The following is a 57,671-nucleotide window of genomic DNA, read 5'->3' on the forward strand; positions in this document are numbered from 1 at the left end:
ACACAGTGCACTGGGCTATCGCCCGCCAGCACCTGAAACCATCATCCCAATGGATTACAGGCCGATGATGCACTAACAATCAGGTTGGACCAGTCAGATGAGGCTGCTCAGGTGACCATAATGGCCGTGTCACCTGACGCACCACAAAAATGGTTAGCTTCTGCACAGCCTATCCGCATTTGGAATGCCCGCAACTCCTGCAGGTCATGCACCCCTCAATCATCACCATGTCAAACTGCCCGCAAGAAGGGCAAGCCTTGCCGCGCGGGGCGTCCATATTGACAACCTGCGCCTGAGGGTCGGATTTCAGCCCCATCCCCTCGCCTTCCAGAAAGCCGATATTGACCATGTGCTGTTCGATGACACCGCCAATGGCGGCCAAAATCGAAGGGATATACTTGCCTTTCACCCAGGCCCCGCCACGGGGATCGAAGACGGCCTTTAGCTCTTCCACAACGAATGACACATCCCCGCCTCGGCGGAACACGGCTGAGATCATTCGAGTCAGGGCAAGGGTCCAGGCGTAATGCTCCATATTCTTCGAGTTGATGAACACCTCAAACGGCCGGCGACGGCCGGCGATTACGATGTCGTTGATCGTCAGATAGATCGCGTGTTCGCTGTCCGGCCATTTCAGCTTGTAGGTCGACCCCTCCAAAGATTGCGGGCGGTCCAGCGGCTCGGACATGTAAATCACATCGCCACCATCCACCTCATGCGGTGCGCTGGCGCTTTCACCCGGTGCAGTGTCTTCGCTCTCGGAAACGGTCAGAACCGACCCTGTCACGTCGTTGGGTCGATAGGTGGTGCAGCCTTTGCAACCCTGATCCCAGGCCTGCATGTAGACGTCCTTGAAGGCGTCAAAGCTGATATCTTCCGGGCAGTTGATCGTCTTGGAGATTGAACTGTCGATCCATTTCTGCGCCGCCGCCTGCATTTTCACATGATCAGACGGCGACAGAGTCTGTGCGTTGACGAAGTAATCCGGCAGTTCGGTATCACCAAACTTGTCGCGCCACATTTGGACGGCATAATCCACCACTTCTTCCTCGGTACGCGAGCCATCTTTCTGCAGCACCTTCCGGGTGTAGGCATAGGCAAAGACCGGTTCGATCCCTGACGACACGTTGCCAGCATAGAGAGAAATCGTCCCCGTCGGCGCGATCGAGGTCAGCAGCGCGTTTCGGATTCCGTGTTCGCGGATCGCATCCCGCACATCCTCGTCCATCTGCTGCATCGTGCCACTGGCCAGATACTTCTCGGCATCGAACAGCGGGAACGCCCCTTTTTCCTTCGCCAAGTCGACCGACGCCAGATACGCGGCGCGGGCGATGCTGTGCAACCAGCGTTCGGTCTGACGCGCCGCCTCGTCCGAGCCATAGCGCAGGCCCAGCATCAACAGCGCATCGGCCAGCCCGGTGACGCCCAATCCGATACGGCGTTTATCCTGCGCTTCGGCCTCTTGTTCGACCAGAGGAAATTTGGATGCGTCTACCACGTTGTCCATCATGCGGACAGCGGTGGCGACCAACTCTTGCAGAGCTGCTTCATCCAGATGCGCCGCCTCCTCAAACGGCTCCGCCACCAATCGGGCCAAATTGATCGAACCCAACAGGCACGCACCATAGGGTGGCAGTGGCTGTTCACCACAGGGGTTGGTTGCCGCGATGGTTTCAACATAGCTGAGGTTATTGGCCTGATTGATCCGGTCGATGAAGATCACGCCGGGCTCGGCATAGTCATATGTGGCCTGCATGATCTTGTTCCACAGATCACGCGCTTGCACGGTATGATAGACCTTGCCATCGAACACCAGCTCCCATGGTCCATCGGCCTTGACGGCTTCCATAAAGGGATCAGTCACCAGCACGGACATGTTGAACATGCGCAAGCGCGCGGGGTCAGATTTGGCGGTGATGAACTGTTCGATATCCGGGTGATCGCAGCGCATGGTGGCCATCATCGCCCCGCGGCGCGAGCCTGCAGACATGATGGTCCGACACATAGCATCCCAGACATCCATGAATGACAGAGGGCCAGAGGCATCCGCAGCCACCCCGTGTACATCCGCACCACGCGGGCGAATGGTCGAGAAATCATAGCCGATCCCACCACCCTGCTGCATTGTCAGGGCCGCCTCTCTCAGCATGTCGAAGATACCGCCCATGCTGTCCGGGATCGTGCCCATGACAAAGCAGTTGAACAGGGTCACCTGACGCGCGGTGCCTGCCCCGGCAGTAATGCGACCGGCGGGCAGATATTTGAAATCCTCCAGCGCCTCGTAGAACTTACCTTCCCACTGCGCCGGGTCTTTTTCCACCCGCGCCAGATCGCGGGCGATGCGCCGCCAGCTGTCTTCGACCGTCTGATCGATGGGCGTGCCATCCGCTTGTCTAAAGCGGTATTTCATATCCCAGATTTGCTCGGCGATGGGGGCGGCAAAGCGGCTCATTGGTGATTCCTACTTAGCTAAGAGGCATACAAGATAGACCATTTTCATCACAAAGCGCTACCATAACTTGATGATTTGGGTGGTTAACCCTACCATCTTAACGAATTCCATCTGGATGACTCGGTGGGCAAATTGTGGATAAGTATGTAAATCTCATAAAACTTTCGGTTGGCTCTGAGAGCGTGGACACGTTGCAGGCTTGGCAGGACAGTCGCAAACCGCTGTACGAGGACGGCTGCCCGCGCCATGTCACTCGTATGTGGCCCAAGCGCGAAGCCGAGATTCTGAACGGCGGCTCCATCTACTGGGTCATCAAGGGTGTCGTCCAATGCCGCCAACGTATCCTGCGGCTGGACGAGGTGCGCGGCGAGGATGGTATCCGTCGCTGCGCCATCGTGCTGGACCCCGAGGTACATCGCACCCAAAACGCCCTGAAACGCCCGTTTCAAGGGTGGCGTTATCTCAAACCCGAAGACACACCCGCTGACCTGCCCAAAAACCGCGTGCAGGAGGACGCCCTGCCCGACGATCTGAACCGTGCGCTCGCTGAAATCGGCGTTCTGTAGCTACTGCAACCGCTCGAGCAATTCGCTCAGAACCGCTTTGTCGGCCGCATCAAGCTTGGCCACCCGGCTGCGCCACAACGTCGCCTGCGATTGCAAGATCAGCCCATCCGACAGAACCTTGAGGTGGTTGGCACGCAGTGTTTCTCCGGTGGAGGTGATATCGGCGATTGCTTCAGCTGTTTCGTTCATCACCGTGCCTTCGGTCGCGCCCTGGCTATCGACCAGAGTGTAATCCGCAACACCCGCATCGGTCAGAAACTCGCGCACCAGCCGGTGAAATTTAGTGGCAATCCGCAGCCGGTGGCCATGCACTTTGCGGAATGCGGCTGCCGCCGCGTCCAGATCGTCCAGCGTATCCACATCGACCCAGCACGCCGGGGTCGCAATGATCAGATCAGCTCGGCCAAAGCCAAGCGCTGAGACCTCGGCAACCTGCTGTTCCCAGCGCGGCAGCTTTTCTTGCACCAGATCGTTGCCGGTCACACCCAGATGAATGCGCCCCGAGGCGAGTTCACGCGGAATTTCCCCGGCCGAGAGCAGGATCAGCGAAACCCCTTCGATGCCGCTTACTGTCCCGGCATACTCCCGATCCGATCCGCTGCGCGACAGGGTAATGCCGCGCTTTTCGAACCACGAGAATGTCTTGTCCATCAACCGGCCCTTCGAGGGCACGCCCAGCTTCACACTCATTGCGTGGCCTCCTCGATTTCCAGCATCAGGTCGGGTCGGATCACGCCACCAATGGCTGGAATTTCAGACCCGTCACCCAATAGCCGTGTCAGCGCGTCATAGCGCCCGCCCGTGGCAATCGGCGGCAGATCAGGTCGGCCCTCGGCATAGAAGCCAAAAACAAACCCATCGTAGTATTCCATCGAGGTCCGGCCATAGGATGCCTCGAAATCCAACCGGTCGACATCCACGCCGCGCGCCTGCAACGCTGCTATACGCTCCTCAAGTCGGTCCAGCGCCGGGGTGATCTGCGGCAGATCGACCGCCACATCCCGCAGCTGTTCCAGCGCAAAGGGCATCGTCTCGCGTACATTCAACAGGGTCTCCAGCCCGACCAACTCATTGTCAGCAATGGGCGGCGCAATGCGATCCTCGCGCAGGGCTTCGATCCGTTCGACAATCTCTGGCGCTCGGCGCTTGCCGATCATCGGAAAATCGAACGACAGCGGGTCAGTGGAATCCAGCAGAGCATCGCGCGCTTCAGACCCAGACTTGCGACCTGCGTACCGATCCAACAGAGTACGGAACCGGCGCGGCCGCCACAGATGGCGCATCAACGCCGCCTTTCGGCGGTCTGTTGTACGTAACCCTTCGACGGCGGCAATTAGAATTCCAATATCCCCTGTTGCTGCGCGCAGAGGCAGCCCGCGCAATTGCAAAGCGATGAGCGAAAACACCTCGGCATCCGCCCCCGCCGGATCGTCGCGGTCAAACACCTCATAGCCGACCTGAATATACTCATTAGATCGGTCCGGATCATGCTCCTGACGGCGAAAGACATCTCCGGAATAGGTATACCGCGCAGGTTCAGCGCCATCACGCATGTGCATTTGCACCACCGGCAAGGTAAAATCCGGGCGCAGCATCTGTTCGCCCCGCAGCGCATCCGAAGTGACGTAAGCGCGTCCGCGAATATCCTCACCATAAAGGTCCAGCAACGTATCTGCCGATTGCAACAGCGGCGTATCTACCACCTGAGCACCCGCAGCCTCGAACCGGACACGCATCATCGCTGCGCGGGCCTGTATCTGGGAACGGTTGGGCATGGTTCAGTCCTGACTGTCCAGAATTTCACGCACCTTGGCGACCAGATCAGTACGCGGCACTTCGAACTGGCTGGGCCGTTCTTTCCATTCCTCAAGCGTGGCGCTTTCGGCGATTTTGGCGCCCAGGATCAGGTCCTTGATCTGGACGATCCCGCTGGCCTTTTCGTCGCCGCCTTCGATCACTGCAATCGGAGAGTTCCGCTTGTCCGCATATTTTAACTGGTTGCCGAAATTCTTGGGATTGCCCAGATAAACTTCAGCCCGGATACCCGCGTTGCGCAGTTCGGCGACCATTGACTGATAGTCGGCCATGCGGTCGCGATCCATGACTGTGACGACCACCGGACCTTTGGCCTGCGCGCTCAGGCGGCCTTTTTCACGCAGGGCGGCCAGCAGTCGATCAACACCGATGGAGATACCAGTCGCAGGCACTTCCTGCCCGGTGAACCGCTTGACCAGATCGTCATAGCGCCCGCCGCCCGCGACCGATCCGAACTGCCGCTTGCGGCCTTTCTCGTCGAAAATCTCAAAGGTCAGTTCTGCCTCGTAAACCGGACCGGTGTAGTAGCCGAGACCACGCACAACCGACGGATCAATCTCGATCCGCTCCGAACCGTAGCCACCTGCATCCAGCAACGATCCGATCTGTTCCAGTTCGGCAATACCGTCTGCACCGATCTTGCTGTCGCCAACAGCGGCGCGCAAGTTGGCCAGCGTACCGGACGTATCCGCAGCTTTGGACGTAAGGAAGGCAATGACCGGCTCAGCCTGATCTTCGCTGAGACCTACACCATCAATAAACGCACCAGAGGCATCTAGTCGCCCTTTGGTCAGCAGCTCGCGGACGCCGGCCTCCCCCACCTTGTCGAACTTGTCGATAGTGCGCAGGACATTGTCGCGGGCGGTAACATCTTCGCCCAATCCCATCGCCTCCAGCACACCGTTCAGCACCTTGCGATTGTTCACGCGCACCAGATAGTCGCCACGTGGGATGCCGACCTCTTCCAACGTATCCGACAGCATCGCACAGATCTCGGCGTCGGCAGCCATCGAGGCGGTGCCGACTGTATCTGCATCGCACTGATAGAACTGACGATACCGCCCCGGCCCGGGCTTTTCATTCCGCCAAACCGGACCCATCGCATAGCGGCGATAGGGCGTGGGCAGGTCGTTGCGGTGCTGCGCGTAGACGCGGGCCAAAGGCGCGGTCAGGTCATAGCGCAGGGCCATCCAATCGCCGTTGCCGCCCTCATCAAATTCCTGCCACGCAAAGACACCCTCATTCGGGCGATCCACATCCGGAAGAAACTTGCCCAGCGCCTCAACCGTCTCAACCGCGCTGCTCTCCAAGGCGTCGAACCCGTAACGATGATACACGCCCGCAATCGTCCGCAGCATCTCGGTGCGCTGCGTGACTTCCTCGCCGAAATAGTCACGGAACCCTTTTGGCGTTACGGCCTTGGGGCGGGGCTGTTTCTTGGGCTTGGCCATTTGGGGCGTCCTTGGGGCATAGTGTTCCGCGCGCGGTCTATCTCATGGTCCGCATCGGGGCAAGGCGGGGTTTCTCTGGCATTGGGTCTTACGGAGGGCTATGACCAACCCAGAAGGAGACCCCAATGCAGCATCTGGAAGAACAGATCGCCCATCTGTCGCGCACGGTTGAGGAGTTGAATACGGTTGTCACCCGGCAGCAAAGCGAGATCGACCGCCTGACCAGACGGGTTGAGATGCTGTTACAGCGCGAGGCGGAACGAGCACAGGAAGGCTCGGGCGGGGTCGTGTTCGGCGATGAACGGCCCCCGCATTATTGACCCTTGATTGAGCGTCAAACAGTGCGCTTGCCCACATCCCAATGAACCCGCCGCGCTTCACTGACAGGAGAGATCCCATGGCACAGAAACTCGCGTTGGTAACGGGTGCCGCACGCGGCATCGGTCTGGCAACCACCAAACTGTTTCTGGCGGACGGGTGGAAGGTCGCGATGATCGATCGGGACGCAGAAACACTGACCCAGGCAGCCAATGAGCTTGATGATGCCCTACCCATTGTTGCCGATGTTTCGGAACCGGAACAGGTGGACGGCATGACAAAGGCCGTCTTACACGAATTCGGTCGAATAGACGCCGTGGTGAACAATGCCGGGGTTGCGGATTTCGGACCGATCGAACAACACGGCTTTGAGATGTGGCGCCGGGTTATGGAAACAAATCTGGACGGGGTCTTTTTGGTGTCTCAGGCCGCGATACCCGCACTGAAAGAAAGTCGAGGCGCAATCGTCAACATCGCGTCAATCTCGGGCCTGCGGGCCAGCACCCTGCGCGTTGCTTACGGAACCTCAAAGGCCGGCGTGATCCATCTGACCAAGCAGCAAGCCGCTGAATTGGGCGAATATGGCATTCGCGCCAACTGCGTCTGTCCCGGTCCGGTCCGCACCAAGCTTGCCATGGCCGTTCACACGCCCGAAATCATCGCTGCCTATCATGACGCCATACCACTGAACCGCTACGGCTCGGAAGACGAGATCGCGCAGGTGATCTTTTTCCTATGCTCAGACAGAGCCAGCTATGTGACAGGTCAAGTGATTGCATCAGATGGTGGTTTCGATAGTACAGGCGTGGGCCTGCCTGCCTTGCGGACTCCCGACTGAGTAACCAACCCTAGGATCACAACCCCAACGTCGTCTTCACCGCATTATCGACCACGCCGCCTAACAAGGCATCCTTATCCTCGGCACAGCCCTTTCTCAAAGCTGCGATGAACGTCTCTCGCAGCTGGGCTTTATCCTCATCCGAACCGGCGTGATCGTTGATATCGATCTGACGGTTATAGATCGACAGAGCTGTCATCTTTTCGACGATCCCATAGATAAACGTCTCATCGCCATCAGCCTCTTCCACCACAGTGGCGCAGGTGTGATACATCAGAGGCAGCGCATCCTGCACCATCTGTTCAGCGGCTTCATCAGCAAGGGTCATGCCCGGCAGAGCTAAGATTAAGCTGGCCAATACGGGTTTAAACGGGTTCACTCGCATGGCTCTCATTTCCAGTTATGCCCAATGAAGGCCCCGGCCACGCCACCAATCGCGGCGCCCTTGCCGTCGCCCAAAAGCGCGCCAACGCCCGCGCCGATCAAAGCGCCTTCGATGGTGTTCTTTTTCTTCTTCTTGTCATCCGCCACTGCCGCCGAAACCAGCGCCAGCGACGCCACAACTGCCAGTGCAAGTGATCGAATCATCAGGCCTGAAACCGCCATAAGGATACCCTCCTGCATAACTCCAAAATCAATCTGCAATTCAGCCTAGCGGGGTGGGTCTTCCCTGGCAACAAAAGCCAGGGTCAGAATTCCTCGACTGACATCACGCCTTCCAGGGATTTGATCGCGCCTTTGATCTGTGGATTGATCGGGAAAACCTGCCCCAAGTCCATTTCAACTTCGCCTGGCAGGCCAGGATCCAGCAGGCACAGCTGAATTGGCCCCTTCGCGGCCCCTTTGGCTGCGCTTGCTGCATCCTCAAGAACTTTGGCGACGGTGGGCAGCACCTGAGGCTGATCCACGAAGATACGCAACCCGGTTGCACCGGCATCGGCCACGACGGAATCCACGGGCCCGACAGACCTGCCAAGCAGCTTCAACTGATCGGCCTCCATCGTCGCTTCGGCTGTCAGCACCACTTGCGCCCCGGTTTCCAGAAACTCGCGGCATTTTTCCAGCGTGTCTGAAAACAGCGTAACCTCGTAGGCTCCGGTTGGATCGGAGAGCTGAGCAAAGGCAAAGCGATTGCCGCGCGCAGATTTCCGTTCCTGTCGCCCGGCGACAACACCAGCCATTTTAGCGATCAACGGCCCCGAGCGCGCTTTTTCCATCACCTCATCCAAGGTCAGTACCTGCTTGCGTTTCAATGCTGGCATGTAGTCATCCAGCGGATGACCCGACAAGTAGAAGCCAATCGCCTTGAACTCTTCACTCAGACGTTCGGCAGGCAACCAATCCGGCGTCGGGGACAGGCGCGGTTCGGGCAGGTCATCCCCCGCCTCGCCAAACAACGACACCTGGTTCGAGTTCTTCTGTTCGTGGATCGCCGCAGAATACTGCACCAACGGATCCAGGCTTTCGAATACACGACGACGGTTCTTATCAAGCTCATCGAAGGCCCCGGCCCGCGCCAGCATTTCAAGCGGGCGTTTGCCAACCCGTTTCAAATCGACCCTGCGGGCAAAATCGAACAGGTTCACGAACGGTCTCTCGCCTCGTCCTTCGACCACCAGGTTCATCGCCTCGACGCCCACGTTTTTTAACGCGCCCAACGCATACACCAGTTGCCCATCCACAACATCGAAGGTCGCCTGAGACCGGTTCACGCAGGGCGGCACATAAGGTAGTTCCAACCCCTTGCGGACCTCTTCGAAATAGACGGCCAGTTTATCGGTCAGATGGATATCGCAGTTCATGACACCGGCCATGAACTCAACCGGATGGTTCGCCTTCAGCCAGCCGGTCTGATAGCTGACCACCGCATAGGCGGCCGCGTGGGATTTGTTGAAGCCATAGTTGGCAAACTTGTCCAGAAGGTTCCAAACCTCGGTCGCCTTGGCCTCATCCACGTTATTCTCGGCGGCACCTTTGAGGAACTTGGGTCGCTCAGCGTCCATCGCCTCCTGAATTTTCTTGCCCATGGCACGGCGCAGCAGGTCTGCGCCACCAAGGCTGTAGCCCGCCATTTCCTGCGCGATCTGCATCACCTGTTCCTGGTAGACGATGATGCCTTGGGTTTCGTCCAGGATATGATCAATCGACGGGTGCAGCGTGTCCCGTTCGCTGAGTTTGTTCTTGACCTCACAGAACTTGGGGATGTTCTCCATCGGGCCAGGGCGATACAGCGCGACAAGGGCGATGATGTCTTCTATACAGTCCGGTTTCATCCGCTTCAGCGCGTCCATCATGCCCGAGGATTCCACCTGGAACACCGCCACCGTCTTGGCTGCGGAATAGAGCTTGTACGTCGCCTCATCATCCAGCGGGATCGCGTTGATCTGGTTAACAGCTCCTTCTGCTGGTTCGTACAACTCCGTACCATCCGGCGCGATGTGCAAATCCCGCCCGGATTTGAAGATCAAATCCATCGCGTTCTGGATCACGGTCAGGGTTTTCAGACCCAAGAAGTCGAACTTCACCAGCCCGGCCTGTTCCACCCATTTCATGTTGAATTGAGTCGCAGGCATGTCCGAGCGCGGGTCCTGATAGAGCGGCACCAGCGCATCCAGTGGCCGGTCGCCAATCACCACCCCCGCTGCGTGGGTCGAGGCATTGCGCAAAAGCCCTTCGACCTGTTGGCCGTAATTTAGCAGGCGGTCCACAACCTCCTCGCTGCGCGCCTCTTCGCGCAAGCGCGGTTCGTCCTTCAGGGCCTTTTCGATGGAGACGGGTTTCACACCTTCGACCGGGATCATCTTGGACAGCCGGTCGACCTGCCCATAAGGCATCTGCAAAACCCGCCCGATGTCACGTACGGCAGCTTTCGACAGCAGCGCACCGAAGGTGATGATCTGCCCCACCTTGTCGCGGCCATATTTCTGCTGCACGTATCGGATCACCTCCTCCCGGCGGTCCATGCAGAAGTCGATATCGAAATCGGGCATCGACACCCGTTCCGGGTTCAGGAATCGTTCGAACAGCAGCGAATAGCGCAGAGGATCAAGGTCCGTAATCGTTAGTGCATAAGCCACGAGCGATCCCGCACCCGAGCCCCGGCCCGGCCCCACCGGAATATCCTGGTCCTTGGCCCATTGGATGAAATCCGCCACGATTAGGAAGTAGCCCGGAAAGCCCATGCCTTCGATGATGTCCAGCTCGAAATCCAGCCTCTTCTGATAATCCTCAGGCGTCACCGCATGAGGGATTACGGCCAAACGTTTCCGCAGACCCTCATTCGCAATACGTCGCAGTTCAGCCACTTCATCATCCGCGAATTTCGGCAGGATCGGATCGCGGCGATACGCCATGAAGGCGCAGCGCTTTGCGATCTCGACCGTGTTCTGGATGGCCTCAGGAAGGTCGGCAAACAAGGTCGCCATCTCCTGCTGCGACTTGAAATAGTGCTGCGCTGTCAGGCGGCGGCGGCCCTCTTGCTGATCAACATAAGCGCCCTCAGCGATACAGATCAGTGCGTCATGCGCCTCATACATGTCCGAGGTCGGGAAGTAGACATCGTTGGTGGCAACAAGTGGTAGGTTCTTGGCGTAGGCCATTTCCACATGACCACGTTCGGTCAGGCGTTCGGCCTCAGGCTGGCCATCTTCGCCCGGATGGCGCTGAAGTTCGATGTACAAGCGGCCGGGGAAAATACCCGCAAGCCGGTCCACCAGGGCCTCGGCGGCCGGGCGTTGCCCCTGCTGCAGCAAGATGCCCACAGGCCCATCCGGCCCGCCGGTCAGGCAAATCAAGCCATCCGACCGTTCGGACAGTTCGTCCAGCGTAACCTGCGGCAGTTGCCCCCCCTTGTCGACATAAAGGCACGAGCTCAGCTTCATTAGGTTCTCATACCCGACCTCGGACTGTGCCAGCAGCACCAGCGGCGCAGGCGCCTTGGGCTTTTCCCCCGGTTGCGCTTGAACATAGGTCAGATCGACCTGACAGCCCATGATAGGCTGTATGCCCGCGCCACTGGCCGTGACCGAAAACTCCAAAGCCGAGAACATGGAATTGGTGTCGGTCACCGCAACCGCGGGCATCTCTGCCTTCTCACAAAGCCCCGGCAGCTTTTTGAGCCGCACAGCGCCTTCCAGCAGGGAATATTCAGTGTGGACACGGAGGTGAATGAATCGAGGAGAACTGCTCATGACCGCTACGCTATCGCAGCCAGCCGTCACGCAAAAGCCGGAACCGACGCTTTGGCATGCCTAAAAAATCAGCGCGGATTATTCGGATTTTCCAGAAGGTGCTTCGGGAACAGCACCATCCGCCTTGCAGAAAACACTTTAATTTCAAATAGCTGAACAATACTGAAAATGGGCATTTTCACATTGTCCGAGTGCAATGGTACATCATATAGGCAGTTTTTCTTGCCAGATAAGCCGCGCTGTTTCTAACATCAGACGGCAAGCTACTCGCCCGCCACTCTTTCTACGTCGCATCGAAGGAGGGCCGAACGGGCGCAACCGGGTAACGCGACGGGTTTCTCGTATGACGATCACGTTTCTTCTGAACGGAGAGACAGTGGAACTGGCGGATGTCGATCCGACAGCCACCCTGCTGGACTGGCTGCGCGAGGATCGCGGCCTGACCGGCACCAAAGAGGGCTGCAACGAAGGCGATTGCGGCGCCTGCACCGTCATGGTGACGGATGCGGATGGCCACAAGGCGCTCAACTCCTGCATTCTGTTCCTGCCCCAGTTGCACGGCAAAGCGGTCCGCACCGTCGAAGGTGCCAGCGGGCCGAACGGCGAGACGCATCCCGTGCAACAGGCGATGGTCGATCTGCATGGCTCGCAATGCGGTTTCTGCACGCCCGGCTTCGTGATGTCGATGGTCGCAAGCCATGCCAATGGTGCCACGGATCATGACACACAACTGGCCGGAAACCTTTGCCGCTGCACCGGCTATGCGCCAATTATCCGCGCAGCGAAAGCCGCCGAGCAGCAGCCTGTACCGGTCTGGGTCAAAGACAAACCCATTGCAACACCAGCCGCGTCGCCGTCGCTGCCCGCATCGTCCGACGAACTGGCGGCTGTCTATGCCGAGAACCCTGATGCCACTCTGGTTGCAGGCGCTACCGATGTTGGCCTCTGGGTGACCAAGCAACTGCGCAATCTGGACCCGGTGATCTTTCTCAGCCGCTGCGACGACCTGAAACAGATCACCTTCACCGATGACGAAATCCGTTTCGGTGCCATGGTCGATATGAACCGCATGGGTGACGCGCTTTCCGACATCCACCCCTCTTACGCCGAGATGATCCGGCGCTATGCCAGCCTTCAGGTGCGTCATGCGGCCACCGTCGGCGGCAATATCGCCAATGGCTCACCCATCGGAGACAACCCGCCCGCCCTGATGGCCTTGGGCGCGACCCTGCATTTGCGCAAGGGCGGCGAACGGCGCTCGATCCCACTTGAGGATTTCTTCATCGACTACGGCAAGCAAGACCGCGCCCCTGCCGAGTTCATTGAGGCCGTCAGCTTCCCGCGTCAACCAGATCGGCTGAAGGCATACAAACTCAGCAAACGGTTCGATCAGGATATCTCGGCCGTGTGCGGGTGTTTCAATGTAACCGTTTCAGAGGGCACCGTCACCGAAGCACGGATCGCATTTGGTGGCATGGCTGGCACTCCGAAACGAGCAACCCGTGTCGAGGCCGCACTCATTGGCAAACCTTGGACGCGCGAGACGATTTACGCCGCGCTGCCTGTATTTGCCGAAGATTATTCACCACTCACGGACATGCGTGCCTCGGCAACCTATCGTCTGGAAGCTGCCAAAGCGATGCTTGAGAGATATTTCCTTGAGGATCAGGGCGAAGTGACCAACGTGTTGGAGGTGTCGGCATGAGCGTGACCAAACCCCTCCCTCATGACGCGGCCCCTTTGCATGTGGCCGGTGTTGCGCGCTATGTGGATGACATCCCAACACCCAAGGGCACGCTATATCTGGCGTTCGGACTCAGCCCAATTGCCAAAGGCGCGATCACAGCAATGGACCTGTCGGCGGTGAAAGAGGCTGAGGGCGTTGTCATGGTGATGACAGCCGAAGACCTGCCCTTCGCAAATGATGTCTCTCCCTCGATCCATGATGAACCGCTGCTGTCGGATGGAACAGTGCACTACATCGGTCAGCCGGTGTTTCTGGTTGTCGCCACCAGCCATCTCGCCGCCCGCAAAGCCGCGCGGCTGGGCAAAATCGATTATGCCGAAGACACCCCGATCCTGACCGTTGAAGAGGCGCTGGCGGCTGACAGCCGTTTCGAGGATGGCCCCCGCATCTACGCCAAGGGCGACGCCGACGCCGCCATCGCTAGTGCGCCCCATATCATCGAAGGAAGCTTCGAGCTTGGCGGGCAGGAGCATTTCTACCTCGAAGGTCAGGCGGCACTTGCCGTGCCCAATGAAGGCGCGGATATGCTGGTCCACAGTTCCACCCAGCATCCAACCGAGATTCAGCACAAGGTGGCCGATGCACTGGGCGTTCCCATGCACGCGGTCCGGGTTGAGACCCGCCGGATGGGCGGAGGGTTCGGCGGCAAGGAAAGCCAAGGAAACGCTCTGGCCGTGGCTTGTGCTATCGCCGCGCGCTCCACCGGCAAGGCCTGCAAGATGCGCTATGACCGCGATGACGACATGATCATCACCGGCAAGCGCCACGCCTTCCGGATTTCCTACAAAGCCGGGTTTGACGAAAACGGCCACATACAAGGTGTCTCGTTCCTACACCACGCGATTTGCGGCTGGGCGCAGGACCTGTCTCTGCCTGTCGCGGACCGCGCGATGCTGCATTCGGACAACGCTTACCTGCTGCCCAATGCTCGGATCGAGAGCCACCGGCTGAAAACCAACACCCAATCCGCCACCGCCTATCGTGGGTTCGGAGGCCCACAGGGTATGGTCGGGATCGAACGCGTGATGGACCATGCCGCGCATACGCTGGGTCTGGACCCGGTCGAGTTGCGCCGCCGCAACTACTACGAACCCGCCCACGAGATCGCTGAGGCTGCACCGACAGAGAAACCATTAGGTCACCCTGACCCGCACGAAGACCTGACAAGCCGGGGCGCAGTGGAGATGGGCGAGGCGCCCGTGCGCCCTCTGCCCGCAGGCGGCAACACCACGCCCTACGGCATGGAGGTCAGCGATTTCGAACTGCATGGCATGACCGAAGCTCTGCTGAAATCCAGCGACTATGCCGCGCGCAAGGCAGCCATCGAAAAATGGAACACCGAGAACAGTGTGATCAAGAAGGGCATCGCCTTCTCTCCAGTCAAGTTCGGGATTTCCTTCACGCTGACGCACCTCAATCAGGCTGGTGCTTTGGTGCATGTGTATCAAGATGGCTCGGTCCACCTGAACCATGGCGGTACCGAGATGGGGCAAGGATTGTTCCAGAAGGTCGCGCAGGTCGCTGCGTCGCGCTTTGGCATCCCGCTGGAGATGGTCAAGATCACCGCAACTGATACGGCCAAAGTGCCCAATACCTCGGCCACAGCGGCGTCTTCGGGCAGTGACCTGAACGGCATGGCGGTCAAAGCCGCCTGCGACACCATCCGCGACCGCATGGCCGACTATCTGGCCGAGCGTCATCAGGCCGACCCGTCAATTGTTGCTTTCTCGGACGGTCACGTCTCGGTCGGTTCGGAACGCTATACCTTCGCCGAAGCCGCTGCGCTGGCTTATCAGGGGCGCATCAGCCTGTCGGCAACGGGTTTCTACAAAACGCCAAAGATCGAATGGGATCGGATCGTAGGCCGAGGGCGTCCGTTCTTTTACTTCGCCTATGGGGCCTCGGTGACCGAGGTGGCCGTGGACACCCTAACTGGCGAAAACCGCATCTTGCGCACTGATATCCTGCATGATGCAGGGGCCTCGCTGAACCCGGCGCTCGATATTGGACAGGTCGAAGGCGGCTATGTGCAAGGCGCAGGCTGGCTGACGACCGAAGAACTGGTTTGGGATGGCAAGGGCAACCTGCGCACACACGCGCCCTCGACCTACAAGATCCCCGCCTGCTCGGACCGACCTGATATCTTCAACGTCGCGCTATGGGATGGCGAGAACCGCGAGGACACGATCTATCGCTCGAAGGCGGTGGGTGAGCCGCCCTTCATGCTGGGCATATCGGCCTGGTTGGCCCTGTCGAATGCGGTCGCAGCCTGTGGCGACAACTATCCGGCGCTGGATGCTCCCGCCACAGCCGAGGAAGTCTGGCGCGGCGTTCAGCGGGTGAAAGGAGGCATCTGATGGGGTTTGACTTGGAGGCTTTGAGGGAGGCGGTCAAAACCCATGGAAAAGTGACTCGGGTGGTCATCGCTGCGATCAAGGGCTCGTCCCCACGCGAGGTCGGAGCCGCGATGTTGGTCTGGCGGGATGGCCAGAGCGGAACGATCGGCGGCGGTACGTTGGAGTTTCAGGCTGCAGATGCCGCGCGATCCCAATCCGTCCCCGCCCGTCTGACCCATCACGCGCTTGGCCCCGACATGGGCCAATGCTGCGGCGGTGCAGTTTCACTGTTCAGCGAGGTCTTTGATCTCAAGGCATCTGATGCACTCGACGACACGGTCATAGCGCGATCCGCTTCGGAAGACGAAATGCCCCTGTCCGTGAAACGGCTGCTGGCGACTGCGCGCGGTCAGGGGATTGCCCCCGAACCGCAACTGATCGACGGTTGGATGGTTGAACCCGTTCACAAACCCACGCGGGACCTTTGGATCTGGGGTGCTGGTCATGTAGGCCGAGCACTGGTGGATGTTCTGTCCCCTCTGCCCGACATCGCGATCACCTGGGTCGATACCGGACCCGAGCGCTTCCCGGCCTCGGTCCCAGCAGGTGTCACCAAAGTTCCAGCGGCCAAACCAGCCGAGCTGGTTCGCCATGCGCCGCCCAATGCCGAGCATCTTGTGCTTACATATTCACACAATCTGGATTTAGAGCTGTGCAACCGGCTGCTTTCGCATGATTTCCGCTTTGCGGGGCTGATCGGCTCGGCTACGAAATGGGCGCGATTCCGGTCGCGGCTGGCAGTTCTTGGGCATTCGCCTGAACAGATCAGCCGGATCACCTGTCCAATCGGCGATCCCGCTCTGGGCAAACACCCGCAAATGATCGCCGTTGGCGTCGCCGCGCAGCTTCTGCGTCCGGCCCGGCAGACTGAGTTGAAGAAGGACCTGAGCGCGTGACCACTCCACTCTTAAGCCTGCAAGGGCTGACCAAGGCCTATCCCGGCGTCGTGGCCAATGATAAGGTGTCGTTCGACATCGGCGAAGGCGAAGTACATGCGCTTTTGGGCGAAAACGGCGCGGGGAAATCCACGCTGGTCAAGATGATCTATGGGCTGGTGAAACCAGACAGCGGCACCATGATGCTGCGCGGCCAACCCTTCGCCCCAGCGGAACCCCGCGCGGCGCGGGCGGATGGGATTGCGATGGTGTTCCAGCACTTCTCACTTTTCGATGCGCTGAACGTGGCTGAGAATATTGCGTTGGGGATGGAAAACCCGCCGCCCATGGGCGATCTGGCATCGCGTATCCGGGAGGTGTCTGAAACTTACGGCTTGCCTTTGGACCCGTACCGCACGGTCGGTGATCTGTCCGCCGGTGAGCGTCAGCGGGTCGAGATCATCCGCTGCCTGCTGCAGGACCCCAAGCTGCTGATCATGGACGAACCAACCAGCGTGCTGACCCCGCAAGAGGTTGAAATCCTGTTTGAGACGCTGAACAAATTGCGGTCTGAGGGCACCTCGATCCTCTATATCTCGCATAAGCTCGAAGAGATCCGCACGCTGTGTGACCACGCCACAATTCTGCGTTTGGGCAAGAATGTGGGGGAATGCGTGCCTGCCGAGACTTCGGCCCGCGACATGGCCGAGATGATGGTGGGATCAACTTTGCAAACCCCGGAACGGTCGGGCCGCGCCTTCGGCGAGGTTGCGTTGGATGTCAGCGGTCTGTCGGTGCCTTCCCCTTCGGAATTCGGAACCGCTCTGAAGAACGTCCATATGACCGTCCGCAAAGGCGAGGTTCTGGGGATCGGTGGCGTCGCTGGGAATGGGCAGGATGAATTGCTGGGCGTGTTGTCTGGTGAAATCCAAACTGCCGCTGATGCGATCAAGTTCAACGGCCAACCGATTGGCAAGCTGGGCCCCACCGCGCGCCGCAAGCTGGGCGTACTGACCGCGCCCGAGGAACGGCTGGGTCATGCCGCCGCACCCGATATGAGCCTGACCGAGAACGCTCTGCTCACGGGATCGGTCAGGGAGGGGCTGGAAAACAACGGTTTTCTGAAATGGGCCGATACCAAAAGCTTTGCCGAGAAAATCATCAGCGCGTTCGATGTGCGCACGCCGGGGCCCGAAAACGCCGCGCGGTCGCTGTCGGGCGGAAACCTGCAGAAATTTGTGATCGGCCGTGAGGTGCTGCAAAACCCGGATGTACTGGTGGTGAACCAGCCCACATGGGGTGTGGATGCGGCGGCGGCGGCGTCGATCCGGCAGGCCATTTTGGACCTGGCGGCCAAAGGAACTGCGGTCATATGCATCAGCCAGGATTTGGATGAGCTGATGGAAATCTCAGACAGCTTTGCCGCGTTGAACGAAGGCCGCCTGAGCGCGCCGCGCGAGACCACGGGCCTGACGGTCGACGAGATCGGCCTAATGATGGGCGGCGCGCATGGCATGGAGGTGGCCCATGTGTGATCAGAAATCCGCCTTCGGCAAAAGAGACAAAAAACAAACGAGAATGCGCAGGGGGATGGGCAGATGATTGTGTTGGAGAAACGGCCTCAGCCGTCCAAAGCGTGGTCTTATGCGACCCCACTGGTGGCTGTCTTGGCGACGATGGTGTTTGGCGGTGTCCTGTTCGCCATTTTGGGAAAGAACCCGGTCGAAGCGATCGGCACGATCTTCTGGGAACCGCTGTTCGGTGAGTTTGCGTTCTATTACCGTCCACAACTCCTGGTGAAAGGCGCGCCTTTGGTACTGATCGCCATCGGCCTGTCTCTGGGTTTTCGGGCCGGCATATGGAACATCGGGGCCGAGGGGCAATACACCATGGGCGCCATTTTCGGGGCGGGTGCTGGATTGGCTTTCTACCCAATGGAAGCGTTCTACATCTTTCCGATCATGGTACTTGCCGGGGCATTTGGCGGCTGGCTCTGGGCGATGATCCCAGCCTTTCTGAAGGTGCGTTTCGGGACAAATGAAATCCTTGTGTCACTGATGCTGGTCTATGTGGCCGAGCAGATGCTGGCCTCGGTCTCGCTGGGTCTGCTGAAAAACCCCGAAGGGTTCGGCTTTCCCGGTTCGCGCAACCTGCAATCCTATGACAGCGCGCATAATGCCGAGTTGATCGCAGGGTCGGGGATGCATTGGGGTGTTGTCGCGGCCTTCGTTGCGGTGATCTTCTCTTATGTGCTGCTGAACCGCCATATGCTGGGGTTTCACATTCGACTTACCGGCGAAGCACCACGCGCTGCGAAATTCGCAGGGGTAAACCCGGCCCGTCTGATCCTGTTCTGCCTTGGCATGTCTGGTGCATTGGCCGGGCTAGCGGGGATGTTCGAAGTGTCTGGACCCTCTGGGCAGGTCAGCATCGACTTCAACGTCGGCTATGGCTTCACTGCGATCATCGTGGCCTTTCTGGGCCGATTGCACCCGGTAGGCATTCTTCTGGCCGGTGGCCTGATGGCGCTGACTTACATTGGCGGTGAAATCGCGCAGTCTCAGCTGGGTCTGCCTGCCGCCGCCATTCAGGTGTTCCAGGGGATGCTGCTGTTCTTCCTTCTGGCCTTCGATCTTTTGACAAACTACCGCATCCGTGCGGCTCGTAGCGAGGTGGCATAATGGACCTTGGTGAAATCAACCCCGTCCTTCTGATCGCCTCGCTGATGGTGGCCGCAACACCACTGCTGCTGGCCGCGATCGGAGAATTGGTTGTCGAAAAGGCTGGCGTTCTGAACCTCGGTGTCGAGGGTATGATGATCGTCGGTGCAATCAGCGGGTTTGCGATTTCGGTCGAAACCGGCTCTCCGTGGCTTGGCTTTATCGCCGCAGCAATTGGAGGTGCGGTACTATCCCTGCTGTTCGTGCTGCTGACGCAAGTGGCGCTGGCCAACCAGGTGGCCAGCGGACTGGCGCTGACCCTGTTCGGCCTCGGCTTCAGCGCGCTGATGGGACAAAGCTATGTGGGCATCAAGCCGCCCAGCATGGGGGATATCCATATCCCGATACTCAGCGATATTCCTGTCATTGGCCCAATCCTGTTCCAGCATGACCCGATCCTCTATGTGGGCATCGCCCTGACGGCCGCTGTTTGGGCCACGCTGAAATACACCCGTGCGGGGCTGATCCTGCGCGCAGTGGGTGAAAACCACGATGCAGCCCATGCCTTGGGATACAAGGTCATCAAGATCCGCATTCTGGCGATTCTGTTCGGGGGTGCCTGTGCGGGTCTCGGTGGCGCCTATATCAGTCTGATCCGGGTGCCCCAGTGGACCGAAGGCATGACCGCCGGTGTTGGCTGGATCGCTCTGGCGTTGGTGGTGTTCGCCAGCTGGAAACCATGGCGCGCGTTGCTTGGTGCTTATTTGTTTGGCGGAATCACAGTGTTGCAGCTTAATCTGCAGGCAGCAGGCGTTGCCATTCCCGTCGAGTATCTGGCAATGTCGCCCTATATCATCACGATCCTTGTGCTTGTGATCCTTTCGGCCGACAAGAGCAGCGCACCTGCCTCACTGGGCCGAATATTCCATGCCTCACACTAGGGGCCAACTGAACCAACTTGGGGAGTAACACATGAAATTCACTACACTTCTGGCAAGTGCCGCAATGGCGCTGGGTCTGGCCTCGGGGGCCATGGCCGAGGACAAGACAAAGGTCGGGTTCGTTTATGTCGGTCCCGTAGGCGACGGTGGCTGGACGTACGAGCACAACAAGGGTCGCTTGGCGGTTGAAGAACACTTTGGCGACAAGGTCGAAACCGTTTTTGTTGAATCCGTACCTGAAGGCCCGGATTCCGAACGCGTCATGACGCAGATGGCGCTGGAAGGCGCAGATCTGATCTTTACCACTTCGTTTGGCTATATGGACCCAACGATCAATGTTGCCAAGAAATTCCCGGACGTGAAGTTCGAGCATGCGACCGGCTACAAGACCGCCGACAACGTCTCGGTCTATTCGGCGCGTTTCTATGAAGGCCGTGCTGTTCAGGGTCACATTGCGGGTAACATGACCAAGTCGAACATCATCGGCTATATCGGTTCCTATCCGATCCCCGAAGTGATCCGGGGCATCAACTCGGCCTTTATTCACGCGCAACGGGTCAACCCGGATGTCGAGTTTAAAATCGTCTGGGCCTACACTTGGTTTGATCCTGCGAAAGAGGCTGACGCTGCGAAGGTTCTGATCGAACAGGGCGCAGATGTGATCCTGCAACACACCGACTCGACCGCGCCGCAGGCTGCAGCGCAAGAGGCAGGCAATGTTGTCACCTTTGGCCAGGCCTCAGACATGAGCGAATATGCTCCGTTCCCACGCGTCTCATCGATCATCGACGACTGGGCGCCCTACTACATCGCACGCACACAGGCCGTGATGGACGGCACCTGGGAATCTGTGAACACCTGGGACGGTATCCGCGAAGGTATGGTCGCCATTGGCGAAATCTCTGACGCGGTTCCGGCGGATGTCAAAGAAGAAGCGTTGGCCATGAAAGCAGCCATGGCTGCTGGTGAGTACCACCCCTTCACTGGCCCGATCAAAAAACAGGATGGCAGTGATTGGTTGGCTGACGGTGAAGTGGCCGATGATGGCACTCTGGCAGGCATGAACTTCTATGTCGAAGGTCTGGAAGGCGAGATTCCGCAATAAGCCACTTGCGTAGAACCAAAATGAAAGCCCGCGCTTGGTCGCGGGCTTTTTTCATGTCCACGGTGCACCTGCGCTGAAAATTGTTCAGTCTGGATTGCGAGTCTCTAAATCAGAACAGGCTTTGAGAGCCGCCGCAATCGACGCAAAGGCATCCGGTCGCCCCATCAGCTCGATATGTTTCATATCCAGATTGTGCAGCGTTTTGTGTCGCAGATGCGTATCCAGAACATCCCCTGTCTCAAGCGAGGGGTTGCCACGGCACAGAAACACATGCGCCGGTTGGTCGAAACGCGGAACGCGGAACGCGCTGATTGCCAGTTCATGAGCGATTTCCACGCCGCGAATGCGCGCGGCCTCGGCGTTGGGGTTCTGCACCAGTTGTTGTTTGATCTCGGGCAACGTTTTTCTGGCGCTGTAACGACGCTTCCAGCCTTTGATGATGTATCTCAATCGCTTGTATGTGCGATAGTAAATCGGCTGTAAGCCCGGTTCCGCGCCTACCATCTTGAACGGCGGGTCCAGAAGAACCATCCCTTTGATTTTATCCTCGCCAATTTGCCTGGCCATCTCCATAACCATCGGCGCTCCGGCCGAGTATCCGCATAGAACAAAGGGGGCATCGATTTCTGACTGCTCGAGTTGCGCGATCGCCGCAGATGCAAGTTCCGGATAAGATTTGTCGAATGGAATTGGTGTGCCCTGCGTACGATGGCTGGGAATATGAACCACCGAATGATCCGAGCCTAGGTAGCGGGCCATATACCTGCAAAACTGAATCGAACAATGTGCAATGAGTACTGTGGTTTTGCCCGGGCCGGGATTAGAAATTTGAAACCTGCTTTCAGGTTCGGAAAACGAAGCTTCTGACTGGCGATCTGAGACGCGTTGGGCAAGCTCTGCAACAGTCGGACAGCTGAACAAATCAGTGGGTTCAAAGTGAACACCCCTTTCCTGACCCATCGCATAGGCTTTGATGGTCGACAGGCTGTCCCCGCCCAGATCAAAGAAATTCGCATCGCGCGACTGGCACGGCGTATCTAGAACCTCTGCAAAAAGCTCGGCGATTTGTGCCTCAAGCCCCGCGCTAGGAGCTTCGCCCCGTTGGGATCCGAAGTTCCGCGTAAGGTCTGATGCCAATGTCTTTAGGTCCAGCTTCCCATTAGGCAATTCTGGAAAAGCCGCAACACCGACAACCAAGCTCGGATGGAATGGCTTCGGCAGGCTCGCCGCTAGATGGCTTTGCACCCGCGCACAGAGCGTATCGCTGGGCGGGCATTCAAGTGCCAGAGCGATCTGCTTTGATCCACCTGTGTCGAGTACCAGCGCTGCAACCCTCACGTCACCCGCGATACTCTGCGCTACCGCCTCGATCTCGGACAATTCAACGCGATGACCGCGAATTTTGACCTGTCTGTCCCTTCGACCCAGAAACGAGATACAACCGGTTTCATCGGCAACCCCAAGATCCCCGGTTCGATAAGCGCGTAAACGGTGTGGGCCCAGTTCGAAGAAATGAGCCTGGGATTGTTCCGGGTCCCGGAAATACGCCTCTGCCACCGTCGGACCAGCAACCACAATTTCCCCAACCACGCCTGGGTCTGCGGGGTGTCCATCGCGGTCGAGGATACCGACCCAAGCCCCGGGAATTGCCCTGCCAATCGGCACGTCCTGCCCGGCGCCGATCTCGGTCGCGTCGAAAGAGGTGCACCAGACCGTACCTTCGGTCGGCCCGTACTCATTGATCAACCGACAACCGGGCACAAGCGCCCTCAGCTCCGGCGGCAAGGATGTGTTCAGCGACTCACCAGCGACAATCAAAACCCTGAGGCTGCGCAAATCGCGTTTCGGAACAGAGGCCAGCAAAACACGCGCAAGTCCGGGCAAGCACAGTGTATGTGTCACCCCATGTCGGGCTATTAGAGCTCCGAGCTTGGCGGGCTCCTGTTCAAGGTTCTTGGTGGCGATGACGAGGTGACCGCCGGTGCAGAGCGTCCAATAAAGACCGGCGACCGAACTATCAAATGCCAGAGAGGACAGCAGGAGGTAGACCTCTGGTTTAGCCTGATAAACAGTGTCGCGCGCGGTGGTCGACATTCCTAAGGCACCCTGCGAGATCACTACCCCTTTGGGTCTGTTTTCTGAGCCGGATGTGAACATGACATATGCAGTGTCTCCGGTGGTGACGTCATCCGGATCCATGGCCTCTGTCAGCGTGTCTACAATCACTGGTCGCGCCTGAGTATTCGGCAGAGTTGATAAGCAGGCTTCTGTTGTCACAATCAGTTTCGGCTGAATTGTGTCCAGTACTTGCGCGATGCGGTCAGCAGGGTAGTCCAGATCAAGTGGCACATACGCCGCGCCCGACATCATCACGCCTAGAAACGCTGCCACTGCATCTGCCCCACGAGGCAATGCAACAGGGACGACATCACCATTCCGGGCACCGGCCTGTCGCAGGGCATATGCAATCTGACGCGCGCGCAATGACACCTCAGCATAAGTCAGGGTTTTTGCGTCATCAGTAAGTGCGATGGACTGAGGTGCCGTTCGCGCGCAATGCAGAAGGCGCGTCACGACATGCTCGGCCATCGGCCCCGCAATACGAGGCACAATATCGCTCTGAGGTTTCAACAAGTTTCGGACAAGGCAATCGGGGTCTTTTGTGATCTCTGACAGTATCCGCTCGTAGTCAGAAACAACCCCTCGAACAGCTGCATCGGATATGCGACCCGGATCGAAGTAGATTTCTATCCCAAGATCGGATTTTGGTGTGACCAGAAACGACAACGGATAACTGCTGTATTGCGTGCTGGTCAGGTCGGATATCCGGATCTCATCAAAATCGTAACTTGTCTCAGAGACGCCTTCATTGACGAATAAAGTGTCAAACAGGGCGGTTCCGCTTGGAAAAGGGGCGCAGTTCTGAACCTCCGCCAGCGCGGCAAATTCGTGCTTGCGGCGTTCGACTTCGGCCTGTCCGTGCTTCCGCAGGAACGCACCGGCAGAAATTGATGGGTCAATCCTGCACCGAACCGGCAAGGTATTTACAAAAGCTCCGATGGCGTTGGCGATGTTGGGAATCTCAGGTGGCCGCCCAGCGGTTGTTGTGCCGTAGACTATGTCGTCCTGCTGTAGCAACCGCCGTAGCGAGAGCGCCCATGCCCCGGACAGAACGGTATTTGGTGTAATTTTCAACTGTACTGCAACGCGTTCGATCCGTTGCATCATGTCTTGGCCGAGTGACGCAGATAACGATGTCTGTGTTTGCACAGACTTCATATCGGCATCGGGCAACAAGCTGGGCTCTTCCAGACCGTCGAATTGGTCTGTCCAGAACTCCGTATCCGTCAACGGGCCCTGCGTGCGCAGCCAAGCCAAGTGGCTTTTAAAATTGGGAATATCCTTCGCCAGGTCTTTCCCGCTATACCGATCAAAGAGGTCACGCAAGGCAACGCCAGTGGACCAACCATCGCTGATTAGGTGGTGAACCGTCCAGACCAGCCGCCATTGTGTGTCAGAGAGTTTGATCAGCGTGGCAGCCATCAATGGTGGTATTTTCAGATCGAATTGGCGGGTTTGTTCTAACTTGATCAGGTCTTTCAGGCTCTGCTCAACATCTGTTCGGGCAGTCCAATCCAACTCATTCCACGGCAGAGATACATTCTCGCGCAGCACTTGAACTGGTTGTTTGACGCCTTGCCATAGAAACCCGGCACGAAATGCATCGCGTGCATTCAGCACAGCGTCCATTGCCGCCATCAGACGCTTAGTATCCAACGGGCCGTTCAACACGCAGCTGATAACCGCAACATATTGCCCGCGCACTTCATTCTCGCCCTCAGAATGAAACAGCATGCCCCGCTGTGCAGAGGTCAAAGGAAGTATGTCAGCGACGCCCTCCGGATACCCCATCTCAACCTAACGCCTTTGCGATGCTTGAGAGGTCGTCTTCATCCAGCTCGATCAAAGCGTCGTCAGCATCTCCGACGGAATTTTCTTCGGGCAGGGTTTCCGCATATTGGGCCAACGATCTGAGCGTTCTGTATTCGAACAAAGCCGTGGCGGGCAAAGGGACCCGACATTCATTGGCTTTGATCGCGATTTCGATCGCCGCCAAACTATCGAGACCCAGATCAAAGAAATCTGCTGTCACACTGATCCGCGAAGTTTTCAGAACCTCGGCCACGATCCCAGACAGGCGCTGTTCCATGTCTGTCTCGGGCGCAACAAACTGAATAGGCTGGTCCGTCCGACCCCGCCGCCCGGTGGGTAACCGTGCCACATCAACCTTGCCATTGTTGGTCAGAGGCATCTCGTCAAGCACCACCACATGTTCTGGCAACACACTGCGTGGAAAATGTGCCTGCAGTGTTTGCCAAACCTCTTGTTCACCCACGCCCTGACCTGCGACATAGACAGTTAGTTTTGTCGGCGGCTCAATCGGCTCGTCAAATCCGATCTCGTTCAGGATTGATTGAACCCGATCTGTGTCAATCTGATCATCCAGTTCGTCCAAAGCCTGCGCACGCGTTTTGTGGCCCATACGCACATCCCAAGCATAGGGGAGCGCGTAGTTATGATACCCTCTACGGGTTTTATGCACGTGAATGCCTGCATCGTTGATCAGGCAATTGGTTGACCGTCCTGTATCCGAGGGTCGCTGCCAGGCGGTATGGTGTTCGAGGAACGCGTAAATCTCGGAAACGGGTACATCGATGTAGCGATAGATATCCAAGACGGCGACCTGATCCAGAAACTGCCCGTCCTTCAAGTCGTCCGTTTCAAGAAGGCGTGACAGCGCGTCATCCTCGGCATGGTAGGCCTTGCGTGCTTTGGTGACCATATCATCCAGCTGCGCGCAGGTAGGGGCGGCGTTTCGGAACAGATCAGGGGTCAGGCGGGTTTCAAAAAACTGTCCCCGGGACAGGCCAGTTACAATCAATGGTGCGCCTTCAGCAAGTGCGGTTCGGAAGGCCAACGTGTAAAGCGCCTTGAAGCATCCCTGACACACGTTTGAATGCATCTTTAGGCTGTCGACGAAGATCTGGTTCATCTTATCTGTGCTGAGATAGCGATGCGACCAGCCCAGATCATTGACAACCCTTTGGATGTTGTCCTTGGACTGATCTGAGATATAGCCATTGTCCAGGGTCACCGCCAAAACGCGCGAAGTATACCCTGCTAGGCGATACGCGGCATATGTACTGTCCTTGCCGCCACTTAGCATCATCACGGCGTCGTATGGGCCGGTGCTGGATCGGGTGGCCTTTGCGATCTCGGCCCTAAGTTCGGGCTCATCCCGGAAGTAGACGGCGGCGCGGTCTTTGTAGCGATCGAACTCAGCGCAAATCCCGCAAAGATCGCGTTCCGAAAACGCGATCCCTGGAACAGCGCTGGTTACACCGCAGTCGCGGCATCTTTGTTCGTTGGCATCAGACTTGCGCACAGATCCGGTGGCCACATGTACCGCGCTTACACTTGGCAATTGGCGTAAGACATGATCAATCTCGGCCACTTCGAAACGAACGCCGCCGATCTTGACCTGCTGGTCGAAGCGACCGAGATATTCGCAACACCCGTCCCGCGTGATCCGGCCCAGATCACCGCTGCGATAAACCCGGCCCTGCAGCCCGACAGGATCGTCACGAAATTTTGCAGCCGTTTCCGTAGGAGATGCCAAATACCCTTCGGCCAGTCGGCCGCCAATCACAATTTCCCCAGTTACACCTAATGGACAGATGTTCATTCCTTTGTCGCGGATGCTGATCGACATACCGCTGGCGGGTTGGCCGATCTGAACCGAAGTCGCCGTATCAGCGCGCGCATCAAACTTGTGATGCATGGCTCCAACCACAGCCTCGGTCGGCCCGTATTCGTTGATCAGCGAGATATCCGGCGAAAGCACCTGTTGCGCCGTCCGGCACAACTGCGATGTCAGGTTTTCGCCCCCCAGAACAAGCGTCCGAATACGCTGGACTGCCCGCCCCTGTTTGCACACCAGCGCCAGATGAGACGGGGTGAGTTTCACAAGATCGACCGCATCTTCTGCGAACACATCCAGAACCGCCAAATCTGGATCGGTTCGTTCTGGATAGATGCGGATGGAACCCCCGCTTACCAGGGGTGCAAGCAGTGAGGTCAGAGTCAAATCAAAAGAAACAGACGAGAAAAACGCATAGTGTGCTGGTTCAGGTCCACTGAACGTATCTGCCGCCCATTGGGTATAGCGTGATAGGCTTTCGTGGCTTACCTCGACACCCTTTGGGGTTCCGGTCGAACCTGATGTAAACAGAATATAGGCCAAATCGGTGCGGTCCGGCGCGTGAACGATCGGATCAGACTCTTTGGGAGTGTTCGCGACATCTAAGCTCTGACACGCAAAGCTACGCGTGTCACCTGACGCCAGAAAAACGGCACGCGCACCCGAAAGGCTGATGATCTCATCGGCACGCGCGAAGGGTGTATTGGCCGCGATGGGCACAAAGCTGCACCCCGCCTTGAGAATTCCTAGCAAGGCAAAAACAAACTCAAACGACCGCGGCATATGAACCGCGATGCTTGATCCAGGGGTGATGCCTTGACGGGCGATATACGCGGCAATCTGATCGCTGCGCAGATCAAGTTCCCCGTAGGTCATGCGTGCCTCGGCCTGAGACAGCGCGACCGAGCCAGAAGAGCTTGCGACTTGCGCGGCAAAGGCGTGCAACACTGTTTGCGTAGGCGGGCATTCGACCGGGCCAAACAGGATCGCTCTGTCGTTATCATCGGTAGCGAGATCAAGCGCCGCGATCGTAGTTTCCGGTGTCTTCAAAGCTGCATCCAGCACCTTAAGGAAATGCGATTGCAGCGCGTCTGGTGAAACAGCGTCCAATACCTCTGATTGTACATCAAGTTGTAGATCGGGCCTGCCGCTGCCCGAAAAATCCATGACATGCAGGCGCATGACGTGGGCCGCGTCATGAGCGCCGCTGTGGAGCCACTGAACATCTGCAGGATGGCCTGCAAACTCTCCGAATTCGGCCTGAATGTAGTTTACGACCGCGCTGATGGCGGATGTGTTCTCGGCTGCGGCTGCTCCCGGCTTTGCGCGCCTCAGAAACACGCCCAACTCAGATTTAACCTTCGTATGCAGATCCAGAAACGTGTCATCTGCACCGAGCTCAATCTCAAAAGGAAGCACCTCTACAAAGGGGCCCAGTGTGGCCTTGTCGACATCTGACAACCTGTTGTGGGATGGCAGGCCAATTGTGATCCGATCATCGCCTGTCACCCGATGGAGATAGGCAATGTACGCAGTCAGGTAGAGAGCCAAGCGGGATAAATCTGGCGTGAATAACCGGAACTCAGGGCGCTTGATGGCGTCTTCCATTTGCTCGGTAAGTGATGGTACTGCGGCGATGCTCAGTCGTTTGGAAAGGGACGAGCGTTTCGGCACGCTGCCATAAGGTGGTGTTATCGGCTGCGCAGGTGAAACGGGCGTGGCACCAGCTGTCCGCGCCTTCATCGGAGCGCTATCAAAAAAGCTGGGCGAAGGGTCGACCTTTGTCGCCTCACCGCTTTGAAGCGCTGCGTATCTGCGCGACATCTGGTCGAACAACAACGCACCTGATTGGGCGTCACACACGATATGATGTTGGCACACAGCCCAAACCCAATGATGGTCCGAAAGCTTGAGCAGTTGGCTACGCAACGTGCTGTGCGTCAGATCAAACGGAGACCGAGTTAGCTCGTCCAACTGTTGATCTAGTAAACCATCAGCGTCGAGCTGCGCGCTAAGGTCGAAACACTCAAGCAACTGCATGTTCGGCTCAGCCGCAAACTGAACGGGACTATCACGCGGGCCCCGGAATACCGTTCTCAGGACCGCATTTTCCTGCACGGTCTCGGCAAAGGCTTGTTGAAACAAATCAGCGCTCAGATCAAAGCGCAGATCAAAGCGCCACGCCATGTTATAAAGCGGCACATCCGGCTGTATCTGATGACCTTTCCAAAATCGCTGCTGACTATCTGACAACGGGTAGGGCATGGTCATTCCCTCAGCACCGCGCCGATTGCCGAGCATCGGCATAGCGCAGGATGGCGTCGATTGAGTTGAGGTTCTCAAGTGTCATATCTTCGAACGGTATGTCGATGCCATAGGTCTCTTCGACAAAACCCACCAACGACATTACGCCCAGCGAGTCGATCATCCCGCTGAGCAGCAGCTCTTCCGTATCAGTGATAAGGCGCCCTCCCAACAGCGTCTGCTGGACGTAGTTGCGCAGCGCATCGGTTTGGCGTTCAGGCTGCACGGTCTTCATCGGCTTTCCCCACAAGCTTCGCCCGGTCGATCTTACCCGTCGACGTGCGTGGCATACTCTCTAACCATTCAATGTGTTGCGGCACCGCGTAGGGCGGCAACACAGCTTCTAATTGACGTTTCAACTGCTCAAGATCGCACTTGGATGCGCCTGTGACAAAAGCCCGGAGTGCCTGATCCCTGGCAATCACAACCGCTTCGGTCACAAAAGGCGTGTTCACCAAGGCAAGTTCGACCTCGTCCAGTTCAATCCGATAGCCGCGCAGCTTGATCTGCCGGTCCTTGCGCCCGATCAGCATCAAGGCTCCGGTTTCAGTTCGGCGCACGATGTCACCCGTGCAATAAAAACGCCGCATCCGCCCCGAAGAGTCAGGCAAGGTACAAAAGGCTGCCGCGGTTTGATCGGGATCATTCCAATACCAAGACATGACCTGGTCGCCGGCGATCAGAAGCTCTCCGGCAAGTGCTTCTGCGGCATCAGTCCCGATCCGTGCGGTTACACCCACATCCGGACGACCAATAGGCATAGGGCTGGTTCCATCCAGATCGTCATGCGCCAGGACTGACGTCGTACAATGGTTGGTTTCTGTCGGCCCATAGGCGTTCAGAAACACTGCATTTGGCGCATGGTTGGAAAACGCCTTCAGCGCAGAAGGGGGCATTTTCTCACCCGCAAACATGACAATGCGCAAAGCGCTCAGATCACGTTCGGCCAATGCGCCACGTTCGACCATTTGGATCAGCGCATATGGCACTGAATACCAGACGGTAATGCCTTCACTCTGCGTCAGCTCTGACAGGCTGGCGGGCAGCTTTGCATGCATTTCTGGAATGATGACCACGCAAGCCCCAGCCAAGGCAGTGCTGAACATGTCAAAAATCGACATGTCGAAATGCGCGGGCGTGTGATGGCTGACGCGATCAGAGGAACGCAGCGCGCACAGGTTTGCCGCCATCTGAGCGTAGGCCAAACCGCTTTTGTGGGTATGAACAATGCCCTTGGGGTCACCGGTCGTGCCGGATGTCATCAGAACATATGCCGGGTCATCAGGAGAGCGTTCTGCACACCGATCGCGCAATTTGTCGGGTGATGTTTTGCCCCTAATTGGCTGCTCAAGGTCCAGAAGCGGAACATTGGGCACGCTATCAGCAAACGCCCCCAACCGCGTTGCGTCGGCGATAACCAGCACCGGAGCTACCTTAGCAAGCTGCGCCGCCACACGCTCGACCGGGGCGGCGGGATCAATTGGCACATATATCGCCCCAATACGCAGGACTGCGTAGATCGCAGCAATCGCCATAGGGCTTTTGGCTGCGCAGACAATGACGCGGTCGCCCTTTGCGACAGACCGTTCCAGCAGTACGGTGGCGATCTGATCAACCTGCTCGTTCAACGCGGCATAGGTCATGCCTTGGCCAAGCATACATAGGGCCTGGGCATCCGGCGATGCTTGCGCGTTGTGGGCTATCGGGTCGTCCAGAAACACAGCCTCGACTCCCTAGTTCACAAGCATCACGACCGATTGGCTAAACTTCGGAAACCAATCAACGGTACGCTCAAAAAACCAAAGCGCCGCCATTGCCATAAGCACCACTGACCCGAAGTGCAGTGCTACGGTACGATAGGCTGGCAAACGACGCAGGGCGAACAAGATCGGAAACAGCACAAGTACAATTGCAAGCTGTCCAATCTCAATCCCGACATTGAAAGTCGCCAGTCCAAGCATTTTGCGCTCTGGATCCAGCCCCAAAGGCTCAAGAACAGTTGCAAAGCCCAGGCCGTGGAAAATGCCGAAGATCACGACTGCGATCCAGACCTGCGCATGATAGCGAGGTACCAGGTTACCGATGGCAACGGCAACGATAGACAAAGCTATGACCGCCTCAACAAAAGGAACCGGCAATGTGATCACTCCGAACGTCGCCAAACACAAAGCAATAGTGTTTGCGATGGTAAAGACAGTCACGATCTTGACCATGTACCAAAGGCTTTGGCGGATGCTTTCAGATGGGACCCAGCGCTGGTTGTCGATCCGCATAACTGCACCCAACAGCAGGGTCACCAGAAACAGGATGTGGTCAAAACCCAACCAAATATGCCAGACCCCGCGCTCAAAAAAGGCGCGCGCAATGTCTTTGGATGGCTCATCATTCAGATACAGGTCTTTCATGCCGTCGCCCGGTGCAAAGACAAGCGAGATATAGGCCTCATTCTCGTCCATCCCGTTGCGCGCGTTGCTGGCAATAAGTGCATATCCGCGATGTTCTGGATCGATATCCGAGAACACCCCGTCATAATACATCTGGATGGTCGTCGGCGTTGTTTCGACCCCGGGAATGCCAAAGTGCAACTGAGCAAACGTATCGACCGAGGTGTCAAAAAACGTGATCTCTTCAAACTCCACCTGATACGGCGTGTCCTCAAAGGACAACTGCAGGTGCTTTTCGAAATAGTCGAAGAAAGCGCCCATGCCGGCAAGAACTTCAGCCTGATCTAGGCTCTCTGAAACCTTTTCTTGACCTCGCTGTATTCGCGTAAGGTCGGTCAGCGTGACTTCGATCCGCCCGCCCAAACTGTCTTTGGTGACATCAAAATAGACGTAACTTTCGTTCACGCGATGCGCGTTGGCCGTCGTCGCAAAGAATAGCAGACCGAGCCAAAGAACGGCTTGAAGCGTTAAGGCCGAGCGCCTAGCAATTAGATTTGCACCAGACCGGAGGTTCATTGGGGTCGCTCCCTCAATGCGCGCGCCTGATGAAGCTCCATCTTGGAAATGATCTCACGCTGGATGTCCGATGTGCCGGAGTAGATCACGCCGCCGATTGCATCGGCAACATCCGACCCAGCGGTCGATCCCGCCAAATACCCCTGCCCTCCCATCAAGCGCATGGCATCCATGCCCGAGTTCAACAACGCTTCCGAGATATGAAGGTTGGCCATGGCAGCAAATTGGGTCAAAGGCTGCCCGGTGTCGTATAACTGTGCCGCGCGCCTTAGCATCAACCGACATGTTTCCAACCGGGTGCGCATATCTGCCAGACGATTGGAGACCGACTGGAACGCCGCAATAGGTTTACCAAATTGAATGCGCGTCGCTGCATGCTCGGCGCATTCCCGCAATTGACGCCGCATAGCACCAACTTGCGCGGACAAAATAAAGCAACGCTCCAAATCCAATGTCGACTGGATAATTGAAGCACCCGCACCTTCTGGACCCAGCCTGCGGGTTTCGGGTACCCAACACGCATTGAATTCCAATTGGCCAAACGGCGCCGAATTCAACCCCAGTTTCTTTTGCCTTGGATGGCGGATAAAACCTTCGTCGTCAGCATGAACCAAAAAAGCAGATAGTCCCCAGCGCCCTTTATCCGGCGCGGTTCTGGCGAATACGATCGCCAGATCGCAAATCGGACCCATGCCGACATACGCTTTGGCTCCGTTGATGAGATACCCTCCATCCGCATACTCGGCCCGCGTCTTCAGCGACAGCGCATCAGAGCCCGCTTCGTGCTCGGTCAACGCAAAGGCGGCCAGTAACTCTCCGGCAAGCAAGCGCGGCAGATAGGTTGTCTTCTGGTCAGGCGATGCGAATTGATGCAGCGGATTTTGTACAGTCAGGATCTGCGAGATGATTGCCATCGCGAAACCGTTATCAGAACAGTTCTCTCCAAATGATAACATCGCTTCGACGAAGGCTTCGGCGCAGCCGCGGTAATCTCGCTGATCCGACATGAGATAAGAAAAAGCACCATGCTGACCGACCAAACCCCACACACTCCGGAAGTTTTGTGAGGTCACATCCGGAAGCCTGCGCGCCAGGCCAGCCAGTTCGCTAGGCCGAGCGTGATCCATGAGTTTGGGCGTTTCGTCCACTGGTTCATTTTCTTCGTTGTCTTGCAAATTCTACGGGCACGCCTGTCGTATGGATCAAACAAACTGATTGCCCACCTGAAACGGCGGACGTTTTGGATGAGCGCATCACTCTCGTTTCAGCCACAAGCTGTTGAATTTCCTAGTCGCGCGACATCAATTCGCGCAGGTAGCCCGCTAGATCACCCGCGCTGTGCTCACCCCGGCATAGTGCTTGCATTTGGATGCAGTTTTGCCTGACTTTCCCAGAGCTCAGTAAGCTCCGGATGTCATTTTCGATCTTTTCGACCGGATCATTCCGATCCCCAGCGCGGCCGATCTCATGAAACACGACGCGTGCCGCGCTACCGTGTTGGTCATTTACATGCGGATACAGCAACATCGGCGTGCCTGCATCCACAGCTTCAACCAAGCCGCCCGTTCCACCATGCATGATCGCCAGATCGGCGTGTTTCAAAACATGTTGCTGCGGAGCCCAGGCCACGACATCGACATTTGCGGGTAACTGTGTCTCAGCCATGCCGTCCCAGTTCTGTCCTGCCGCAAAAAGAAACCTCAAGTCGGGATGATTGGTGGCGACTGCCCACAAGTTTGGCAATAGACCACTGTCTAACTTCATGATCGTTCCGAACCCCACGAAGATTCGCTTTTCCCAAGTGCTGGCCTCGCAGAACTGCGCGATCTTTTCCTGGTCATGCGGGTGGTCAGGGCGATCCTGCAATATCGTTGGGCCCAAATAGGTCAGATCGGCCCGCGAAGGTGTCGGCAAATCCAACGCACGTGGCAACAGCAACAGGGTTGGTAACCGATAGGTCCAAGGCATCTGCCAACAGACCAAACGCACCATCCGAAACAGCGGAACGTCATGACGCCTAGCAAGTTCAATCAGGGTCGAGGCATAATCCACCCGGCCCTCTGACAGTCTTTTGCGTAGTATCTTTGACAGTTTCCACAGCAGGAACCGACACCACAGCAGCGCGATGCCCGGTCTGCTGCCCCGCAGCCCGCGACCAGGAAACGCGCGTTTGTTCAGCGGTGGGGCCTGTGTGCCCGGTGGAGATAGGAACATGTTACTGTACTGCACAACCGGAATGTTCAAAGACATTGCAACGATGATCTGCGCATGCATCTCGCAATCGATAAACACGATATCAGGCTGTGTTTTTAGCAACGCTCCTGCAAACTCATCGACCCCGAACGCCTTGATCGCAGCATCCATCCAACCGTCGCGCTGCAGACTGCGCCTGTCCTCTTTCGAAATCAGTGCGTCGAATGCATTTACACGCGGGTTCGGGATTGCGTGATGGGCAAAACCATAATGTTCAATCAGATCGTGCGCCGAGGCCGGAGCAAAGATCGACACCTCATAACCCAAAGCCTTGATGCGTTTGGCAAATTCCAACGCACTGTTGAGAGGGCTCAAAATGCCACTCGATACGATTGCGACGCGTTTTGCGGTCATCATCCAAACCTGAAGCAGCGAAGAAATTCGTCAAGCCCAACGCAAGCGATCTCAGATCCTGCACCCCTGTTGCAATCGGTTGCAGAACGGTGCTTAGATGCATAATAGTTTGCAATGACAATCCCAACGCCCGCACGGCACAGACGGTATCAATTTTGAGCGTTACACTGAAAGACGTCGCGGCACTGGCAGGCGTATCCCGGTCCGCAGTTTCGCGAACCTTTACCGAAGGCGCCTCGGTCTCGGCCAAGACCCGCAGCAAGGTCGAAAAAGCCGCGCAAGAACTGGGGTACAGCCCAAACGCGCTAGCCTCATCGCTGACGACCGGGCGGACCAAGCTGATTGGGTTGATTTCCAACAACTTTCACAACCCTATTTTCCTTGAGGTGTTCGACCAGTTCACCCGCGCCCTGCAGGAACGCGGGCTGCGTCCGCTGATCGTGAACCTGACTGATGAGATTGAGCCCGCCAATTCCGTCCGCATGCTGCGCCAATATTCAGTCGATGCCGTTATAGTCGCATCCTCGACCCTGCCCCCTAGCTTTGCCAAGGCGTTCCATGATGCCGGTGTGCCCGTGGTGCACACGTTCGGGCGTTCAGCAACGTCGCCCGAGGTGCATGTGGTTGGTATCGACAATGTCGAATGTGGGCGCATGGCGGCGCGCGAGCTTGTCGCGCGCGGATACAGGCATATCGGATATCTGGGCGGGCCAAAAAGCGCGACCTCGGCTTTGGATCGATACCGCGGGTTCATTGAGGAAGCCGAGCAGCATCCAGAGCTGCAGATTTCGTATTCCTTCGCAGACAATTACTCGTTTGAGGCTGGACGGGCCGAGATGCTGCGCTTGCTAAGCGGCACTCCGGCAGACGGGTATTTCTGCGGTGACGATATCCTGTCTGTCGGTGCGTTGTCCGCCCTTTCAGATCATGCGCTGAAACCGGGGCAGGATATCGGCATCATCGGTTTGAATGACATGGAAATGGCGCGCTGGGAAAGCGTTAACCTAACGACCATTCACCAGCCGATCAAGCAGATCATTACGTCTTCCGTCGACCTGGTCGAAGAGATGCTGAAAGAGCCTCAGAGATACCCTGAGGCCCGGATATTCCCCTGTCGGGTGATTGAGCGGGGTACGTTGCGGCCCCGTCCCTGATTAGCGGAACATTGGCGGGCGCGCGTCTTTCCAGGCGCCATCCTCTTTGCCAGACGCGACCGCTGCATGGACAGCCGCAATGGAACGCACCCCATCGGCGGCGTCTGGCAGACCATCACGTGCCTCACCCCGGATCGCATCAGCCAGATCGCAGTAGATATTGGCCACGGCCAGCGGGAACCCTTCGGGATGAGCGATGGCGACCCGCGACAGACGCTGCGCCTCGTCATGCAACCCGCCTTCACCCTTTTCGATGATCTGAGTGCGCCCGCCAACCGGCGTATAGATCAACTGGTTCGGCTGCTCGGACGCCCAGCGCAGACCGCCGGTTTCGCCAAACACCTGAATATCAAACCCGTGCTGTCGCCCAATCGCCACTGATGAGGTCCAGAGCCGCCCGACCGTGCCGCCTTCCATCCGGAAGTTGACCATTGCATCATCTTCCAACTGCCGGCTGGCAATGGTCGAGGCCATATCGGCCGACAGGGATTTCACCTCATCATCACAGATGAAGCTGGCCATATGCAGCGCGTGAATGCCGCAATCCGCGAACTGGCCCGAGACACCTGCCATGGCCGGATCATAGCGCCATCGGACCCGAGGGTTATCGGCATCCGTCGCGTCACCATGATGCCCATGGCTAAAATTGGTCACGACCAGACGAACCTTGCCGATCTCTTCAGCTCGCACCATGGCACGGGCCTGGCGCACCATCGGATAGGCCGAATAACAATAGTTCACTGCACATATCTTGCCGGACGCCTCGGCCACGCGCACAATCTCTTCGCCCTCTTCCACCGTCATGGTCATCGGCTTTTCGCACAACACGTTGAACCCGGCCTCAAGATAGGCCTTGGCAATCTCGAAATGGGTTGAGTTCGGCGTGGCTATCGTGACCAGATCGATCCGGTCTTCACGGCCCTTCTCTCCGGCCAACATCTCGTGCCAGTCGCCATAGGCGCGATCTGCAGCGATGCCCAACCGCTGAGCATACTCCTTACCCACATCCGGGCGATGATCCAGCGCACCTGCGGCGAATTCGAACATCCCGTCTGCTTGCGCACCCAACCGGTGGGCAGGCCCGATCTGGCTGCCTTCGCCGCCACCAATCATGCCCCATTTCAGCTTTGCCATGGTCTTAAGTCTTTCTTCAGAACGTGTCGTTGAGCGATCAGAAATCGCTGGTGTTTTTCCACTGTCGCTGGTCCGAGGATGCCAGAGCCGCCGCCAGCACCCGATTCACCTCATGCCCGTCGCGGAAGGTTGGCCAGATCGCTTCACCCGTGTGGATGGCATGCAGGAAATCCTTGGCCTCGATAACGATCTGGTCCTGATAGCCGGTACCGTGACCGGGGCCCTGACAGAAGGGTTCATAATCCGGATGCGCCGGGCCGGTCAGGATTTTGGTGAATCCCCGCTGCGCCTCGGGGCCTTCGCGCCGATACAGCCACAGGGCATTCTGATCTTCCTGGTCAAAGCGGATCGCCCCATTTGTGCCAGATATTTCATAGGCATAGCCCATCTTGCGGCCCGTTGCGACACGGCTGAAATAGAGGTTGCCCATCACACCGTTTTCGAACCGGCACATCATCTGAGCGTGATCATCATTTGTAACCTCACCACCCGGGCGCGTGCGGTGCACGGTTTCTACATCGGCCATGACCTGCGCAATCGGTCCGATCAGGGCCAGTGCGCCGTTCACCATATGTGGCGCCAGATCACCAATCGTCCCGTTTGCCATACCGGTTGTCCGCCATGTGGCGGGGGCCTGCGGGTCGGCATAGAAATCTTCGGTATGCTCTCCGCGAAACCAGGTGACGTCACCGATTTCGCCGCTTGCGATCAATTGGCGCGCGAACTGGCTGGCGGGTGTGCGGATATAGTTGAAGCCGACCATGTTGACGGCACCCGCCGCCTCAGCGGCATTGACCATGGCCTGACTGTCCTCCAGCGATGCGCCCAAAGGTTTTTCGCACAAAACCGGCTTCCCCAAAGCAAAAGCCGCTTCGGCAATGTGACGGTGGGTTTCCTGGGGCGACGCGATGACTATGGCCCCGACTTTCGGGTCATTGACCAAGACCCGCCAATCGTCGGTTGCGCGCTGGAAGCCGTATGCTACGCGGTAGCGCTCTGCGCTTTCGGGGGTTGAGGCGCAGATCACCTCAAGCCGTGGTCTGAGCGCTGTGTTAAACACCGCACCCACTGCGGACATGGCAACGGAATGCGCCTTGCCCATATAGCCGCCACCCACAATTCCAATTCCGATATCAGGCATCTTTTGCGGCTCCGAACATTGTATTTGCAACCGGTTGCAAAATGAGTATCGTGTGAATCGATTCAGCGCAAGGTCCAAACTTTGCCATTATCTCTGTCGGAGGACTAAAGACGTGAGCGCCCTGATCGACGGCATCAAAGGAAACCGATTTGCCATTCTGGGGCGCGCGGGCATGGATTTGACTGCAGCGCCCATTGGCGCAAAAAGCGAAGAGGCTGATACCTTTCATGCAGACCTGGGCGGATCATCCGCCAATATCGCGGCCGGTCTGGTCAAGCTGGGCAGTCAGGCGACGCTGATCACTTCAATCTCGGATGATGCGATTGGACGGTTCTGCATGAATCGCCTGCACCACTACGGCGTAGACACGTCTTGCATTCGCACCATCGGCGGAGAGCATCGCATGTCGCTTGCAATCTATGAAAGCCGAACGGACGATTTCCAAAACGTCATTTACAGAAACAATGCGGTCGACTTTCAGGTCACCGAAGAAGACATGGATCGCGTTGATTTCAGCAGATTCACCGCTCTGGTTTCCGCCGGAACCGTTTTCGCTGCAGAACCCTCGCGCAGTGCGACGTTCCGCGGGTTTGAAAACGCGCGAAAGGCCGGTCTGCCCATCATCTTCGATGTCGATTATCGGCCCTATAGCTGGCCCTCGCCCGAGGTTGCCGCCGATGTTCTCTCGCGCGCAGGTGAAGCCAGCGATCTGATCGTGGGCAATGATGAAGAGTTCGGCTTTATGGCGGGCGGCATCGATATGGGTTTTGCCAAAGCTCAAGAACTCGCGAAAAAACCGGGCCGGGTCGTCATCTACAAGATGGGTGAAAAAGGTGCCGTAACGCTGGCAGATGGGCAGGAAACCCAAACCGGTATCTACCCGGTCGACGCGATCAAGCCGGTGGGCGCGGGTGACAGCTTTATGGCCGGGCTCTTGGCCTCAATCGCGGCAGGGTATCCGCTGAAAGACGCAGTGATGCGCGGATCGGCCTGCGCTTCTATCGTGGTCTCAAAACCCGGCTGCGCGCCGGCCATGCCCACCACTGCGAAACTCGACGCATTTCTGGCCGATCATCCCGGCCCGACCACATAGGAATATCCCATGCATATTGCGCCATATGACAACAAGAACACCGCCATCGTTGATGTCGATGATCCCATGGTTCCCCTGAACTATTTCAACATCGTGAAATTGCGGAAGGGCGAGGCGTTCGAGTATCAGGTGCCCGGCTACGAAACCTGCATCGTGCCCGCAACTGGCACCGTAGATATCTCTGTCGAAGGGGTGCAGTTCCTCCAGCTTGGTAACAGGGGGGAGGATGTCTGGGACGGTGATCCAGAGGGTGTCTATATCCCCGTTGGTGCAAAGGTGCAGATGGTCTGTGTCTCGGACGCAACCGAAGTTTTCGTTGCAGGGGCGAAGTATAACAAGGTGCTGGACCCTTTTGACGTGCGTGAACACGACCTTGTGCAATATGGCAGCGATGACACCAAAACCCATCGCAAGATCAAGCACATCCTGGGTCAGAAGCAACATGACAAAGTTGGGCGTCTGCTGGTCAGCGAACTGTTCACGGTGGGCCAGGGCGGTTGGTCAGGTTTTCCCAGCCACAAGCACGATACCAACCGGCTGCCGGATGAAACGCGCCACGACGAGACCTATAATTTCCGCTTCAAACCCAACTGGGGTTCGGGCCTGCAAATGCTGCAGCGTGAAGACAATGAGCCGGGGGATGCCTATCACATCGTCGATGGCTCGACCGTCTGCATCGACAAAGGGTATCACCCCTGCTGCGCTTTGCCGGGGTATGAGATGTACTATTTCACCATTCTTGGCGGGCTGACGCAGCGCTCACTGGTGCAGTATTTCCAACCCACCCATGCCTATCAGGTTGAGACGATCCCAGGCATCAAAGACATGATTGCAAAGTTCAAATGACCCTCGTGACACTGAAAGATGTGCTGCAGCCTGCCTATCAGCAGGGCTATGCGGTGGGCGGGCTTGTGACCCTGGGCTGGGAAGATATGCGCGCCTATGTGGCCGCAGCCGAGGCCGAAAATGCGCCTGTGATCCTGCAGGCCGGACCCAGCTGTCGCGAGCACACGCCGCTGCCCATTCTGGGCAAAATGTTCCGCCATCTGGCCGAAGAGGCCTCAGTCCCCGTCGTTGCCCATCTGGATCATGGCTATACGTTTGAAGAGTGCAAGATCGCGTTGGACAGCGGATTTACTTCGCTGATGTTCGATGGCTCGCGCAAGCCCTTGCACCAGAACATAGACGAGACCGCCGCCATCGCCGAAATGGCCCATGCGGCGGGTATTTCCTGCGAAGGCGAAATCGGGTTTGTGGGCTATTCCGGCGGCGAAGGGTCGAACGGAACCGACCCGTCCGAGGCCGCACAATTCGCCCGCGACAGCGGTGTGGATGCCATGGCGATCTCGGTCGGGAATGTGCATTTACAACAGAATAAAGAGGGTGGTCTGGACGAGAACCGCATCGCCCAGATTGATGCGATGACCGAAGTGCCATTGGTCATCCATGGAGGCTCGGGAGTGCCGGTCGAACAACGCAAGCGCCTCGCGCGTGAGACATCGATCTGCAAGTTTAACATCGGAACCGAGCTGCGCATGGCATTCGGTCAAGCGCTGCGCGAGGCCGTGAACAGCGACCCTGATCGTTTTGATCGTGTGACCATCCTGAAAGAAACGCACGACCCCGTAGAGGCCGCCGCCCGCGTGGTTATTCGCGCATTCGGGGCACCGTCGCAGGATGGGTAGTCAGGCGCTTCAGTTCTTAAACATCCGGAAGCACATCAAAATTCTGGCACAATCCCGCACTAGTCATCGGATATGACCCAAAACGCCAGCCAGCTTGTCGATAAGTTCCTGCGGGGAATTTCGACGCACCATATCGAAACCATCCGGGATACTTGGCGTGCGCTCATGCAATGCCGTGAGAGCGCGGTGCCTGAAGTTCAAAAAAGGCTCTCGTCCAAAGCCTGGAAAGACAATCCGCGCGGGCCTTCGACTAGATACTTCGGCGCGCTCCTTGCACTTCTTGATGAACTGGACCCTGCTGTTTTTAGGCAAGAAATCTACCGTCTTAAGCGGACAAAGCTACATCCCGTCCATCGCCGAACGCTGAATATTCTCACAAAACGCCTTGATGACCAACCGGCCATTGTTCTAAGCGACAATACCCCAGTATTCATCAGCGATGACATCGTAGATCGCGCGCGGGTCATTAAAAACCTGACGAAATGGAGTAGGATCAAAGGCGTCACCCTTGAACAGGTAACCCGGATAGATGTGATCGCCCGGCGGGCCGACATGGACTATCTCGGCAAGTACAATCTGTTTTTCTCGTACATTGTCCTGACCTGGCCATCGCCATCCCCCAAGGGCCTGCACTTGTGGTGGGCGCGCATCACGGCAGAATTCACCTTCTACCATGAAGTCGGGCATCACGTTCTCGGGCACGGCGAAGGCGGTCAGGTTGCTGAGCAAGAAAAGGAAGCCAACGAATTTGCAAGTGCGATGCTACGCAATTCGAGGCCTGTTTTCGTTCTAATCGGCCGCGCGATTATTTGGCCAGTTAAACCGCTACTGCGGCGCCTATTGAAGCGATCGGAGCGCTACAGAGCATAAAACACTCAGCTATAGAGCAATTTTTTCCGGTCTCGGACACACTGGGGCCTATCCATCACGCTCCATGATCCATTCGACCTCAGGGGCCGGGACGAACCGCCATTTCCGCAGGGGGCCGGCCATGACGTTCAGATAGTACATCTCAAACCCATAGGGCGCACCGCAAGGGTGATGTCCACGCGGCACGATCACAACATCGCCATCGGACACCGCCATCGTTTCATCCAACTGCCCGTCGTCGGTGTAGACTCGCTGTATGCCAAACCCGTTGGCCGGGTTGAGACGATGGTAATAGGTTTCTTCCAAATAGGTTATGCGGGGGTAGTCGTCTTCATCATGACGGTGGCTGGGGTAGGACGACCAGTGTCCATTCGGCGTGAACACTTCTGTCACCAGCAGGCTGTCAGCGTAGTCCTCTGCCTCCATCGCGATGTTGTTGATATAGCGCGTGTTCACGCCCTTGCCGCGCTCGGTCAGGGTAATGCCATCGGGACCAATCCGCCGTGCCTCGTGCCCGCCATTGCCCGGGGCCGAGCACACAGCAATGACGCAATCGGTTTCTGCGACGGCCTCCCATTCGGTTCCGTTAGGCAGATAGAGACAATGCGGCGGTGTCTTCTCGAACACATCCATCCGGTCGCCCAGAACGCCCCAATCCTGCCCCGCCCCTGTGATCTGCGCCTTGCCTTCGACCATCACCAGTATGATCTCACGGTTCTCGGTGGCCTCAGCGGCCTTATCGCCGGCGCGCAGGTGATAAAGACCAAAACCCACGTAACGCCATCCCGCGCTGGCCGGAGTGATATCGTGAACTTTCCCATGCGAGCCGAGGGGTTTTTTGTGCAAATCCGCCATCTTGTTCTCCTTGCGGGCGGCCATGACAACCACCCGGTTGTTTCAGGCAGCTTGCCTTTGGGTCAGTGCCGAGAGTGTCTGGGCCAGTTGCGCCTTGGTCCATCCTTCCACAACCGCTCGTCGCAGGATATCCGCCTGACTTTCCGGCGCGTTGCCCCCAACCGGAGGGTCCGTGTCCAGATTGGTTGGGAACGGATAACCCTCAGCAGTGGCCGCTATTGCGGCCTCCAACTGCGCCGCATCCAACGCCCCACGCTGTTTCAAGGAAACCAGCGATGGGAAAACCGCCAGAGACATCGCCTGGCGATCCAACGCCTCCATCGCGCGCCCGAAAGCTGATGAGATTTGCAGCAGATTCGCCATCCGGTGAATATCGGCGCTGCTGTTTTCGCCCGCAGCATGGAACAGCGCCGGATTGAAGAACACCGCATCACCTTTTTCTAACGGCAACTGGATATAGTTGTCCTCGAAATACGCCCGGTGGGCTTCATCGTGAAACGCCAGATAGCCCGGCTGATAAAGCTGCGAGAAGGGTAGTAGTTTGGTTGGGCCGCTTTCCACAGGCATGTCGCAATGGGCCACTGCGCCCTGCAAGGTCAGCGAGGCTGTAACCAGATGCGCGTGGGCTGGATACATTGCCGCGCTGTCAACACTTTGGAACCCCAGATGATAATCCCGATGTGCCTGCTGCGCCCTGCCACCGGGTCGCACCTGATTGACTTGGGCGGTCATCTGATAATTCGGACCTAGCCATGCCTCACAAGCCGCAGCGATAGCCGTGTTCCCGAGGTAAAGCGCGAAGCCTTCGGGATCGCGTAGGCACTGTTTTTGCAGCGCATTCCAAATCCGGTCGTTGGCACCTGAGGCGGCGAAGTGGTCGCCTTCACCAGACCCGCTTTGACGTTCCTCGTCAATAATCTGGCGAAACACATCCGTCGCTCGGTCGATAACAGCCGTATCCGGATAGGCCCTTTTCAGCGCGATCACCCCGGCGGATTTGTCCAACACCCAGCCCCATTCTGCCAGCAATGCTTGCCGTGCGTCGGGCTGGTCCAGCACCTGGCATAGCGCCTGCATGTCATAGACCGGCACGTTCTTTTCAACCGAAACGGCATGAGGCACTGCATCGGCCAAAAGGTTCTGTGAGGTCAACACCTTAAACTCATCCAGATCACAGGATTCCCGGTCGAAATAGCCGACATATCCGAGGTCTTGATTTACCATGACCGACTCCTTTCACATGGCCTTCGGTGTTGCCCCTTGGGGCGGTGTACTAAGCCGCTATCTCCAATCCTGCCTTGCCGCAGACATCAACGATGTGGTCGTAACCCAGTTTGGAGTATTCACAGGGCGGTGCTTTGGCCGGGTCCTGTTCCGCCTCGACCACGATCCAGCCGCTATAGTCCATCGCCTTCAGCGCGTTTGCGACGGCCTGAAAGTCGATGCAGCCGTCACTAGGCACGGTGAAGGCCCCAGCGATGACCGCATCCAAAAAGCTGCGATTATTCTCGCGCACATCCTGCACAACAGCAGGGCGGATATCCTTGAAGTGTACGTGACGCACTCGGTCGCCCCAACGGTTCAAGGTTGCCATCACATCGCCGCCGCCAAACAACAGATGACCGGTGTCAAAACACAATCCCACCTCGGGACCTGACCCTTCCATCAGCCAGTTCACATCATCTTCGCTTTCGATGATGGTGCCCATGTGATGGTGATAAGCCATGGGCATGCCCTGATCGGCCATCCATTTTGCCAGTTCGGTGATCTTGGCGGCGTAGGCCAGCACCTCATCTTTTGACAGTTTGGGCCGGTGATTGACCGGCGTACCTGCCTCCGTCTGGATGGTGTTGGAACATTCCGCATAGACAATGCACGGGCTGTTCAGCGCCACGAACTGCTCGACCTGTTCGCGAACGGCCTCACGCTCGGTTGCGAAGTCATTGAGCAACGATGCGCCGGAACACCAGCCGCCACACAGGGCAATATCGCTGGCATCCAGATAAGCCCGCAACCCTTCGGTATCGCCGGGCATCCGTTGGCCGCGCTCGACGCCCGTATAGCCAATCTCTCGCGCCTCTTTCAGCGCCTGTTCCATAGTGTAGGCCGCCGTCAGGTCGGGCAAATCATCATTCTGCCACGCAATCGGAGAGATGCCGATCTTCACGCTCATTTCGTGTTTCTTTCTTTGATCGCAACTTCATAGGCCGCGCGTTTTTCGTTGACTTCGGGACGGATCGAGACCTCGGGCACGGCGACCTCCCACCATGTGCCGCCATATTCGGTGGACGGGTACGGATCGGTGTCGATAACCACCACATAGGGGCCTTTGATGTCGGCGCGTTTGGCCAGCGCATCCTCCAGTTCAGCAATCGAGTTAACCTTGACTGAGGTCGCCCCCATTGCCGCCGCGTGGGCGGCAAAATCAATGGCCGAGGGCGTTTCGTGCACCGCGTGATCCAGAAGGTTGTTAAACTCGGCCCCGCCAGTGCCCATCTGCAAGCGGTTGATACAGCCAAATCCACGGTTGTCGGTGATCACCACGGTGAACGAGATACCCATCATCGCGGCAGAGGCCATTTCCGAGTTCGCCATCATATAGGTGCCGTCGCCGGTAAAGCAGATCACGTCGCGATCCGGCTGGGCCATCTTGATACCCATCGCACCGGCGATCTCATATCCCATGCAGCTGAACCCGTATTCCATGTGATAGGCCCCGGGTCGCGGCGCTTTCCACAGCTTGTGCAGCTCACCCGGCATGGTGCCTGCCGCACACATCACAACCGTATCGTCATGCGAGGCGCGCTGAACCGCGCCCACCACTTGCATGTCGGTAGGCAGTGCATTCCCATCGCCAGGCGCGTCGGTCAGCTTGTCGACCTTGCCAAACCAATCCGCTTTGAGCGTGTCAGCCACGGGGTCTGCACTGTAGCCCTGCAGGCTTGCGCCAAGTTCTTCCAAACCAATGCGCGCATCGGTTTGCAGCGGCATCGCGCCGTGTTTTTCGGCGTCATAGGCGGCGGTGTTCAGGCACACCATCTCGCGTTCGGGGTTCGAAAACAGGCCCCAGGATCCGGTGGTGAAATCCTGCAAACGCGTACCAACCGCCAGAACCAGATCGGCCTTGGCGCAAACGTCGTTGGCCGGTTCTCCACCGGTTACACCAATGGGGCCGAGGTTCAGCGGATGGTCCCACGCCAAAGCGGACTTACCAGCCTGCGTTTCAGCGATGGGGACATTGTGGGTCTCAACAAAGCGTTGCAGCGTGTCGGTCGCACCCGAGTAATGCACCCCGCCCCCGGCCACGATCACGGGGCGTTTGGCGGCTTTGATCGCGGCGACAGCGCGCGCCAGTTCGCCCTCATCCGGGCGAATGCGGCGCTGATACCAGACGCGCGGTTCAAAGAAGCTTTCAGGGTAGTCATACGCCTCGGCTTGCACGTCCTGACAGAAGGCCAGCGTTACCGGGCCGCAATCAGCCGGGTCGGTCATGGTGCGGAAGGCACGCGGCAGAGCCGTCAACAGGTGTTCGGGGCGCGAGATACGGTCATAGTACCGGCTAACCGGGCGGAAACAGTCATTGGCGCTGACGGTGCCATCGCCGAAGTTTTCGATCTGTTGCAGCACCGGATCGGGCCCGCGCGTGGCGAACACGTCACCAGGGATGATCAGAACCGGCAAGCGGTTGGCATGGGCCAAGGCCGCCGCCGTCACCATATTCGTGGCCCCAGGCCCGATGGACGACGTCACCGCCATCGCCCGCGTGCGGCGCATCTGTTTGGCATAGGCAATCGCACAATGGGCCATCGTTTGTTCGTTGTGACCACGATAGGTAGGCAGGCTGTCTCTGACGGCATGCAAAGCTTCACCCAAACCCGCCACATTGCCATGGCCAAAGATGGCCCAGACACCCGCGATAAAGGGCTCTCCGGCCTCGTTCATCTGCGCCCCTAGATAGCGCACCAGAGCCTGCGCCGCGGTCAGTCGGACTGTCTTGCTCATCATGATCCCTTTCCACACGAAGCCGCCATCGGCATTCCGTTGGTATTCACATTATTGAAGGTTCCAGGCCAACCGAATGGGCCTGACGATTTGTGGTTTTGCGCCACCACTTGGTTCGATACTCCGCATGTCTGCGGAGCATCGGTGGTTTAAACTGTTCCGCCCAGCGAGCCTTCCAGCTGGGCCAGCTCCTGGCCCCCTGCCATCAGGTCCTGAAGCTCTTCTGGCGTGATCTCACCCCGTTTCGCAGTGCCGAGGGTTTGACCCCGGTTCAAAACGGTAAATCGGTCGCCGACAGCCAGCGCGTGACGCACGTTGTGACTGATGAACACGACACCCACGCCCTGACTGCGCACCTTATCGATGGTCGCCAACACGTTCGAGGTTTGACGCACCCCAAGGGCCGAGGTCGGCTCGTCCAAGATCAGGATCTTCGCTCCGAAATGCACAGCCCGCGCAATCGCAACGGTTTGACGTTCCCCGCCCGACAGGGTGCCGACGGCTTGATCGGGACCACGCAGGTTGATGCCCATTTTGCGCATCTCCTCCATGGTGATCTCATCCGCCAGCTTCTTGTCGAAGAAGTTGATACCGGCAACTTTACGCGTGGGCTCATTACCCATGAAGAAATTGCGGCTGACGCTCATCAACGGGATCATGGCCAGATGCTGGTGCACCGTGGCGATGCCCGCAGAAATCGCGTCGCGCGGATCTTCGAAATGCATAGGCTTGTCTTCGAAGAAAATCTCACCCGCAGTTGGCTTGTGCACACCGGACATCGTTTTGATGAAGGTCGACTTACCCGCGCCATTATCGCCCAGCAGGCAGTGGCATTCGCCCGGCTTGAGGTCGAAACTGACACCGGCCAGCGCAATCACAGACCCAAAGTGTTTTTGAATGTCGACCATACGGATGATCGGCTTTCGCTCTTGTGCGTCGCCATGGTGAAATTTGGTGTCTTCAGTCATCTCAGTGTTCTCCTGTGATGATGCGACGGATATAGGTGTTCAAGATCACCGCACCCAGCAGGATCACACCCAGGAACACCCGGAACAGCGAGCTTTCGACCCCGGCAAAGAACAGCCCCTGCTGCACTACGCCAAAGATCAGCGCGCCAAGCGCGGCGCCCAGAACCGAGCCATAGCCGCCGGTTAGCAACGCGCCGCCAATGACCACCGCGATGATCGCCTCGAACTCTTTCAGCAAACCACGATCTGCCCCGGCTGAGCCGAACTCCATCACCTGACAGGTGGCGAAAACAGTGGCGCAGAATGCGGTGAACATGAACATCAGGATTTTCACCTTGTTCACGGGCACACCCGAATTCCGTGCGGCCTCGGCGTCTCCACCTGCGGCAAAGATCCAGTTTCCGAACTTGGTTTTAGTCAGCAAAACATGGCCAAAAATGATGATGCCGATGGCCCAGATGATCAGCATCGGAATGCCGTCCACCACTGGTTCGCCTAGGCGCGATCCGCGCTCGAACGTCGCAATAACTCCATTGTCACCCAGCCAAACGAAAAGGCCCTGAAACACCTTGCCGCCAAAAACCGAGGCGAGCCAATCGCCTTCTGCGACATCTTTGATGCCGCCGATGATGGTCTTGCGCTCAATCGTCTGCGGCAGAAATATCGTAAAGCCGCGCAGAATGAACAAAAACGCCAGCGTCACAATAAAGCTGGGCAATCCGGTGCGCACGACAATAAAGCCGTTGAGGGCACCGATAGCGACGCACAGAACAAACGTGACGATGATCGCCATCCAGACCGGCCAGGTCAGCGTGACCGAGAAGATGGCAATCATCATCCCGGCAAAACCAATCATAGACCCGACGGACAGGTCAAATTCACCCGCGATCATCAACAGGCAGGCCCCGACGGCGATGATCATGAACTGGGCTGAAACGATCGACCAGTTCATCACGCCTTGAGAGTTGAACATGCCACTGTCAAAGGCGAATAGCAGGAAGAAGGTGAATACGGCGACGGTACCGACCATGCCACCCAGTTCCGGGCGGATCAGGGCGCGGCGCAACGGCGAGATCTCTTTGATCCGTTCGTCGCTGCCTGCCGTGGATTGAGCTGACTCTGACATAAAGGTCCTCCCCTCACGGGTGATCCCGAAGAATAAGAAAGTTGGGCTGAGCGGGCGTTAGATCACGCCCGCTCGACTATTGAAGATCAGCGGTATTCGCCCGCGAATTCTTCGATTTTCTCCAGCCCGTCAGCAGTCACAAAACCGGGGCCCGAGTTGATGTTGTTGCCGGGCAGAACGCCATAGCGGTGGTAGTTGGTCATCACAACAACCGGCAGGTAGGCCTGCAAGAAGGGCTGCTGGTCGATCCCCCACTGAATGGTACCGTCCTTGATGCCTTTGACAATTTCACCACCCAGATCGAAGGTGCCGAAATAGATGTCACCGGCCATGCCGTTTTCCTGCAGGGCAAGGATGGTCGGGTCCGCCGATGTCGGACCAAGCGTCAGAACGGCATCTGTGTCTGGGTTGGCCGACAGATAGGCCAGAACACGGTTCTTGATCTCGGCCGGGTCCTGACCCGCGTCGATCATCTGCTCGCCCAGGTCAATACCCAGACCATCCGCGAAACCCTGGCAGCGCTCTTGGCTGGACGGCTGAACGATGTAGTGATTCACGCACAGGAACGACCCGATGCCATCGCCTTTGGCACGCAGACCGGCGGCATACCCCGCGTCATATTCAGGCTGCCCGACATACATCAGCGCACCCACTTCGCGCGCCTTTTCGGGCGTGCCGGTGTTCATGATGATCACGTCGATACCAGAATCCACGGCGGCCTTGATGGGGCCTTCCAGAATATCCGGGTCAGCCAGAGTGGTGATGATCCCGTTCGGACCCGAGGCTGCCGCCTGATCGATGATCCGCGCCATGTCGGCAAGGTCTCCGGTGGGCGGGTTGCGGTATTCAACCTCAACACCCATCTGATCACCTGCAAGTGCGATCCCGTTTTTGATCGTGTTCCACCAGCTGTCACTGTCAGGCGCGTGGCTGACCAGAATGTACTTCTCGCCTTCTGCGGCAGCACCTGTCGCGGCTGCAACCGCAAGCGCGCTGGCCGCAAGAACACTTTTTACAAATTTGTTCATTTGGTTTCCTCCCATAAAAACCGTCGATTTTTGCTCTGGGCGTTTACCCCTGTTCATCCGGCCAGGCCGAATCTCCGAGGCTCGGGTTAGGTTCCGAGCTGCGTTCAGTTTGAATAAATTCACTCATTTTGCAACCGGTTTCAAAATATCGCTAAGTTGAACCGGCCTTCCGGACCCGGCAGATTGGGTCGCTGCCTCGGCCATGGCCAGCGCCGCGACACCGTCTTCCAGCGTGACCGGGACGGCTTGACCCGCCGTGATCGCATCGACAAAAGCGGCCCATTCAGCCTTGTAGGCAGTCATGTACCGCTCAAGGAAAAAATAGGTTGGCTTGGCACCAACAACGCCATCGGCGGTGGATTTGATCACGGTGTTTTCCAGCACGTTCTGGGCCTGCAACAGACCTTCAGACCCCAGCATCTCGACCCGCTGGTCATAGCCATAGGCTGCGCGGCGCGAGTTTTTGATGACCGCGATCCGACCATCCGAATAGGTCAGTGTCGCGACCGCTGTATCAACATCCCCGGCCTGTCCGATTTCGGGATCAACCACCGCCGAACCAACGGCGGAAATCGCCACAGGCAAGCCACCCATAAGGTAGTTCGCCATGTCAAAATCGTGGATCATCATGTCCCGAAACAATCCACCGGACACTTTGATGTAGCTTACTGGTGGCGGTGCCGGATCGAAGGACGTGATCGAAAGCAGCTCGGTCTTACCGATCTCTCCGGCGTCTGAGGCAGCTTTCATCGCTGAAAAATTCGGGTCAAACCGGCGGTTGAACCCAATCATGATGGGCTTTTGATGATCCGCCACATTGGCCTGACAGGCCATTGCACGCTGCAAATCCAGATCCACCGGCTTTTCGCACAAAACCGCCTTGCCCGCCTGCGTCGCCGCCTCGATCAGGTCCGAATGCGTATCGGTTGGGGTTGCGATCAGAACGGCATCAATCGCAGGATCTGCAATGATTTCATGTGAACTGCGTACCTGCGCGCTATATTCGCCCGCAAGCTGGCTGGCGGCGTCCGCGACCGCATCTGAGACCGCAGAGAGGGTGCTGTCAGGATGCGCCGTAATCGCCTGCGCATGAACGCGCCCAATCCGACCGGCCCCAAGCAGTCCAACACTCAGCATGCATCTCTCCCGAATCCTGTTGCGCTTCACAATGAGAATTTTTGCAACCGGTTGCAAGATGTTTTTTGCGGCAATCTCTCCTTATTGGCAAAACGCCGGAACCACTTGGAAATTTCAGGCCTTTGGGGCGCGACAGCCCGTTGGATTTTCGATGTTTTTCCACAGCATTTTCGAGAAACCACACAAAAAACGTCTGTTCTACGGGAATCCCCCAATGTCGCGGATCATCGGCTTTCGCTAGACTGTGAATCAGCGGTTAACACTACCACTGAATAACCCCCTTGCGAGGGGCTGGCCCAAACCCCCTCACCCAGCCCCTCGAACCCCCACTTGATTTTTTGCTCTTCTTAGCTTGTCGGAACGTGCCGTCGCTTGGCTCCGCACCTTTGTGCGACCGAGGAATAAAGAAGTGATTTGAGGCAATGGCCTTGCCCCACCAGAAAACGGGCGATTTCATAGAGTTTTAGAAATGGCGATCCCTGAAGGACTCGAACCCTCAACCTGCTGATTAGAAGTCAGCTGCTCTATCCAGTTGAGCTAAGGGACCGCTGCGCCCTTCTTGCGGTTTTTATAAGCGGGGTTCAAGGGCCAAGCGCATGAACGCGCTGTTGGGATCTTCTTCATAGCCAAAGATCGGGCCGCAATAGGAATATCCCAGCGCCTCATAGAGTTTGCGTGCGGCGTCATATTCGGAAAGATGGGCCGCGCCGGTTTCCAGTACAAGCGCGGAAACTCCCTCGGCTTTGGCCAAGTCAGCCAGATAGGTCATGATCTCACGTGCAAGGCCGCGACCGCGTGCCGCCGACACGACATGAACCGATTTCACCTCGGCCGTGCCATCGGGAAGCGTTTTGAGCGCTCCGCACCCAAGCGCCACATCATCTTCGAAAACGCCCCAGAACCGAATCTCGGGCGCGCGCAGAGCCTCGACGTCCAGAGTGTGATTTGAGGTCTGCGGCGTTGCCTCCCAACTATGGGCAAGATGGGCCTCAATAATCGGACGCAGAGCCTCTGATCCGGGATCAGCGGCGCGAATCTCGATCACTTAGTGGGTCCAGGGCGCGCGGCGGTCGGTGGCAAAATTCTCGCCATAACCGCGTTGCCGCAGGTTGGGTTTGCGCTTGTGCGGCTCGCTTACCTGTGCGTCGATGCCATTGTCTTTGGCATAATCCAACGCTTCTTCCTTGGTGTCGAACTTCAGGCGCACCTGCGTCTGGGTATCGTTGGATGAGGTCCAGCCCATCAGCGGATCAACCTCGCGCGCTGAGGCAGGCGCATATTCCAGCACCCATTTGCGGGTCTTGGCCATGCCCGAGGTCATCGCATTTCTGGCGGGCTGGTAAATCCGTGCGCGCATATCGCCTCTCCGTACTCACTTGGCTGGCGTGTTTATGCGCCAGTGCGGCGTCAGGGGCAAGACTGCACGCACAGCAGTTAACAAACTGTCGCGCAAACATGGTATCCTAAGTGTGTTTGTTTCAATTGATTGGAGAAGCCCGATGTCAGGGACATCTTTTACCGCCCGTGTGGACCGTGTTGTTGATGGGGATACCGTTCGTGTCTTTCTTGAGGACGATGCCGATAAAAGCGAAAGCTTGCGCATTCTGGCGCTTGATACCGAAGAGGTCTTTGCCGGCAGTAAACCGGTTACCCCGCTTGGTCACGCCGCCTCCGACCGTGCCAAGGAACTGATTGCGCCCGGGGATACGGTCAAACTGATCCTGCCCGGAAACGAGCCACGTGCCGAAGCCTTGCAGAAGTACCGAGGCAATTTTGGTCGGGTTCTGTGCTATCTCGAACTGGAAGACGGCACCGATTTTCAGCAGGTGATGATTCAGGAAGGTCTTTCACCCTATTTCCAGAAATACGGCTATGCCGAATTTGCCCATTTGCATGACCGGTATCGCGAGGCCGAACGCATGGCACAATCCGCAACGTTGGGCATTTGGGATCAGGTGGCCAACAATGGCTCGGTCATGCGCAACTACGCCGCCCTGACAACATGGTGGGACCTGCGGGCACGCATCATCGAAGGCTACCGCGAAATCAAGCGCCGGAACCCCGAGATCAACATGTTCAACACCCGTCTGGACTATGATCGCCTAGTTGAGATCGCCAAAGCAGGTCAGGAGACCACAGTGTTCATAGAACTGCGTGACTTCACGCCCACCTCGGGTGATCATATCCTGTTTCACACCGGCAGCCTGACCCAGCCGTATCAGTTGTTCATTCCAAATGGGAACGTGGGCGGCGGCGAAGATGTAATGAACCTGATCCTGAACCGCTACCGCGCGGATGGAGAGGAGCAACCGCGCCGCTCCTATGCGTATGTCACAGGCCCCACCAAGATGTTCCCCGACAATGACACCGGGCGGCCCGAGATTATCGTAACCGATCCCGCACAGATTACGGATTGGCCTCATCAGGCTTTGGAACGCGCTGGCGTATCTGGGTAGATCCGCGTCAGTATGTTGGCCTGTCCATTTCGATAGGGCCGACACTTTTCGACCGCCGGAAACTTCGGATTCATCTGATGACAAAATATGTCATCAGATGAGTCTATACGATCACGCGAACCCAGTTTTCAGGATCAATCCAGTCTATCCCTGAATACGATATGGGCATCGCTACACCGCAGCAGCCTGATTTCAGCCGCATAAGTCCACATCATACTCGGATCAGCCCTTGCAGATGGACAAAATAAGAACAAATGTAGGGACCTGACCCGGAGCCTGCCCATGCCATACGCCCATTCCGACAAGACCCAACTGACCGCCGAAGACGTGCGCGCCCGCCTGAAACTGGAAGGCGGCAAGCAGTTTGTGATGCACACTGAATTCGCGCCTGCAGGTGATCAACCAACAGCCATCAAAGAACTGGCAGGCGGGGTTCAGGACGGAGAGCGAGATCAGGTTCTGCTGGGTGCCACCGGCACGGGCAAGACCTTCACCATGGCCAAAGTGATCGAGGAAACGCAGCGCCCTGCGATCATCCTTGCCCCCAACAAGACACTGGCGGCGCAGCTATATGGTGAGTTCAGGGGCTTCTTCCCCGAGAACTCAGTCGAATATTTCGTATCCTACTACGATTACTACCAGCCAGAGGCCTATGTGCCCCGCAGCGACACGTACATAGAAAAAGAATCGCAGATCAACGAACAGATCGACCGGATGCGCCACTCGGCCACGCGGGCGCTGTTAGAGCGGGACGACGTAATCATCGTCGCCTCGGTCTCGTGCATCTACGGTATCGGCTCGGTCGAGACCTATGGGGCGATGACGCAGGACCTGAAGGTAGGTCGCGAGTATGACCAGAGGCAGGTGATGGCCGATCTGGTCGCCCAGCAATACCGCCGCAACGATCAGGCGTTTCAGCGTGGCTCGTTCCGCGTGCGGGGCGACAGTTTGGAAATCTGGCCTGCCCACCTTGAAGACCGCGCCTGGAAATTCTCGTTTTTCGGTGAGGAGCTGGAAACCATCACCGAGTTCGATCCCCTGACCGGTGAACGCGCCGCGACGATGGAGCAGGTGCGGGTCTATGCCAACTCGCATTACGTCACGCCGAAGCCGACGATGAATCAGGCGATCATCGGGATCAAAAAGGAACTGCGCATCCGGTTGGATCAGCTGGTGGGCGAGGGCAAGTTGCTGGAAGCCCAACGCCTGGAACAACGAACAAATTTCGATCTGGAAATGCTTGAGGCCACCGGCGTCTGCAACGGGATCGAGAACTACTCGCGCTATCTGACCGGCCGTGCGCCGGGTGAACCGCCCCCAACGCTGTTCGAATTCATCCCCGACAACGCTATCGTCTTCGCCGACGAATCCCACGTCAGCGTCCCGCAGATCGGCGGCATGTACCGGGGCGACTATCGGCGCAAGTTCACTCTGGCCGAACACGGGTTCCGCTTGCCGTCTTGCATGGACAACCGCCCATTGAAGTTCGAGGAATGGGACGCCATGCGCCCGCAATCCGTCTTCGTCTCGGCCACCCCTGCAAAGTGGGAGATCGAACAGACTGGAGGCGTCTTCACCGAACAGGTCATCCGCCCCACCGGCCTGCTGGACCCAGAGGTCGAAATCCGACCCGTCTCGATGCAGGTGGACGACCTGCTGGACGAGGTGCGCAAGGTGGCCGCTGACGGCTATCGCACGCTGGTCACCACGCTGACCAAACGCATGGCCGAGGACTTGACCGAATACCTGCACGAACAGGGCATCAAAGTCCGCTACATGCATTCAGATATCGACACGCTGGAACGGATCGAAATCCTGCGCGACCTGCGGCTGGGGGCCTTCGACGTGCTGGTCGGCATCAACCTGCTGCGCGAAGGGCTCGACATCCCCGAATGCGGGCTGGTCGCCATTCTGGACGCGGATAAAGAGGGCTTCCTGCGGTCTGAAACCTCGCTGATCCAGACCATCGGCCGCGCCGCGCGGAACGCCGATGGCCGGGTGATCATGTATGCCGACAAGATTACCGGCTCGATGGAGCGCGCCTTGGGCGAGACCAACCGCCGCCGTGCCAAACAGCTCGCCTATAACGAAGAACACGGCATCACGCCTGAGACCGTGAAGAAAAACGTCGAGGACGTTCTGGCCGGTCTTTATGAAGGTGACGTCGACATGAACCGCGTCACCGCCACTATCGACAAACCGATGCACGGCGCCAATCTCGAGGCCCATCTGGACGGCCTGCGCGACCAGATGCGCAAAGCCGCCGAGAACCTGGAGTTCGAAGAGGCCGCCAATATCCGGGATGAGATCAAACGTCTGGAAGCGGTCGATCTGGCCGTCGCCGACGACCCCATGGCGCGCCAATGGGCGGTCGAGAAGGCATCCGAGGATGCCGTGAAATCGCGCGGACGGTCAACGGCTGGACGGCCGGGGCAGCGGGGTGGGAATGTGAAGCGGAGGAAGAGGTGACGTTGAGCCCTTCAGTAAAAAAATACTGGAACAGAACTCTTCGCCCAACACTATATGTCGCAGTTCAACTTCTAATGTTTGGGGGCTACTCAGCACATCTTTTGCGAGCTATTGAACCTGAGAAATTCGCCAAATTTGGGGCACTGATTATCGCTTGGGCTGTTCTCAATATAGCTTTTCAACGAAGTCGGTTTACGCGGGCCTTGGAAAGCTGGGATCGGTCCCAAGCTAAATGGCAATTCGATCAAACGGCCAATGCTATAGCTTTCAGGGATAAGGCAATCATAAACACTTTTGACGTCCATGCCTCACAAATTGCTCGGATAAACCATCGGCTCGGATACGATAACCCGTTTGTAGAGAACACCCCAGAATCAATTAAAGAGTTTATTGAAAGCGCTCAAATTGACCAAGAGCAGGCCGATAGCTTTCGTCGAGAACAAGAGCAATTCAATCGGCAGTTTCAGGAGTTTCAAGATCGCTACCGGCACTCAACGCAATTTCAAGAAGGTTGGAGCAGCCTCATGTGGCGGCTGGAGTTGCTGCTGGTAGCCGTTGGAACCGTTCAAACAGCATACGGCATCGATTTTGTAATTTGGTTTCATAGTGTTTTCTAGCAACAACAGGATGTGGTGCTCGCACCCATCCTAACCCGCCCACGCGACCCAGAGTTGCAATCCTGCACAAAGCGATGAATGATCCACTCCGAAGATATTGCCGGAGACCATTGATTTGCCAATTGTTATCCTCGTCCTGACCGCCATTGGCGGTGCGATCTGGTGGTGGGTGCGGAACAACCCACGCGAAGCGCTCAACACCGCTCATGACGTCGCAACAACCCTGAAGAACGCGCCAAGAAAACTGGCCTTTCGCAGCGTCGCAAACGCCCATCCTGTCGAGGGGATTGACGACGAACGCATTGCCATCTGCGCCATCGCGCAGGCCTTTATCGAATTGGATGACCTGCCGACCGCTGAGCAACGTCAGCAACTGCACGTTCTTTTGCGCACAAAACTGCGCTGCTCTGAAGAAGAGGCGCAGGAAATGGAAGTGCTCGGCCGTTGGCTGATGACCCAATGCAATGGACCCAGCGATGCCGTCCCTCGACTGGGACGCCGCCTGAGAAAAATCGACAGCGGACGGTCGTGGGATCGTCTGCAAGAGATGCTGATGCCATTGGCCGGTGATCAGCTTTCCCGCTCTCAGGTTGGTGCAATCGAAGACCTCAAACTCGCTCTCAAAGTCAGTTAGCAGTTGCCCGCATGTCATCACCGGTAACTAGATAGCCGACCATGCGCATCGTTCTACTCTGTCTGGTCCTCGCCACCCCGGCCACCGCATGGGAGGCGACAGTCGGGCAAATCTGCACCCTGTCACACAGCACCGATCAGGCAGACATCTTCCTGACCTACGATCCGTCTCAACCGCTTTATACGCTAACCGTCACCCGCAAGACCGAAGGTTGGACGCAAACCCCTTGGTTCGCGATGCGCTTTGACGGCCCGAGGCCCATCGAAATCGCCACGCCGCGTCATGTGTTGTCGGACAATGCGGCCTCGCTGACTGT

46 protein-coding genes and 1 tRNA gene (1 of these 47 running past the window's edge) are annotated in these 57,671 nt (G+C 57.6%); 20 read left to right on the forward strand and 27 right to left on the reverse strand.

Annotated features, from left to right (window positions below):
- Window positions 1-169: 169 nt before the first annotated feature.
- Window positions 170-2,452: an adenosylcobalamin-dependent ribonucleoside-diphosphate reductase gene (locus tag ABLN87_RS15580; protein ID WP_353011711.1), complete on the reverse strand. Its 2,283-nt coding sequence runs from the start codon at window positions 2,450-2,452 to the stop codon at window positions 170-172.
- Between the two features lie 134 nt (window positions 2,453-2,586).
- Between ABLN87_RS15580 and ABLN87_RS15585 the strand changes: the two genes are divergently transcribed.
- Entirely contained in the window at window positions 2,587-3,018 is a 432-nt protein-coding gene (locus tag ABLN87_RS15585; protein WP_353011712.1) for a DUF1489 family protein, read from the forward strand.
- Here ABLN87_RS15585 and hisG read toward each other — a convergent pair whose 3' ends face one another.
- From hisG to hisS, 3 genes are read right to left on the reverse strand one after another with little or no spacing between them, the layout of a single operon-like run.
- The gene (gene hisG / locus ABLN87_RS15590; RefSeq protein ID WP_353011714.1) at window positions 3,019-3,708 is read right to left on the reverse strand and encodes an ATP phosphoribosyltransferase; all 690 of its coding nucleotides are present in this window, start codon (window positions 3,706-3,708) and stop codon (window positions 3,019-3,021) included.
- Window positions 3,705-4,793, reverse strand: coding sequence for an ATP phosphoribosyltransferase regulatory subunit (locus ABLN87_RS15595; protein WP_353011716.1), 1,089 nt, complete (start codon window positions 4,791-4,793; stop codon window positions 3,705-3,707). The genes hisG and ABLN87_RS15595 overlap by 4 nt, the downstream gene beginning before the upstream one ends.
- 3 nt (window positions 4,794-4,796) lie before the next feature.
- Window positions 4,797-6,284 carry a histidine--tRNA ligase gene (hisS, locus tag ABLN87_RS15600; protein WP_353011718.1) on the reverse strand — a complete coding sequence of 496 codons (1,488 nt, stop codon included), beginning with the start codon at window positions 6,282-6,284 and terminating at the stop codon, window positions 4,797-4,799.
- 125 nt (window positions 6,285-6,409) lie between these two features.
- Here hisS and ABLN87_RS15605 point away from each other — a divergent pair, with 125 nt between their 5' ends.
- Window positions 6,410-6,604, forward strand: coding sequence for a SlyX family protein (locus ABLN87_RS15605; protein ID WP_170536130.1), 195 nt, complete (start codon window positions 6,410-6,412; stop codon window positions 6,602-6,604).
- Between the two features lie 77 nt (window positions 6,605-6,681).
- On the forward strand, window positions 6,682-7,440 hold the full coding sequence (locus tag ABLN87_RS15610) for an SDR family NAD(P)-dependent oxidoreductase (RefSeq protein WP_353011720.1): 759 nt from the start codon (window positions 6,682-6,684) through the stop codon (window positions 7,438-7,440).
- A gap of 16 nt (window positions 7,441-7,456) precedes the next feature.
- On the opposite strand, the gene ABLN87_RS15615 is transcribed toward ABLN87_RS15610, so the two are convergent.
- The 3 genes from ABLN87_RS15615 to dnaE all read right to left on the reverse strand — a co-directional run bounded on the left by ABLN87_RS15615 (window position 7,457) and on the right by dnaE (window position 11,630).
- Window positions 7,457-7,768 carry a hypothetical protein gene (locus ABLN87_RS15615; RefSeq protein ID WP_353011722.1) on the reverse strand — a complete coding sequence of 104 codons (312 nt, stop codon included), beginning with the start codon at window positions 7,766-7,768 and terminating at the stop codon, window positions 7,457-7,459.
- Between the two features lie 62 nt (window positions 7,769-7,830).
- Complete coding sequence (locus ABLN87_RS15620) at window positions 7,831-8,046, reverse strand: hypothetical protein (protein ID WP_353011724.1); 216 nt, start codon at window positions 8,044-8,046, stop codon at window positions 7,831-7,833.
- Between the two features lie 83 nt (window positions 8,047-8,129).
- The gene (dnaE, locus tag ABLN87_RS15625) at window positions 8,130-11,630 is read right to left on the reverse strand and encodes a DNA polymerase III subunit alpha (RefSeq protein ID WP_353011726.1); all 3,501 of its coding nucleotides are present in this window, start codon (window positions 11,628-11,630) and stop codon (window positions 8,130-8,132) included.
- 343 nt (window positions 11,631-11,973) lie between these two features.
- Here dnaE and xdhA point away from each other — a divergent pair, with 343 nt between their 5' ends.
- The 7 genes from xdhA (at window position 11,974) to ABLN87_RS15660 (ending at window position 21,354) form a co-directional block, all read left to right on the forward strand.
- Window positions 11,974-13,335, forward strand: a complete 1,362-nt coding sequence (gene xdhA, locus ABLN87_RS15630; protein ID WP_353011728.1) for a xanthine dehydrogenase small subunit — start codon at window positions 11,974-11,976, stop codon at window positions 13,333-13,335.
- Window positions 13,332-15,734 (forward strand): xanthine dehydrogenase molybdopterin binding subunit, encoded by a 2,403-nt coding sequence (xdhB, locus tag ABLN87_RS15635; protein ID WP_353011729.1) that lies wholly within the window; start codon window positions 13,332-13,334, stop codon window positions 15,732-15,734. The genes xdhA and xdhB overlap by 4 nt, the downstream gene beginning before the upstream one ends.
- Complete coding sequence (gene xdhC / locus ABLN87_RS15640) at window positions 15,734-16,669, forward strand: xanthine dehydrogenase accessory protein XdhC (RefSeq protein WP_353011731.1); 936 nt, start codon at window positions 15,734-15,736, stop codon at window positions 16,667-16,669. Before xdhB ends, xdhC begins: the two co-directional genes overlap by 1 nt.
- Window positions 16,666-18,183 (forward strand): ABC transporter ATP-binding protein, encoded by a 1,518-nt coding sequence (locus ABLN87_RS15645; RefSeq protein WP_353011733.1) that lies wholly within the window; start codon window positions 16,666-16,668, stop codon window positions 18,181-18,183. The genes xdhC and ABLN87_RS15645 overlap by 4 nt, the downstream gene beginning before the upstream one ends.
- Before the next feature lie 63 nt (window positions 18,184-18,246).
- Window positions 18,247-19,329, forward strand: coding sequence for an ABC transporter permease (locus tag ABLN87_RS15650; protein WP_353011735.1), 1,083 nt, complete (start codon window positions 18,247-18,249; stop codon window positions 19,327-19,329).
- Entirely contained in the window at window positions 19,329-20,249 is a 921-nt protein-coding gene (locus ABLN87_RS15655) for an ABC transporter permease (RefSeq protein WP_353011737.1), read from the forward strand. The genes ABLN87_RS15650 and ABLN87_RS15655 overlap by 1 nt, the downstream gene beginning before the upstream one ends.
- 31 nt (window positions 20,250-20,280) lie before the next feature.
- Window positions 20,281-21,354, forward strand: coding sequence for a BMP family ABC transporter substrate-binding protein (locus ABLN87_RS15660; RefSeq protein WP_353011739.1), 1,074 nt, complete (start codon window positions 20,281-20,283; stop codon window positions 21,352-21,354).
- 84 nt (window positions 21,355-21,438) lie between these two features.
- Here ABLN87_RS15660 and ABLN87_RS15665 read toward each other — a convergent pair whose 3' ends face one another.
- The 7 genes from ABLN87_RS15665 to ABLN87_RS15695 all read right to left on the reverse strand — a co-directional run bounded on the left by ABLN87_RS15665 (window position 21,439) and on the right by ABLN87_RS15695 (window position 34,986).
- Complete coding sequence (locus tag ABLN87_RS15665) at window positions 21,439-25,266, reverse strand: amino acid adenylation domain-containing protein (RefSeq protein ID WP_353011741.1); 3,828 nt, start codon at window positions 25,264-25,266, stop codon at window positions 21,439-21,441.
- A gap of 1 nt (window position 25,267) precedes the next feature.
- Window positions 25,268-29,380: an amino acid adenylation domain-containing protein gene (locus ABLN87_RS15670; protein ID WP_353011742.1), complete on the reverse strand. Its 4,113-nt coding sequence runs from the start codon at window positions 29,378-29,380 to the stop codon at window positions 25,268-25,270.
- A 10-nt stretch (window positions 29,381-29,390) separates the two neighbouring features.
- Window positions 29,391-29,654: an acyl carrier protein gene (locus ABLN87_RS15675; RefSeq protein ID WP_353011743.1), complete on the reverse strand. Its 264-nt coding sequence runs from the start codon at window positions 29,652-29,654 to the stop codon at window positions 29,391-29,393.
- Complete coding sequence (locus ABLN87_RS15680) at window positions 29,635-31,140, reverse strand: amino acid adenylation domain-containing protein (protein ID WP_353011744.1); 1,506 nt, start codon at window positions 31,138-31,140, stop codon at window positions 29,635-29,637. Before ABLN87_RS15680 ends, ABLN87_RS15675 begins: the two co-directional genes overlap by 20 nt.
- Before the next feature lie 12 nt (window positions 31,141-31,152).
- A complete protein-coding gene (locus ABLN87_RS15685) occupies window positions 31,153-32,379 on the reverse strand; it encodes a HupE/UreJ family protein (RefSeq protein WP_353011746.1) in 1,227 nt (408 codons plus the stop codon).
- The gene (locus tag ABLN87_RS15690; protein ID WP_353011747.1) at window positions 32,376-33,527 is read right to left on the reverse strand and encodes an acyl-CoA dehydrogenase family protein; all 1,152 of its coding nucleotides are present in this window, start codon (window positions 33,525-33,527) and stop codon (window positions 32,376-32,378) included. Before ABLN87_RS15690 ends, ABLN87_RS15685 begins: the two co-directional genes overlap by 4 nt.
- 139 nt (window positions 33,528-33,666) lie before the next feature.
- Window positions 33,667-34,986 (reverse strand): glycosyltransferase, encoded by a 1,320-nt coding sequence (locus ABLN87_RS15695; protein ID WP_353011748.1) that lies wholly within the window; start codon window positions 34,984-34,986, stop codon window positions 33,667-33,669.
- A gap of 155 nt (window positions 34,987-35,141) precedes the next feature.
- On the opposite strand from ABLN87_RS15695, the gene ABLN87_RS15700 reads away from it, so the two are divergent.
- Complete coding sequence (locus tag ABLN87_RS15700; protein WP_353011750.1) at window positions 35,142-36,140, forward strand: LacI family DNA-binding transcriptional regulator; 999 nt, start codon at window positions 35,142-35,144, stop codon at window positions 36,138-36,140.
- On the opposite strand, the gene ABLN87_RS15705 is transcribed toward ABLN87_RS15700, so the two are convergent.
- A complete protein-coding gene (locus ABLN87_RS15705; RefSeq protein ID WP_353011752.1) occupies window positions 36,141-37,274 on the reverse strand; it encodes a Gfo/Idh/MocA family protein in 1,134 nt (377 codons plus the stop codon). It abuts the gene before it with no gap.
- A 37-nt stretch (window positions 37,275-37,311) separates the two neighbouring features.
- The gene (locus tag ABLN87_RS15710; protein ID WP_353011754.1) at window positions 37,312-38,415 is read right to left on the reverse strand and encodes a Gfo/Idh/MocA family protein; all 1,104 of its coding nucleotides are present in this window, start codon (window positions 38,413-38,415) and stop codon (window positions 37,312-37,314) included.
- Window positions 38,416-38,527: 112 nt separating this feature from the next.
- Here ABLN87_RS15710 and iolC point away from each other — a divergent pair, with 112 nt between their 5' ends.
- From iolC to ABLN87_RS15730, 4 genes are all read left to right on the forward strand, one after another.
- Window positions 38,528-39,508: a 5-dehydro-2-deoxygluconokinase gene (gene iolC, locus ABLN87_RS15715; protein WP_353011756.1), complete on the forward strand. Its 981-nt coding sequence runs from the start codon at window positions 38,528-38,530 to the stop codon at window positions 39,506-39,508.
- Window positions 39,509-39,517: 9 nt separating this feature from the next.
- Complete coding sequence (locus ABLN87_RS15720; RefSeq protein ID WP_353011758.1) at window positions 39,518-40,354, forward strand: 5-deoxy-glucuronate isomerase; 837 nt, start codon at window positions 39,518-39,520, stop codon at window positions 40,352-40,354.
- A complete protein-coding gene (locus ABLN87_RS15725) occupies window positions 40,351-41,193 on the forward strand; it encodes a class II fructose-bisphosphate aldolase (protein ID WP_353011759.1) in 843 nt (280 codons plus the stop codon). Before ABLN87_RS15720 ends, ABLN87_RS15725 begins: the two co-directional genes overlap by 4 nt.
- 72 nt (window positions 41,194-41,265) lie before the next feature.
- Window positions 41,266-42,063 (forward strand): ImmA/IrrE family metallo-endopeptidase, encoded by a 798-nt coding sequence (locus ABLN87_RS15730; protein ID WP_353011761.1) that lies wholly within the window; start codon window positions 41,266-41,268, stop codon window positions 42,061-42,063.
- Between the two features lie 48 nt (window positions 42,064-42,111).
- On the opposite strand, the gene iolB is transcribed toward ABLN87_RS15730, so the two are convergent.
- The 11 genes from iolB to ABLN87_RS15785 all read right to left on the reverse strand — a co-directional run bounded on the left by iolB (window position 42,112) and on the right by ABLN87_RS15785 (window position 52,536).
- A complete protein-coding gene (gene iolB, locus ABLN87_RS15735; protein ID WP_353012092.1) occupies window positions 42,112-42,918 on the reverse strand; it encodes a 5-deoxy-glucuronate isomerase in 807 nt (268 codons plus the stop codon).
- A 42-nt stretch (window positions 42,919-42,960) separates the two neighbouring features.
- The gene (locus ABLN87_RS15740) at window positions 42,961-44,142 is read right to left on the reverse strand and encodes a phytanoyl-CoA dioxygenase family protein (RefSeq protein WP_353011763.1); all 1,182 of its coding nucleotides are present in this window, start codon (window positions 44,140-44,142) and stop codon (window positions 42,961-42,963) included.
- A gap of 49 nt (window positions 44,143-44,191) precedes the next feature.
- A complete protein-coding gene (gene iolE / locus ABLN87_RS15745; RefSeq protein WP_353011765.1) occupies window positions 44,192-45,091 on the reverse strand; it encodes a myo-inosose-2 dehydratase in 900 nt (299 codons plus the stop codon).
- A complete protein-coding gene (iolD, locus tag ABLN87_RS15750) occupies window positions 45,088-46,920 on the reverse strand; it encodes a 3D-(3,5/4)-trihydroxycyclohexane-1,2-dione acylhydrolase (decyclizing) (protein ID WP_353011767.1) in 1,833 nt (610 codons plus the stop codon). Before iolD ends, iolE begins: the two co-directional genes overlap by 4 nt.
- A gap of 149 nt (window positions 46,921-47,069) precedes the next feature.
- A complete protein-coding gene (locus ABLN87_RS15755; RefSeq protein WP_170536080.1) occupies window positions 47,070-47,888 on the reverse strand; it encodes an ATP-binding cassette domain-containing protein in 819 nt (272 codons plus the stop codon).
- 1 nt (window position 47,889) lies between these two features.
- A complete protein-coding gene (locus ABLN87_RS15760; protein ID WP_353011769.1) occupies window positions 47,890-49,014 on the reverse strand; it encodes an ABC transporter permease in 1,125 nt (374 codons plus the stop codon).
- Window positions 49,015-49,100: 86 nt separating this feature from the next.
- Window positions 49,101-50,042, reverse strand: coding sequence for a sugar ABC transporter substrate-binding protein (locus ABLN87_RS15765; RefSeq protein ID WP_353011771.1), 942 nt, complete (start codon window positions 50,040-50,042; stop codon window positions 49,101-49,103).
- A gap of 123 nt (window positions 50,043-50,165) precedes the next feature.
- A complete protein-coding gene (gene iolG, locus ABLN87_RS15770) occupies window positions 50,166-51,179 on the reverse strand; it encodes an inositol 2-dehydrogenase (protein ID WP_353011773.1) in 1,014 nt (337 codons plus the stop codon).
- Window positions 51,180-51,649: 470 nt separating this feature from the next.
- Window positions 51,650-51,726 (reverse strand) — tRNA-Arg (locus tag ABLN87_RS15775).
- 21 nt (window positions 51,727-51,747) lie between these two features.
- A complete protein-coding gene (locus tag ABLN87_RS15780) occupies window positions 51,748-52,224 on the reverse strand; it encodes a GNAT family N-acetyltransferase (protein ID WP_353011775.1) in 477 nt (158 codons plus the stop codon).
- Window positions 52,225-52,536, reverse strand: a complete 312-nt coding sequence (locus tag ABLN87_RS15785) for an ETC complex I subunit (protein WP_353011777.1) — start codon at window positions 52,534-52,536, stop codon at window positions 52,225-52,227. It abuts the gene before it with no gap.
- Between the two features lie 142 nt (window positions 52,537-52,678).
- Between ABLN87_RS15785 and ABLN87_RS15790 the strand changes: the two genes are divergently transcribed.
- From ABLN87_RS15790 to ABLN87_RS15810, 5 genes are all read left to right on the forward strand, one after another.
- A complete protein-coding gene (locus ABLN87_RS15790) occupies window positions 52,679-53,635 on the forward strand; it encodes a thermonuclease family protein (protein WP_353011778.1) in 957 nt (318 codons plus the stop codon).
- A 282-nt stretch (window positions 53,636-53,917) separates the two neighbouring features.
- Entirely contained in the window at window positions 53,918-56,104 is a 2,187-nt protein-coding gene (uvrB, locus tag ABLN87_RS15795) for an excinuclease ABC subunit UvrB (protein WP_353011780.1), read from the forward strand.
- 2 nt (window positions 56,105-56,106) lie between these two features.
- Entirely contained in the window at window positions 56,107-56,721 is a 615-nt protein-coding gene (locus ABLN87_RS15800; protein ID WP_353011782.1) for a hypothetical protein, read from the forward strand.
- A gap of 115 nt (window positions 56,722-56,836) precedes the next feature.
- Window positions 56,837-57,355, forward strand: a complete 519-nt coding sequence (locus ABLN87_RS15805; RefSeq protein WP_353011784.1) for a hypothetical protein — start codon at window positions 56,837-56,839, stop codon at window positions 57,353-57,355.
- A 41-nt stretch (window positions 57,356-57,396) separates the two neighbouring features.
- A protein-coding gene (locus ABLN87_RS15810) for a hypothetical protein (RefSeq protein WP_353011786.1) crosses the window boundary here: on the forward strand, window positions 57,397-57,671 show its 5' portion. The gene runs 154 nt beyond the window's last position; 275 of the gene's 429 nt are visible here — the first part of the coding sequence; it begins with the start codon at window positions 57,397-57,399; its stop codon lies off the right edge, out of view.

It is taken from the genome of Ruegeria sp. SCP10 (genome assembly GCF_040329495.1).
Lineage (GTDB): Bacteria > Pseudomonadota > Alphaproteobacteria > Rhodobacterales > Rhodobacteraceae > Ruegeria.

Coding starts and splice junctions, on each gene's coding strand:
- ABLN87_RS15580 (WP_353011711.1), bottom strand. CDS start 2,452: ATGAGCCGCTTTGCCGCCCCCATCGCCGAGCAAATCTGGGATATGAAA.
- hisG (WP_353011714.1), bottom strand. CDS start 3,708: ATGAGTGTGAAGCTGGGCGTGCCCTCGAAGGGCCGGTTGATGGACAAG.
- ABLN87_RS15595 (WP_353011716.1), bottom strand. CDS start 4,793: ATGCCCAACCGTTCCCAGATACAGGCCCGCGCAGCGATGATGCGTGTC.
- hisS (WP_353011718.1), bottom strand. CDS start 6,284: ATGGCCAAGCCCAAGAAACAGCCCCGCCCCAAGGCCGTAACGCCAAAA.
- ABLN87_RS15605 (WP_170536130.1), top strand. CDS start 6,410: ATGCAGCATCTGGAAGAACAGATCGCCCATCTGTCGCGCACGGTTGAG.
- ABLN87_RS15610 (WP_353011720.1), top strand. CDS start 6,682: ATGGCACAGAAACTCGCGTTGGTAACGGGTGCCGCACGCGGCATCGGT.
- ABLN87_RS15615 (WP_353011722.1), bottom strand. CDS start 7,768: ATGACCCTTGCTGATGAAGCCGCTGAACAGATGGTGCAGGATGCGCTG.
- ABLN87_RS15620 (WP_353011724.1), bottom strand. CDS start 8,046: ATGGCGGTTTCAGGCCTGATGATTCGATCACTTGCACTGGCAGTTGTG.
- dnaE (WP_353011726.1), bottom strand. CDS start 11,630: ATGAGCAGTTCTCCTCGATTCATTCACCTCCGTGTCCACACTGAATAT.
- xdhA (WP_353011728.1), top strand. CDS start 11,974: ATGACGATCACGTTTCTTCTGAACGGAGAGACAGTGGAACTGGCGGAT.
- xdhB (WP_353011729.1), top strand. CDS start 13,332: ATGAGCGTGACCAAACCCCTCCCTCATGACGCGGCCCCTTTGCATGTG.
- xdhC (WP_353011731.1), top strand. CDS start 15,734: ATGGGGTTTGACTTGGAGGCTTTGAGGGAGGCGGTCAAAACCCATGGA.
- ABLN87_RS15650 (WP_353011735.1), top strand. CDS start 18,247: ATGATTGTGTTGGAGAAACGGCCTCAGCCGTCCAAAGCGTGGTCTTAT.
- ABLN87_RS15655 (WP_353011737.1), top strand. CDS start 19,329: ATGGACCTTGGTGAAATCAACCCCGTCCTTCTGATCGCCTCGCTGATG.
- ABLN87_RS15660 (WP_353011739.1), top strand. CDS start 20,281: ATGAAATTCACTACACTTCTGGCAAGTGCCGCAATGGCGCTGGGTCTG.
- ABLN87_RS15665 (WP_353011741.1), bottom strand. CDS start 25,266: ATGGGGTATCCGGAGGGCGTCGCTGACATACTTCCTTTGACCTCTGCA.
- ABLN87_RS15670 (WP_353011742.1), bottom strand. CDS start 29,380: ATGCCCTACCCGTTGTCAGATAGTCAGCAGCGATTTTGGAAAGGTCAT.
- ABLN87_RS15675 (WP_353011743.1), bottom strand. CDS start 29,654: ATGAAGACCGTGCAGCCTGAACGCCAAACCGATGCGCTGCGCAACTAC.
- ABLN87_RS15685 (WP_353011746.1), bottom strand. CDS start 32,379: ATGAACCTCCGGTCTGGTGCAAATCTAATTGCTAGGCGCTCGGCCTTA.
- ABLN87_RS15695 (WP_353011748.1), bottom strand. CDS start 34,986: ATGACCGCAAAACGCGTCGCAATCGTATCGAGTGGCATTTTGAGCCCT.
- ABLN87_RS15705 (WP_353011752.1), bottom strand. CDS start 37,274: ATGGCAAAGCTGAAATGGGGCATGATTGGTGGCGGCGAAGGCAGCCAG.
- ABLN87_RS15710 (WP_353011754.1), bottom strand. CDS start 38,415: ATGCCTGATATCGGAATTGGAATTGTGGGTGGCGGCTATATGGGCAAG.
- ABLN87_RS15720 (WP_353011758.1), top strand. CDS start 39,518: ATGCATATTGCGCCATATGACAACAAGAACACCGCCATCGTTGATGTC.
- ABLN87_RS15725 (WP_353011759.1), top strand. CDS start 40,351: ATGACCCTCGTGACACTGAAAGATGTGCTGCAGCCTGCCTATCAGCAG.
- ABLN87_RS15730 (WP_353011761.1), top strand. CDS start 41,266: ATGACCCAAAACGCCAGCCAGCTTGTCGATAAGTTCCTGCGGGGAATT.
- iolB (WP_353012092.1), bottom strand. CDS start 42,918: ATGGCGGATTTGCACAAAAAACCCCTCGGCTCGCATGGGAAAGTTCAC.
- ABLN87_RS15740 (WP_353011763.1), bottom strand. CDS start 44,142: ATGGTAAATCAAGACCTCGGATATGTCGGCTATTTCGACCGGGAATCC.
- iolE (WP_353011765.1), bottom strand. CDS start 45,091: ATGAGCGTGAAGATCGGCATCTCTCCGATTGCGTGGCAGAATGATGAT.
- iolD (WP_353011767.1), bottom strand. CDS start 46,920: ATGAGCAAGACAGTCCGACTGACCGCGGCGCAGGCTCTGGTGCGCTAT.
- ABLN87_RS15755 (WP_170536080.1), bottom strand. CDS start 47,888: ATGACTGAAGACACCAAATTTCACCATGGCGACGCACAAGAGCGAAAG.
- ABLN87_RS15760 (WP_353011769.1), bottom strand. CDS start 49,014: ATGTCAGAGTCAGCTCAATCCACGGCAGGCAGCGACGAACGGATCAAA.
- ABLN87_RS15765 (WP_353011771.1), bottom strand. CDS start 50,042: ATGAACAAATTTGTAAAAAGTGTTCTTGCGGCCAGCGCGCTTGCGGTT.
- iolG (WP_353011773.1), bottom strand. CDS start 51,179: ATGCTGAGTGTTGGACTGCTTGGGGCCGGTCGGATTGGGCGCGTTCAT.
- ABLN87_RS15785 (WP_353011777.1), bottom strand. CDS start 52,536: ATGCGCGCACGGATTTACCAGCCCGCCAGAAATGCGATGACCTCGGGC.
- ABLN87_RS15790 (WP_353011778.1), top strand. CDS start 52,679: ATGTCAGGGACATCTTTTACCGCCCGTGTGGACCGTGTTGTTGATGGG.
- uvrB (WP_353011780.1), top strand. CDS start 53,918: ATGCCATACGCCCATTCCGACAAGACCCAACTGACCGCCGAAGACGTG.